Annotated in this window: 34 protein-coding genes; 21 read left to right on the forward strand and 13 right to left on the reverse strand. The window is 55.5% G+C overall.

The window, feature by feature from the left end; all coding sequences use genetic code 11:
* Positions 1-420: 420 nt before the first annotated feature.
* Complete coding sequence (locus C8N36_RS05940) at positions 421-1,923, reverse strand: CoA-acylating methylmalonate-semialdehyde dehydrogenase (RefSeq protein WP_097805650.1); 1,503 nt, start codon at positions 1,921-1,923, stop codon at positions 421-423.
* 97 nt (positions 1,924-2,020) lie between these two features.
* On the opposite strand from C8N36_RS05940, the gene C8N36_RS05945 reads away from it, so the two are divergent.
* Entirely contained in the window at positions 2,021-2,914 is an 894-nt protein-coding gene (locus C8N36_RS05945) for a LysR family transcriptional regulator (protein ID WP_097805651.1), read from the forward strand.
* A gap of 48 nt (positions 2,915-2,962) precedes the next feature.
* Here the strand turns inward: C8N36_RS05945 and C8N36_RS05950 are convergent, their stop codons facing one another.
* The 3 genes from C8N36_RS05950 to C8N36_RS05960 form a co-directional block, all read right to left on the reverse strand.
* The gene (locus C8N36_RS05950) at positions 2,963-4,618 is read right to left on the reverse strand and encodes a BCCT family transporter (protein WP_097805652.1); all 1,656 of its coding nucleotides are present in this window, start codon (positions 4,616-4,618) and stop codon (positions 2,963-2,965) included.
* A gap of 165 nt (positions 4,619-4,783) precedes the next feature.
* The gene (locus C8N36_RS05955; protein WP_097805653.1) at positions 4,784-7,291 is read right to left on the reverse strand and encodes a CoA transferase; all 2,508 of its coding nucleotides are present in this window, start codon (positions 7,289-7,291) and stop codon (positions 4,784-4,786) included.
* Between the two features lie 40 nt (positions 7,292-7,331).
* Positions 7,332-8,999: a GMC family oxidoreductase gene (locus tag C8N36_RS05960; RefSeq protein ID WP_097805654.1), complete on the reverse strand. Its 1,668-nt coding sequence runs from the start codon at positions 8,997-8,999 to the stop codon at positions 7,332-7,334.
* Positions 9,000-9,211: 212 nt separating this feature from the next.
* Between C8N36_RS05960 and C8N36_RS05965 the strand changes: the two genes are divergently transcribed.
* On the forward strand, positions 9,212-10,123 hold the full coding sequence (locus tag C8N36_RS05965) for a LysR family transcriptional regulator (protein WP_097805655.1): 912 nt from the start codon (positions 9,212-9,214) through the stop codon (positions 10,121-10,123).
* 218 nt (positions 10,124-10,341) lie between these two features.
* Here C8N36_RS05965 and C8N36_RS05970 read toward each other — a convergent pair whose 3' ends face one another.
* From C8N36_RS05970 to C8N36_RS05980, 3 genes are all read right to left on the reverse strand, one after another.
* Entirely contained in the window at positions 10,342-10,851 is a 510-nt protein-coding gene (locus C8N36_RS05970; RefSeq protein ID WP_097805656.1) for an anthrone oxygenase family protein, read from the reverse strand.
* A gap of 65 nt (positions 10,852-10,916) precedes the next feature.
* Positions 10,917-11,345, reverse strand: a complete 429-nt coding sequence (locus C8N36_RS05975) for a DUF4345 domain-containing protein (protein ID WP_097805657.1) — start codon at positions 11,343-11,345, stop codon at positions 10,917-10,919.
* A 28-nt stretch (positions 11,346-11,373) separates the two neighbouring features.
* Positions 11,374-12,201, reverse strand: coding sequence for a Rossmann-fold NAD(P)-binding domain-containing protein (locus C8N36_RS05980; protein WP_097805658.1), 828 nt, complete (start codon positions 12,199-12,201; stop codon positions 11,374-11,376).
* 226 nt (positions 12,202-12,427) lie between these two features.
* Between C8N36_RS05980 and C8N36_RS05985 the strand changes: the two genes are divergently transcribed.
* The 4 genes from C8N36_RS05985 (at position 12,428) to C8N36_RS06000 (ending at position 15,684) form a co-directional block, all read left to right on the forward strand.
* Positions 12,428-13,429 carry an AraC family transcriptional regulator gene (locus tag C8N36_RS05985; protein ID WP_097805687.1) on the forward strand — a complete coding sequence of 334 codons (1,002 nt, stop codon included), beginning with the start codon at positions 12,428-12,430 and terminating at the stop codon, positions 13,427-13,429.
* 422 nt (positions 13,430-13,851) lie between these two features.
* Positions 13,852-14,511 (forward strand): 3-oxoacid CoA-transferase subunit A, encoded by a 660-nt coding sequence (locus C8N36_RS05990; RefSeq protein WP_097805659.1) that lies wholly within the window; start codon positions 13,852-13,854, stop codon positions 14,509-14,511.
* A complete protein-coding gene (locus C8N36_RS05995) occupies positions 14,511-15,146 on the forward strand; it encodes a 3-oxoacid CoA-transferase subunit B (protein WP_097805660.1) in 636 nt (211 codons plus the stop codon). The genes C8N36_RS05990 and C8N36_RS05995 overlap by 1 nt, the downstream gene beginning before the upstream one ends.
* Positions 15,147-15,348: 202 nt before the next feature.
* Positions 15,349-15,684 (forward strand): type 2 periplasmic-binding domain-containing protein, encoded by a 336-nt coding sequence (locus C8N36_RS06000; RefSeq protein WP_146227645.1) that lies wholly within the window; start codon positions 15,349-15,351, stop codon positions 15,682-15,684.
* Positions 15,685-15,926: 242 nt separating this feature from the next.
* Here the strand turns inward: C8N36_RS06000 and C8N36_RS24110 are convergent, their stop codons facing one another.
* Positions 15,927-16,067, reverse strand: a complete 141-nt coding sequence (locus C8N36_RS24110; RefSeq protein WP_170125821.1) for a hypothetical protein — start codon at positions 16,065-16,067, stop codon at positions 15,927-15,929.
* A gap of 195 nt (positions 16,068-16,262) precedes the next feature.
* On the opposite strand from C8N36_RS24110, the gene C8N36_RS06005 reads away from it, so the two are divergent.
* From C8N36_RS06005 to C8N36_RS06030, 6 genes are all read left to right on the forward strand, one after another.
* Entirely contained in the window at positions 16,263-16,559 is a 297-nt protein-coding gene (locus tag C8N36_RS06005; protein ID WP_141468128.1) for a hypothetical protein, read from the forward strand.
* A gap of 216 nt (positions 16,560-16,775) precedes the next feature.
* Positions 16,776-16,937, forward strand: coding sequence for a hypothetical protein (locus tag C8N36_RS06010; RefSeq protein WP_170125822.1), 162 nt, complete (start codon positions 16,776-16,778; stop codon positions 16,935-16,937).
* Positions 16,938-17,483: 546 nt separating this feature from the next.
* Positions 17,484-17,813 carry a homogentisate 1,2-dioxygenase gene (locus tag C8N36_RS24825; RefSeq protein ID WP_370739164.1) on the forward strand — a complete coding sequence of 110 codons (330 nt, stop codon included), beginning with the start codon at positions 17,484-17,486 and terminating at the stop codon, positions 17,811-17,813.
* Positions 17,741-17,959, forward strand: coding sequence for a hypothetical protein (locus tag C8N36_RS24115; protein WP_097805665.1), 219 nt, complete (start codon positions 17,741-17,743; stop codon positions 17,957-17,959). Before C8N36_RS24825 ends, C8N36_RS24115 begins: the two co-directional genes overlap by 73 nt.
* Positions 17,960-18,252: 293 nt before the next feature.
* Positions 18,253-18,435, forward strand: coding sequence for a hypothetical protein (locus tag C8N36_RS06025; RefSeq protein WP_141468130.1), 183 nt, complete (start codon positions 18,253-18,255; stop codon positions 18,433-18,435).
* A gap of 66 nt (positions 18,436-18,501) precedes the next feature.
* Positions 18,502-18,858 carry a hypothetical protein gene (locus tag C8N36_RS06030; RefSeq protein ID WP_141468132.1) on the forward strand — a complete coding sequence of 119 codons (357 nt, stop codon included), beginning with the start codon at positions 18,502-18,504 and terminating at the stop codon, positions 18,856-18,858.
* Between the two features lie 581 nt (positions 18,859-19,439).
* Here the strand turns inward: C8N36_RS06030 and C8N36_RS06035 are convergent.
* Positions 19,440-20,801, reverse strand: coding sequence for a sensor histidine kinase (locus C8N36_RS06035; RefSeq protein ID WP_097805668.1), 1,362 nt, complete (start codon positions 20,799-20,801; stop codon positions 19,440-19,442).
* Positions 20,801-21,469 (reverse strand): response regulator transcription factor, encoded by a 669-nt coding sequence (locus tag C8N36_RS06040; RefSeq protein ID WP_097805688.1) that lies wholly within the window; start codon positions 21,467-21,469, stop codon positions 20,801-20,803. The genes C8N36_RS06035 and C8N36_RS06040 overlap by 1 nt, the downstream gene beginning before the upstream one ends.
* A gap of 139 nt (positions 21,470-21,608) precedes the next feature.
* Here C8N36_RS06040 and C8N36_RS06045 point away from each other — a divergent pair, with 139 nt between their 5' ends.
* The 6 genes from C8N36_RS06045 to C8N36_RS06070 all read left to right on the forward strand — a co-directional run bounded on the left by C8N36_RS06045 (position 21,609) and on the right by C8N36_RS06070 (position 27,893).
* Complete coding sequence (locus C8N36_RS06045; RefSeq protein WP_176527109.1) at positions 21,609-22,697, forward strand: type 2 periplasmic-binding domain-containing protein; 1,089 nt, start codon at positions 21,609-21,611, stop codon at positions 22,695-22,697.
* A 78-nt stretch (positions 22,698-22,775) separates the two neighbouring features.
* Entirely contained in the window at positions 22,776-24,806 is a 2,031-nt protein-coding gene (locus C8N36_RS06050; protein ID WP_097805669.1) for a tripartite tricarboxylate transporter permease, read from the forward strand.
* Entirely contained in the window at positions 24,803-25,903 is a 1,101-nt protein-coding gene (locus C8N36_RS06055) for a 4-oxalomesaconate tautomerase (protein ID WP_097805670.1), read from the forward strand. The genes C8N36_RS06050 and C8N36_RS06055 overlap by 4 nt, the downstream gene beginning before the upstream one ends.
* Positions 25,900-26,718 carry a universal stress protein gene (locus tag C8N36_RS06060; protein ID WP_097805671.1) on the forward strand — a complete coding sequence of 273 codons (819 nt, stop codon included), beginning with the start codon at positions 25,900-25,902 and terminating at the stop codon, positions 26,716-26,718. The genes C8N36_RS06055 and C8N36_RS06060 overlap by 4 nt, the downstream gene beginning before the upstream one ends.
* A 9-nt stretch (positions 26,719-26,727) precedes the next feature.
* Positions 26,728-26,916: a hypothetical protein gene (locus C8N36_RS06065; RefSeq protein WP_097805672.1), complete on the forward strand. Its 189-nt coding sequence runs from the start codon at positions 26,728-26,730 to the stop codon at positions 26,914-26,916.
* Between the two features lie 5 nt (positions 26,917-26,921).
* Entirely contained in the window at positions 26,922-27,893 is a 972-nt protein-coding gene (locus tag C8N36_RS06070; protein WP_097805690.1) for a D-2-hydroxyacid dehydrogenase family protein, read from the forward strand.
* On the opposite strand, the gene C8N36_RS06075 is transcribed toward C8N36_RS06070, so the two are convergent.
* Entirely contained in the window at positions 27,890-28,783 is an 894-nt protein-coding gene (locus C8N36_RS06075) for a LysR family transcriptional regulator (protein WP_097805673.1), read from the reverse strand. The genes C8N36_RS06070 and C8N36_RS06075 overlap by 4 nt on opposite strands.
* A 78-nt stretch (positions 28,784-28,861) precedes the next feature.
* On the opposite strand from C8N36_RS06075, the gene tcuA reads away from it, so the two are divergent.
* Both tcuA and tcuB read left to right on the forward strand, forming a co-directional pair.
* A complete protein-coding gene (gene tcuA, locus C8N36_RS06080) occupies positions 28,862-30,247 on the forward strand; it encodes an FAD-dependent tricarballylate dehydrogenase TcuA (RefSeq protein ID WP_097805674.1) in 1,386 nt (461 codons plus the stop codon).
* Positions 30,237-31,298, forward strand: a complete 1,062-nt coding sequence (gene tcuB / locus C8N36_RS06085; protein WP_097805675.1) for a tricarballylate utilization 4Fe-4S protein TcuB — start codon at positions 30,237-30,239, stop codon at positions 31,296-31,298. The genes tcuA and tcuB overlap by 11 nt, the downstream gene beginning before the upstream one ends.
* Positions 31,299-31,669: 371 nt before the next feature.
* Here tcuB and C8N36_RS06090 read toward each other — a convergent pair whose 3' ends face one another.
* Entirely contained in the window at positions 31,670-35,917 is a 4,248-nt protein-coding gene (locus C8N36_RS06090) for a beta strand repeat-containing protein (RefSeq protein ID WP_097805676.1), read from the reverse strand.
* 518 nt (positions 35,918-36,435) lie between these two features.
* Positions 36,436-37,932, reverse strand: a complete 1,497-nt coding sequence (locus C8N36_RS06095) for an amidase (RefSeq protein ID WP_097805677.1) — start codon at positions 37,930-37,932, stop codon at positions 36,436-36,438.
* Positions 37,933-39,033: 1,101 nt separating this feature from the next.
* Here C8N36_RS06095 and C8N36_RS24665 point away from each other — a divergent pair.
* The coding region (locus tag C8N36_RS24665; protein ID WP_110767830.1) for an Ig-like domain-containing protein at positions 39,034-41,471 on the forward strand (2,438 nt) is incomplete at its 3' end.

Raw genomic sequence — 41,471 nt, forward strand, 5'->3', positions numbered from 1 at the left:
TAAAACAGTGTAAAAAGCATGGTAAACGGACGCAAGGAGGCAAATCTCCATTTAGGAAACTTGTATTGGAGCATCTGCAAACCCCGTTTTGGCCATTTCTGACCTTGGTGTCTGTCCACTAAAGGGCCTGACGCAGAGTGGACACTTGGGTCAGCTGCGACAGGACCAGCTGTTTTCCAGAACTGAAGGGATGTCGGTGTAGGGGCGCCAAAGTTCGCCACCGCCTTAATGGCGCGGATTTCGGCAATGGCTTTGTTAAAATGCACTGGCTGTCAATGCATCGTCGCGATGGGGCACGATGCGCGTTCTTGTCTCTGAACGTTATGGGGAAACAGGCCCTTGGGGCAAAAACCACAAGAAAACGGCCCGACAATAAAGCCGGGCCGCTCGGGATTTTTGCTCCGCATATTTGCGCCGGTTTTAGCCAAGCGTTGGCATTGTGAATTCCGGGTCAGTGCGTTGACCGCTGGGCCAGCGGGTCGTTGTGGTCTTGATGCGGGTGTAGAACCGCACGCCTTCCATCCCGTGCATATGATGCTCGCCAAAGATCGAAGACTTCCAACCACCAAATGAATGATAAGCCATGGGCACTGGGATCGGCACGTTGACCCCGATCATGCCCACTTCGACATCCTGGCTGAACGAACGCGCTGTGTCGCCGTCACGGGTAAAGATCGCCGTTCCGTTGGCATATTCATGGCTATGCACCAGATCGAGCGCGTCTTGATAGGAATTGCGGCGCACGACCGAAAGCACCGGACCAAAGATTTCCTCTTTCCAGACGGTCATGTCAGGCGTGACATTATCCAAAAGCGTACCGCCAAGAAAATAGCCACCTTCATAGCCCTGCATCTCTTGATTGAAACCACGGCCATCCACGACGACTTTTGCGCCTTCGGTTTCGCCGGTATCGATGTATCCACGCACTTTGGCGAGGTGTTGTTGCGTGACGAGCGGACCCATGTCAGACGTTTTGTCTGTGGTCGGACCAATCTTTAGCGCGTTGATCTTGGGCACCATGATGTCAATCAGAGCATCGGCGACGGCATCCGTTACCGGAACAGCCACGGAAATCGCCATGCAGCGTTCGCCTGCTGAGCCATAAGCCGCCCCCATCAGCGCGTTGGCGGTCATTTCCAGATCGGCATCCGGCATGATGATTGCGTGATTTTTAGCTCCGCCAAGGGCCTGAACACGTTTTCTGTTGGCTGTGCCCGTTTGGTGAATGTATTGCGCAATTGGGGTTGAACCGACAAAGCTGACCGCTTTGACATCCGGGTTGTGCAACAGCGCGTCAACGGCTTCTTTGTCACCGTTAACCACGTTAAAGACACCATCTGGCAAGCCGGCTTCGGTCAGCCACTCGGCCAGTTTCAAAGAGGCTGAGGGCACACGCTCGGATGGCTTCAGTACGAAAGTATTGCCTGTCACCAGTGCAACAGGGAACATCCACATGGGCACCATGGCGGGGAAGTTGAACGGCGTGATACCCGCACAAACACCAAGCGCCTGACGGATGTTGTGGCTGTCGACCACGGACCCGACGTTCTCGGAAAACTCGCCCTTCATAAAGCTTGGCGCACTAACTGCAAATTCGACGACTTCCAGACCTCGGGTCACTTCACCCACGGCATCGTCATGGGTTTTACCATGCTCCGAAGCCAAGATAGACGCCAGTTCGTCGGCCCGTTCCCACAAGATGTTTTTGAATTTGTCCAAGATCCGTGCGCGGCGCAGTACAGGTGTCTTTGACCATTTCGGCCATGCAGCCTTTGCTGCGGCGACGGCACCATTGACTTCGTCGGTCGAAGCCAATGGCACGTCACGCTCGGATGCGCCAATCGCAGGGTTGAAGACAGGTTGTGACCGGCCAGATGTGCCCTGCACATGTGCGCCGTTAATGTAGTGGGTCAGTTCGGGCATGTGTTCCTCCTAATGTGTGGCCCATCACATACGCCCGTGCTACATTCAAAAATATATACAATAGTGATGAACCGTTATCCGAAAATGGGTGTTATCGATGAGCTGGGATGATTTGCGGTTTTTTCTGGCTGTTGCACGAGAAGGGCAAATTCTGCGCGCAGCCCAAAGACTTGGAACCAGTCAGGCACGGGTCAACCGCAGGATTACCCAGTTCGAGGAAGCAGTGGGCGCTAAGCTATTTGACCGGCGCACGGTGGGTTGCAGCCTGACGCGGGCAGGGCGGTCCCTCATGTCCAACGCGCTTGTCGCAGAAGAAGCAATGCTCAGGCTGCGCAGCATTCCCGGTGACTCCGATCCAAACCAGATCAGCGGGACTGTACGCATTGGCGCGCCGGACGGTTTTGGCGTGACATACCTTGCGGCGCAATTGCCCAAACTGCGCGCGCTCTATCCCAACTTAAAAGTCCAGCTCGTTCCGGCCCCCCGCGCTTTTTCGCTTTCACAACGCGAGGCGGACATCGCAATTGTCATCGGGCGTCCGCAAAAAGGGCGGCTCAAGGCGACCAAGTTAACCGACTACACGCTCGGGCTTTATGCCGCGAAATCCTATCTTGCAGAGCACGGGACGCCGCAATCTATTGCCGATCTTGGTGAACATGAGCTTGTTGGCTATGTGGATGATCTGATTTACACGCCCGAGCTTGAATTCAACAAAAGCTTCTGGCCCGGCTGGAAGTCGCAAATCGAAATCTCGAGTGCGTTGGCGCAGGTGACGGCTGTGCGATCGGGCGCGGGGATTGGCGTTCTACATGATTTTTCGGTTCGCGACGACGTTGGATTGATCCCGATTTTTCCCGAAACAAAAGCTGAACGAAGCTATTGGGTGGTGTGGCATGAGGCAATGGATGCCATTCCCCATGTCGCTGTCACGACGCGGTTTATCATTGAAACCGTGCGTCGTGATCGCAGGATGTTTTCACCGCAATCCTGATGTGGTCCGGAAATGTAAAAAGGGGGGCCAAAAGCCCCCCTTCAGGTTTTAATCTGCGATGTGAACGCTCTGAACGCCGTTTTTCTCGCGCATGCCGTCTTTGATAATGGCTTTGACGAGCGCAATACACATAAGAACCATCACCAAGGAGAAGGGTAATGCACCGATCACCATGGCAGATTGGATTGCGCCCACGCCGCCCGCGATCAGCAGGCCACCAACCACCAGGGACAATGCGGCCCCCCAGAACAGGATGTGTGGTCGGCCCGATGGTTTTTCAGCGCCGGCTGCGTTGATGGTGTTCACGATCAAGATCGCCGAGTCTGCCGTTGTCACCAGATAGGTAAGAAGTAGGACAACAACAATCACAGCCATGATCCAACCCAAAGCGGGGCTGAGCATGATATCAAGCATTGCGAACAACTGGTTTTGCTGACCCGCACCAGAGATCGCCTCTCCGGCACCGCCATTTAGCGTCAGATCGATTGCTGTACCGCCAACAACCGTGAACCAGACGAAACACATCATCGAGGGGATGATAATTGCGCCGATGATATATTCTCGCAGTGAACGGCCGCGGGAAATGCGCGCCAAAAACACGCCCACGAAGGGTGCAAATGCGATCCACCACGCCCAGTAGAAGACAGACCAGCCACCTTGCCAGCTTGCCAGTTGCGCCGCTTCGCTGCCTTCGACACCATCCGAGACCCAAACGGTGAACAGCAACTTGGGCAGCTCAACGATATAGGCCATCAGACCTTGAACAAGGGCATTCAATCCAAAGAAAGTTGACCCGAACAGCAAGAAGAACGTGAGCAAAAAGAAGCTCAGACCCATGTTGATGTTTGAGAGCCATTTGATGCCTTTGCCAACGCCGGACAGCGCGGACAGTGTGGATGCGCCCATGATGATTAACAGTGCCGTGATGACACCGGCCGAGGATGGATCGCCGGTTTCCGCATTGATTAGCCAGTCGCCAAAGCCAATGCGATGCAGACCTGATACGAATTGCGCCACCCCGAAACCAAGCGTTTGCGCAACGCCAAGGATGGTTGCAACAACGGCGACAACATCCACAACGTGACCCAAAATGCCCGAGAGCTTTTCACCAAAGAGCGGTGTCAGGCCGGAACGGATCGTCAAAGGTAGATTCCGACGATACGAGAAATACGCCAATGACAAGCCAACAATGGCGTAGCAGGCCCAAGCCGAGAGACCCCAGTGCAAGAACGACCAAAGGTAGGCGTTTGTGACGTTGTCAGCAGAAGATCCAGATGCTTCGCCCATGATGACATTGGGGTTGGTCGCGAAATGATACATCGGTTCTGCTGTTGCAAAGGTCAGCATGCCGATCCCGATCCCGGCTCCGAACATCATCGAGAACCAGGAGAAGTTGGAGAATTCAGGTTTATCACCTTCAAGGCCAAGCTTCAGGCGACCTGTGCTGGGGATAAGGGCGAGAACCACACAGATAATCAAGAACAGCGCGACAGCATAGATGTACCAGACAGAGAATGTGCCAAGCAATGTGCCGTTCAAATCGCCAAGGATTTTTGCTGCTGTGTCTGGCACTGCGATCGCCCAGACGATGAGGGCAGCAACCAGAATTTTAGATGTAATCGCAACGTGTTTGCTGAAACCGGTGTAAAACCCGCGTTCTGCGGTTTTGATGGGTAAGTCCATCAATGGGGGTGATTTGGCCATATTTCCTCCTGAATGGCTGGTGACTACCGGACACAAAAGCTCCTCCCACGCGAAGCACTCTTGCGTGGCCAATTCTATGTATCCGGCTCAAATGATCGGGCTTGAGTTCTCGGCCCGGTACTACGTCAAAGCCCCTGCACCTGTTAGGGGCAGGAGCCAGTTCACCTAACTTGGTAGATATTCGTCGCTCCAAGACTCACTCAGACCGCCTGATTTGATCATGGCATCGATTGCGGTTTCCGCATAGCCGAGTTCTCTGACGATTGCGCGCGTTGAGGTTCCGAATTTCTCGGCGGGTGTCACGGCTGTAATCTTTCCGCGCGTAGATCGCACCGCGTAGGGATCAAGCTGAATAACCTCGTGCCCGCTTGGATGGTCGGGATAGTTCGAAAACGAATAGCTCCCGTTAGTGGTGCCGGGCGTTCCATCCGCATCGCGCAGATTCCGAGCGCGCAAGGAGTCAAGGTTTTCGCAGATCACCGCGCCGATATCAGCCCCTTGCAGTCGTTCAACCCATTCCGCCGCCGGTTGGGTCTGGAAGGCCACGGCAAGAAACGCCGCGCGGTCTTCTTCCGGCAGGTCGGGAAACTCTTCCAGACCCTCCACATTGCGAAACAATGGCAAGTCGGTTTCATAGGCACTCAGCAACAAATAGCGCGAGGCTGTGCTGTAAAACCGTGTGAGCGCGTCATAACCGCTGGCTTCGGGGCCGGAGGGTTCATCAAATAGCCCGCGTCCTTTGTAGTCAAAGGCGAACGGCACTTGCAGAAGGCCGCTGTTGGATGACAGCGACGTTCTCCCGCGACCGACGCGTCCAAAGCGGCGCTTTTGATAGAGCGCAGCAGCAACAGCCAATGCTCCGCCAAATCCACACATCACGTCGATTGTGCCGACATGGGCGTGCTCTTCGGGGCGGTCCATTGCTCCGCCAAAGCGCAGCATGATGCCTGTTGTCGCCTGCACCAGATCGTCGTAGCCGATATAATCGGTGCGGGTGCCCCGGCGCACGCCGCTGAAGCAGTCCAGCTTGCAAAACAGAGCGTCGGGATTAATTTTGCGAAGATTGGCCGCATCCAATCCCATCTTTTTGATCTGGCTGTCAGGGGCATTCCAGACGATGACGTCAACTGATTTCACCAGATCTTCAAATACCTGCCGTCCATGCCGAGATGTTATGTCGGCGAGGATCGAGCGTTTTCCACGCATCTGGGACATGCCGTATATGACCGTGTTCCAACTGTCATACATCGGGTTGGCCGGTTCAAGCTTGATTACTTCGGCACCGAAACGCGCCAAATAGCTTGCCGAATGCGGTCCTGCAATCACGTTGCACAGGTCCAGAACCCGAACGCCCGAAAGCCAGCCTTCTTGCTCAACCCTTTCGGACGGCTCCGGAATTTCGGTCCGGATTTTCTTCAAGATCTTTAGCGCCTCATCGAATTCTACCCAACGGCGCGGGGCGGGCTGCAAGGCTTCCTCGCCGCTCTCCTCCATCCAGACCACAGGACCAGGCTGGGTCATGTCGCCATAGACCGGGTCGTGGACGTCGATCATCAAGCCTGACGTTTCCGCATATTCGTCGTGAATCCACTCTTGCAGCCAGCGTTGCGGCGCACCGGGAATTAGCCCGCGGCCAAACATCTTTTTCCACTCGTGTGATGTGCGGGTCATGAAGACCTCTTTCATCCGCGCAGAAATTTTATCTGCCCAGTCCTTTGGCATCGGATAGACACCAAGCGAGGTCTTACTCTCCCATTGTGACCATGGCCGGTATGTGTCTTCTTCCGAAGTCAGGCCGTCTTCGACCAATTCATCATAGATGCCAAGCACTTCGAGACAGCGGCGGGCGTGGTTTTTGTGACTGGGGCAGACCACGTAAAACCCGCGCCCGTCTTTGCACATGTAGCTGCGAAAGAACGGATCCATGAGCTCTTGAAGATCTTCGTAGCTGACATTCATCGGCAGACCCTCGACGCGCCGGCGATCAATTTCGACCTCGCGCTGGGTCAGGTAGCGTTCGGGCATGCCATCGACGTGGATTGAATTGTAGCAAAGCCCCTCCATTACGGCGGCGGCCAAAGGCACTTCGATCTGATCCCCGAGGCCAGTCACCTGACGCGATTGCAGCGCCAGAACCGTGGCAGAGGCCGCAATTTGCGAGGCATAGGCGGAGGCCAGCGGCAGCGGAGAGAACGAAGGATTCAGCCCCATAAGAACGCGGTTCAGCCCCATGTCGGTAAACACGCCCGAACTGGCCGAAACAATGCTTTCGTAGGCGCGCAGCTCGCGGCGTTCTGCGTCGTTTGACGCAAAACCGGGCACTGAAATCGTTATCAGTTCAGGGCGTTCTTCGCGCATCACAGCAAAATCAAATCCGAGTTTCGCAAGCTTGCCCGGCCGAAAGTTTTCAACAATGATGTCGGCTTCGGCACAAAGGGCCCGCGCCTGTTCCCGCCCGTCTTCGGATTTCAGGTCCAGATTAACAATCACCTTGTTGCGGTTCAGCGTGGCATTGGCTGGACTGTCCCACATCGGGCCGCCTGGCGGGTCAATATGAACAACTGTGGCACCAAGATCCCCAAGCAGCATCGCGACAGCAGGGCCTGCAATATATTGACCAAAATCGACAACCTTTACGCCTGTGAGCGGCAAGTTGGAAAACGAGTTTCGCATATGTCCTCCGGAAGAATCCAAATTTTCGTTAAGGGGCCAGTTATTGGCCTGCCAAGATCCAGCCTGCCGCCTTTTCCGCGATCATGATTGTTGGCGAATTGGTGTTACCGCTGGTAATTTCAGGCATCACAGATGCGTCCACCACACGTAATCCCGCTACACCCTTCATCCGCAGGTGGGGGTCCAGAACGGCGCTGGGGTCATCGATCCGGCCCATTTTTACTGTCCCCACGGGGTGAAAAATCGTGCTGGCGATGTCGCCTGCAAGCCGTGCCAGATCGTCGTCGGTCTGGTACTGAACACCGGGCTTGTATTCTTCCGGTGCGTAGGGCTGCATCGCGGACTGGGCCATAATCTCGCGCACTTGACGCAGGCTGTCTGCGGCGACCTTGCGATCGTCCTCAGTGTCCAGATAATTCGGTGAAATCTTGGGGGCATCGCGGAAATTGGCCGAGGCAATCCGGACATGTCCGCGGCTGGTCGGGTTTAGATTGCACACACTGACCGTCATGGCTGGAAACTCGTGCAAATCATCTCCAAATGCCTCAAGGCTTAGCGGCTGCACGTGATATTCCAGATTGGCATGGGACCGGCTTGGGTCCGAGCGTGTGAACGCCCCCAATTGACTTGGCGACATGCTCATTGGACCAGAGCGTTTGAACAGATATTCCAGACCGATCTTGGCCTTTCCAACCATCGAGTTCGCCAATGTGTTCAGTGTGCTGGTGCCCTTAACCTTATAGACCGCGCGAATTTGCAAATGGTCTTGCAGGTTTTCACCAACGAAAGGCTGGTCAAGAACCACGTCAATGCCGTGCTCTTTCAACAAACTGGCAGGGCCGATGCCGGACAATTGCAATATCTGCGGCGAGTTTACGGCCCCCGCCGAAAGAACGACTTCTTTGGCGGCGGAAACGGTGACGGGGGTGCCCGCACGGTGTACTTTGGCTCCGACACAGCGGATAGCGCCGTCGCCGTCTTTGCTGAAGGTCAGTTTTTCAACCTGTGCTTCGGTCCATATCGTCAGGTTTTTGCGCTGTTTTGCCGGACGCAGAAATGCTTTGGACGTGTTCCAGCGCCAGCCGGAACGCTGGTTTACGTCAAAATAGCCCACACCAGCATTGTCGCCGCTGTTGAAATCGTCGGTTTTTTCGATGCCCACTTCTGTAGCAGCGTCAGCAAAGCTGTCCAGCACGCTCCAGCTTAAACGCTGCTTTTCAATCCGCCATTCGCCGCCATGTCCGTGCATGTCCGAAAACCGGCTGTTGTTGCCCGTGACCGGATCAGCGCCGTCATCCAGTTTGTAATGGTTTTCGTGGGCTTTGAAATCAACGAGCGAGTTGTTCCAGTTCCATGCCTCATCACCGGTCAGTTCAGCCCAATTGTCATAGTCGCGGGCCTGACCGCGCATATAGATCATGCCGTTGATTGAGGAACACCCGCCCAAGGTTTTGCCGCGTGGGTACAATAAGCTGCGCCCGTTCAACCCCTTGTCGGGTTCGGTTTTGTACATCCAGTCCGCACGTGGATTGCCGATACAATAAAGATAGCCCACAGGGATATGAATCCACGGATAAGTGTCAGGTTTACCCGCTTCGAGCAAAAGTACGCGATTGTTCGCGTTGGAACTCAGCCGGTTGGCCATCAGACATCCCGCAGAACCGCCGCCGATTACAATAAAATCAAACTTGTTTGCATCGTCAGACATTGTCGCCCACCACCCTTGAAACGTCTCATTGTAAAAAGCGCCTTGAGAGGGGGGGAATGACTGGATGCACGCTGCTCGAAAATTGCCATGGCAATACAAGTGCAACCTGTCCTAAACGTTCCCTCCCAGAACGCGAATTTCAATGTTCTCTGCGGGATGGGTGGGAAAAAACCTAATGACAAATCGCACACTTCAATATTAGAAATTTTAATATGGATCGTTTTTCGAGTATTAACACAATCTTGGCTTTTGTGACGGTGGCGCGGGAAGGCAGCGTTTCACGTGCGGCTGAGGTATTGAACCTGACCCAGCCTGCGATCAGCCACCAGATCAAACGACTTGGCGAAGAGACGGGAATCACCCTGTTCAACAGAACACCTTCCGGTCTGCGTATCAGCCATGACGGAGCCGCAGTTCTGGCCAAGGCCGAAGGTGTCCTGAATGCGATGAGTGAATTCCATCGCAGTGCCCGCCAGCGCTCTGGTCAGATCAGCGGCAAGCTTAGGATCGGCACCATCGTTGATCCGGAGTTCATCCGCTTGGGCAGTATGTTGGTACGATTGCAGTCCGAGCATCCGGGCATTGAAACCGAACTGACGCATGGAGTCAGTGGCGATATTCTAACCTGGCTGAAACGGGGGCAGATTGATGCCGGTTTCTATTTGTGCGGACCAGACGACCTGAAGCCTTTGGGTGCAGAAGGCGAAGACCAGATTCACGCGATCAAGCTCGCTGATTTCACCTATCGTGTCATTGGTCCGGTCGGATGGCAGAACAAGATAGAAAACGCCGACTGGCAATCGTTGGCGACTTTCCCATGGATCGGGACACCTGAAAGGTCGGTCCACTATCGCCTGCTGTCCAAAGCCTATCCAAATCCGGCTGACCGGTTGGACGTGGTTGCCCGTGTCGATCAAGAAGCTTCGATGCTGGAGATGGTTCGGTCCGGCATTGGTCTGAGCCTATGTCGTGAGTCCATTGCGCTGCATCAAAAACAATCCTTCGGTCTTGCCGTCTGCAATTCTGTCTCGGTGCCTGCCTGTCTGTGCTTTGTGACGTTGGACCGCCGCAAGGATAGCCCGATACTTTCAGAGATATTCAACCAGTTGCAGAGCTCTTGGTGACTGGCAGGTTACGATCCAACCCGAACCGTCCGGTTTCGCCTGAGACCCGGACGCAAGGATTTTGAGGTGTGAAAAAATAACACTGGCTGAAGCAAATCAATTGGCCGGAAGCCTAGCAACCAGTGTGGGGTACTTTGCGTCGTTGCTATGGACGAGGATGGAACATTGTTGCCGGCCAAAAACAGACGGTCGCCTTGCGAAAGGCGACCGATCCGACGTCAGATTTGGCGCATTTGAACCTGTGTCAGCCAATTGAGCCCAAAGAGCATCAACGCCGCAGAAAGCACACAAGCAATCGTTCGTACCGTGTTCCACGTGGTCCAGCGCGGCAAGTAGGTTCCGGTCCAATAGGTCCGGGTTGCCTCGGACGTCAGATCCATGGCTGCCAATGACTCGTTCATCGGTACGTTGAAAAACACTGTGACCGCGAAACACCCCAGCAAATAGACAAGGGCGCCCAACAAAATGAGCATGCCCGGTGCGCCAGCGAGGCTGGTTGCACTGTAGATTACAATCAAGACGGAAACTGCCGCCATTCCGAGGAAGAGCGCCATGAAAACCCAGCGAAAAACCTCTCGGTTGATGGTCTGCATGGCTTCGACACCTCCGATCCCCGCCGATTGAGCAAGCGAGCGCATCAAGAAGTCAGAAAATGCCAGAAATACGCCGCCAACAAGGGCGTAGGCAAGCACACTGAACTGTAGAAAAACAAGAAGGAAAGGTGACATAAGGGAGTGCTCCAATTTTTGTAGGGGAAACTGCGCATCGCAATCAGCGTGCCGTGGTGGTTTGATCAGGATCTAGCTTCGGATCCGGAGAAGTCGGTCGTCGTGGGCAAGATGCGCCTGCGGAAGGCAAACAGGCACAGACCCGCGATACCGATTTCCAACACAAACGCACCGATGATGCCGCCCGAAGGCAGTCCGTCGACCGCAAAGCCGATCAGGCGTCCTGCTGGAAATGCGAGGAAAACCGTGAGCGCCGCAGCGATCGAAACCTGTATCATCGAAGAACGCCAAATGCCGGTGAGCATGAGAACCCCCAATGTGAGGAGACCCGCCGCTGGCGCGCGCAATTCGCTGAGCAAACTGGGATTATCGCCAAGTGCGATGCCGTAGCTGGCATAAAAGACATGCGGAACAGCGAGAATAAAACCGCCGATGCTGGCTGCCGTCAGACCGGAAATGCCAAGGGTGACTTTTTCGAGGAGGGTAGTGGACATGATAATTCCTTTTGTTTGAGATGAGCGATCAGGCGGCAGTGTTCCACACGCCCCAAGAGGCAGCCGCAGTTGCGAAATCGGTGAAATCACGGGGCTTTCGACCAAGTGCGCGTTCAACGCCATCGGCAGTCTGCGCATTCCGCCCATCGAGCGTTTCACGTGCGATGGAGGTAAAGACATCGGCGACAAAATCTCCGCCAGCTTGCGCGACGTTGGCGTGGAACTCCTCGAACGATATGGGGATGTGCTGGATCGGGCGGCCGGTTGCACTCGCAAGTGCGTCTGCCATCTCGGCAAAGGTCATCAGACGGGGGCCAGTGACCTCGTAGAGCATACCTTGATGGCCCTCTTTTGTCAGGGCTGCCACCGCCACATCCGCGATATCGTCAATGTCGATGATGGGTTCGGCGATGTCGCCGCCGGGCATTGGAAGCACGCCCGCAAGGATCGGATCGCGGAGGTAGCCTTCGCTAAAGTTTTGGGCAAACCATGCAGCGCGTATGATGGTGAACGGAATACCAGAGGCGCGGACAACGTCTTCACCAAGGCGGGCGTGATGTTCACCGCGACCCGAAAGAAGCACGATATGTTCCAGCCCGCTTGCAGCAGCGACCCTGGTGAAGGCTTCGAGCTTTTTAACCGCCCCCGGAAAAGCGAGGTCGGGAAAGTAAGTCACATAGGCCTTTGTCGCTCCGCTCAACGCAGGTGCCCAAGTGGCCGGAACTTCCCAGTCGAAAGGGATGTCCGAGCCTCGCGAACCTCGACGTAGGGCAACGCCCTTTTCTTCAAGCTTGGCGGCAACCCGCGAACCGGTTTTGCCGGTTGCGCCGACAACGAGGATGGGGTGGTTGGTCATGTCTTTCTCCTTGGCTGGATTGTGTAGCCAAGGGGTAGACGTTATCGGGGCTTCAGATATTGACCCAACGTGCCAAGAATTTGACCGCGCTCGCCAAAGAACGCGTGGTTGGGGGATGGCGGCATTCTTTGAGAGGTGAGTTGGGGTTAGGTTCCGATGACAAAGCGAAAAATCGCGGATAGTATTGGAGCATGTGCCAAATCACTTTAGCGAAGCCTTTTTCAAAATGGCTTATGTAACGTCTCTTTTTGCCCGCAAGATGGTTGCCGCCGCCGGAACGGGCATAGCGCCCAAGGCTGCGCTAGCATCCGTCGGGCTTGACGATGATGCGCCTTGGGACCCAAAGGTTATGATCCCGGCGGTGGCGTATTACGAATTACTGGAAAACATGGCAAAAAAGGTGGATGTGACCGAGCTGCCAGTGCATGTCGGGGCTTCGATGAGATGCGACGACTACGGGGCACTTGGCCTTGCATGGAAAGCTGCCCCAACGCTTTCGGGATCATGCGCACGCATCGAACGGTATGCTCGCCTTTGGACAGGGGTCGTATCTTATGAATTGCGCGAGGGTGGCCCGAACCAAACGCTCTTCATTTTGCACCGCACCGGCGAGCGAAGACTGGGGCTGCGCCTTTCAAATGAGGCAACTTTGGCAAGTGTGGTCTCTCTTTGCAGACAGGTCTGTTCGGTGCCGTTTTCCCCGGTCGAGGTTTTCATGCAGCATGCCGCTCCGAAGTCCAAGGCATATCACGAGGACTGGTTTGGTTGTCCCGTAACTTTCGAGGCCGATCTCGACGCTGTGGTGATATCGAATGAAGCGATGGAGCGCCCGAATATTCTCGGAGATGCAGGGATCTCGCGCTACCTGATTTCGCATCTCGAAGCAGAGCTGTCTGAGTTCAACAGTCCGCCGCCACTTGTCACACAAGCCAAGGAGGCGATCGCCCAGTCCTTGAATCAAGGCGCACCGCGCATGACGGATATTGCCAAGGGTTTGGGTTTGAGCGCACGTTCTTTCCATCGACGCCTCTCGGAACATGGCCTGAGTTTTCAGACGCTCACCGAGGAAACGCGCCGCGAGCTTGCAGAGGGCCTTTTGCGCGATGAACAGTATTCGCTGGCGGACATTGCCTTTCTAACCGGATTCTCCGAGCAGAGTTCTTTTACACGTGCGTTCAAGCGGTGGCTTGGGAAAACCCCCGCAACCTATCGCAAATCGCACAAGTAAAAAGACGCTTCTTTTCGCGGAGCCAAACCGGGATGACCAATTCCAACCGGTTTCTTTTGGGATGCACCGCAGGAAGTTTTCGATGCACTCTGCCCCCCCCCTCAGGCGGCCATTGGGCTGTGTCGCGGATTTGGCCGGAGGCACGTGTGGCGCGCAAATCCAATATTGTTTGATGAAAGGTGTCGATGTACCGATCCGAGCGCACCGCGCTGGGCGTTGTGTCCAATTCCTTCCATCGCGGAAACAATTGGACACAAACGTAATTTGTTTGGCATTCTTTGCGCGACCGGGGCTATTAAAACGGAACGGCATGGAGGTCGATTTCAGTCTGCTTGATCAACCGTGCCAAGACCAAGTTTTGCCAACGTTCGAAAGCGCGCTTTCCAAAGGGAAAGTCTCGTGGCACGAGGAAGTGAGAACCAATGCCGACCAAAACTGCATTAAAACCCGAGGCCGCGGCTGAATTGGTGACCGAAGGTGCCAAGATCATGATCGGTGGCTTCATGGGGGTAGGCGCACCGCACCGGATGATTGATGCGCTGGTCGAAAGGGCACCTGGCAGGTTGACAGTGATTGCCAATGACAGCGGTATGCCGGGGCAGGGGATCGGTAAACTGGTTTCTGCCGGACTGGTTGAGCGCATGATCGTCTCACACATTGGGCTCAACCCGGAAACTCAGGCCAAGATGAACGCAGGCGAGATCGAGATCGAACTCGTGCCCCAAGGAACACTGATCGAGCGAATTCGTGCGGGTGGCGTTGGACTGGGCGGCGTACTGACACCCACCGGAATTGGCACATTGGTTGCCAAAGACAAGCGGGTAATTGATGTGGACGGCAAGGAATTCTTGCTGGAAACACCGCTGAAGGCCGATGTTGCGCTGATCGCAGCGCGGCGCGCGGACTATGTGGGCAACATCGAATACACGCTCACGGCGCAGAACTTCAACCCGGTGATGGCGCTGGCCGCCGCGACGGTGATTGCAGAGCCCGATGCGATCGTGCCGGTGGGGGTGATCCCGCCGGATGCGGTGCGCACACCGGGGGTGCTAATTGATCATATTCTCGAAAGGCGGCGGTAATGGATGCAAAGGAACGGATTGCCCGACGGGTGGCACAGGAAATCCACCCCGGCACATTGGTCAACCTCGGAATCGGCTTGCCGAGCCTTGTGGCAAATTTCATTCCTGCCGAGGCGGGGGTGTTCTTTCAGGCAGAGAACGGCGTAATCGGTATGGGGGCCCGTCCGCCCGAAGGCATGGAGGATCGCGACCTGACCGACGCAGGGGGCGGGTTTGTGACCGCTGTGCCGGGGGCAGCATCCATGGACAGCGCGATGAGCTTTGGCTTGATCCGTGGCGGCCATATTGATCTGACGGTGTTGGGCGGATTGCAGGTAGATGCGCGAGGTCGGCTGGCCAACTGGATGGTGCCGGGCGCGTTGGTGCCCGGTATGGGCGGGGCGATGGACCTTGTGACAGGGGCAGGACGGGTGATCGTGGCCATGCAGCACACAGCCCGTGGTACGGCCAAGATCGTGCCCGAGTGCACCCTGCCGCTAACCTCGACGAGGCGGGTTGACCTGATCGTTACAGAACTTGCCGTTCTCGCGCCAACAGACCAGGGCCTTGAACTGCGTGAATGCATGCCGGGGGTCACGGTGGATCAAGTCATTGAGGCTACAGCGGCGGATTTGATCCTGACCGTGCAGGATTAGATGCTGCTCAATACATTCGAAATGGATATGTATAAGGGCTATTTGCAATTAGAGAGAGCAACTAAAGGCGCTTAAAATAAGATCCATCCGCCACATGCGTTAGGGAGGGGCGCTCTCCTAAATAGACTTATCCTGCCTTTTGACAGCACTTTGCAGGTGCCGCAGACTGGATGGGCCGGGGCGCGTCACAAAAGCAACTCTTGTGGGCAGCTTTGCTCAAGTTACCACTGCGATGGACGCCAAGGCGGCGGGCATGAAGGTCGGGTATGTGAATGCCGGTGGCGGTGCAAAGCGCATTGCAACGATCCTTGGTAATCACACCAAGATCGCCATGGTGGGTGTAACATCCGAAACACGTAATCCCAAACTTTCGGCATTGTTTTATTGCGGCGAAGAACCCCGTTCGGACTTGTCAGAATCGCCAACTGCCAAAGAGCTGGGGTATGATGTCGTGTTTGCCTCGTCACTATCTGGTACGGCCCCAAAGGCCCCCCGAAGGACGTGGTTTCGAAACTGGCGGGTGTCTTTGAGCAGGTAACAAGCGACGAGGCGCTAATCACATTTCTCGAAGCCAAGGGCAACGAAGTGAAATTTCCTGTCTGGCGATGCCGACAGCGGCCCTCTCTACCCAATCTAGGGGGGATTTGTGCGCAGTTGCTGGCAGCTTCCGCCAATCCACATCGACTTAGGCCCCTACGATCCGGCCTCTGGTTGGACATGACATTTGTCTGTGCTGCACTGCCCGCGCCCCAAGTCTGGCGGACCCGCATCCCGGAAGAGCTATACGCGACAGCTTGGATTGCCGGTGAATGTCAGGGTGTCCTCAAAAGCTGCACGCAGAAAGACGATCCGGTCTTCTTGATGATGTTCTTCCCCGATCCGCGTCATCCCTTCACCGCTGCCAAGAAAATACAGTGACATTTACGACCCTGACGAAATCAACCTGTCAGCTTCGTTTGACAAGGGCGACTTGCCGCCAATTCACAACCTTCGCCGCCAGCTGACCGAAGCGCCTGAGACCCGCAGCGATGATGAATTGCACAACGCTATCGACATGGGGCCGACCTTTCTGGTTCGTGCGGGCATTGTGCCTTTTCCGGCTGCCAAGAGATCATTTTGTTGGAGGGCATCGATCGACAGTGCTTGATCGTAAAGGAAGACCGTCAACGCAAGATTGCTGCTTTCGAGCGTCTCCAGCTGATCCACACCTACGTTAAAAACGACTGGCGCATCATCATCCGCTACGACGCGGACTGGACCGAAATGTATGCCCTGAAGACGGATCCCGACGAGGTCACAAACCTCTGGGACCAGTTGGATTGTGCGAAAGAGCAGAGCCGGTTGGTGAGAAATTTGGTCATTGATATGATGAACCTGCAGGATCGTGCGCCCTTGCCCACCTGTCAGGCTTGAAACGCAGGCTTTGGGAGGCGCACCAAAGTGAATTCTTGACTGTGATGGACGCCGCAGCGAAGCGGTTTTTCTGCTGGATCCGAAGTTCGATCCTCTTGGGTCGGCTGGCCTGCCTCGCTACATCGCCGGTCTACGGCTGGTGCTGCTGGCTGTGTGCGTCTTGCGGCCCTCGTTCGTGAAGTGGATTTGGAAGCCAAAGCCCTCAAGAAGGTATATATGCTTGGGGCTGGCGAACGCGGCATTCCGCGCGCCGGAGATGCCGATGCTCTTCAGGTTGTGAAACCGCTGTTGGTGTTGATGATCACTCTGATCTGTCTGGCTGCACTGCCTTCACGTGGCTCACGCGGGGGTTCCTCCCAGCGCTTGGCGCTGCTCTGACAGATTTCACGACGCGCAAATTCGTCACCACAGCCGCAATCGCCGACATCAGAGGCTTTGCCCTCTCTTACTTCTTTGCCGACGTTTTGTCGGTCGTCCTGCTGGAATAGGAGTGGCGCTATGCAATTGTCAGACGTTTTCGTGAACGTCTTCGCACCTAGCACCTTTGTTGTTCTTCATGTTCTTCATGTTCTTCGGGGTACTTCTGGGTGTCTTTGTTATGCGCCAGATCATCGAAGGCGTGTTGCATAAAGAGGTGCCGATCCAGCAAAATGGGGGCAAGCTGACGAACTCATGTCCTCGGCGGCTCTTCGTTATAATACACCATGTCGAGTGTCTGGTTCATGATGGTCTTTGGGGTGATCGGTTTTTGTTTGCCGCAAAGGTGGCTGCCCGGTCTGTCCGTTCGTATTGGGCTATAATCTCGCGCCTTTGGCGGAGAAAGAATTGTGCTTGGGCCTGATGCTTTAGGACGGCAGTCTTCTGGCCGTTTCTGAACTGCCAGTGAAACCAGAAATGGGGCGAGATCCCAACACGCGGAATGGGATGAGCATATCGCCCTCAAGGGAAAGGATTGTGCCTGAGATTGGCGCGCTTCGCGCCCTAACCGGGTTTGGACGCATCGACGTTGCGCTGGGCAAGATTGTCTGCATACCGAGCGGCATCAATTGCAAGGTGCTTTTGAACGGCGACGACAGGGCACGCGGCTACATAAGTAAGAATTACGGCGCGGTGTTTCCTCTACCATCGGCCCAAGCCGTACCGGGAACACAAACCTTTTTTGCGCCGGCTGTCACGGCCCTGTGTTTTTTGCCTCGGTGGACGCGACAAAAGCGCCGCTGCGCAAGATGGATGCCGAAAATCCGGATCAAATAACCCATTTCTTCGAGCTCAAGGGCACCGAAAGCTGGATGTGGCTGGCGCACATCGAAGTGATCAATGCGCTGGGCAAAGACCACCTTCACAACAACAAGTCTGGCCTGGTCACCATGATACCGCGCGCAGTGGCTCGTTTTTTCTGATCATGAGACAGTAGCGCCGGGTCGGGACATGTCCCTTCCCCCCCCCTGTGGATCATCACCATCAAAGGCCCTATGATCCTGAACCGCCCCCTGCACCGCGTACCACGAATTCCGCAAGCGGTGGAACCAAGACCATGCAGGTCGCCTATGACACTGGATTTACGTAATGAATCCCTTGCCCAAGAGTTATAGAAAAGCGGTGTTTTATAGGGAAATCAACCTTCGTAGGGTTTTAACCGCTTGGGTTCTAGTACCTCTAATACAATGCCGCAAAGACAATCGAGATGCGCGGCATGCTAAGGATTCAATATGTCTTCAGCTTCCTCGCATTGATTTTGGCAATGGCGACATCTGGTTTTGCACATACAGGGCCGCGACCGGCCTTATTGCAAGATCTTGTGGTTTATGCCGCAGAAGGTGGATTGCACGTAGATATTTGTGGCTCGCCCAGCACCGAGGTCGGAACGCTTGGCTGAAAATGCGAAGCTTGTCGTTTGATTGGCGAGGCTCATCTACCGCGCAGTTGTTATGGCGAGCCGCTTGTGTTCTCTGACCAGACGCGCATCTTTAACTTTGTCGCGCGACAACTGCACAACAAGAAACCGCTTGATCCAAACCACCTGTCACGCCGCCCAAGGCTGATCTCCACAAAACTGAATTCAGTTTTCACTCGCCCGCTGGCGGATCTACAGGCTTGGAGCCAACAATCAGATCAAAAGACACAAATACGCGGCCTTTGGGCCGCAATCCCGAACGGCATCTTGAAACCATACGATGCGCCACGAACAAGCGATGTTGCAACCTTGTTTAGCATCGATGCTGACGGCGATGTCAAAAAGGGTGCCGATTACCCCAATACAGCAAAAGTTATTGAAACCTACCCGCGTCGCAGCGGTTGACGCGACTTTTCCGGTGGAATCCATAGTGATCCAATGCCTGGGGTGCCCAGCGACCGGATGCTGGAAACGGCTGGATCCTTGACCCTGTTCTTGATCGCTACAGGGCTATACATGTGGTGGCCGCACAAATCCGGATAGCGTACTGCGCTTGCCCCCAGTTTCGGCAAAGGCCGTGCCTTATAGAAGTCATTGCACGGCGTTGTTGGAATGAGGCTGTCATTATTTTTGATGTTCTTCGTCATTTCAGGTTTGGCTTGGGCCGAGATTGGGGGCTGCCAGACGTGACAACGTGCAGGGGCTCAACGACATGGGCGCGCGCGAGACCGTCGGTGCCCTTTGGGTGATTGCAGGCAATCACTTGTAGGTCAGGGGGACGATGGAGGATCACATGCAGGTTCGGCGCTGCTGCGACGCCAGTGCCATGGCCGCTAGTTTTGAATACATTAGGGTCTTCTATCGGTGCCCACGCTGTCATTTCGGGACTGGATACCAAGCATCGAAACAAGTGATCGGCATTATGCGTTGGGAAACGGCCACTTAGGGCAATACTGAAACTGTCCGGCGCTAGGTGGGGATTCAGTTTAGCCAATGGGCAAGGACAGAGACAGACTTGCACCCTTGGCGACATCGTCGATTTCCAAACTGCCATTGTGCTGCTCTGCGACCGACGCGACAATGGCGAGTCCTAATCCGCTCCCGTTGGAGGGGCCGACCTGTGAAAACCGGCCAAATGCGGCGTCACGATGATCGGGGGACAGGCCCTTGCCATCGTCTGAAACCGTAATAATGGCCCGGTCTTTTTGGTTTGAAAGGGTCACTTTGACTTCGCCCAAAACGTCACCGCCGTGCTGCAATGCATTGTCGATCAGGTTCTTGACCGCCTCTGTCAAAAACACCGCATCTCCCTTTAGGAACAAAGGAGTGTCGGGTGTATCCAGTTCAAATTCAACCCCGCGGGACAATACAAATGGACCCATATCTGCACTGGCGTTTTGCACCAATTCGCTGAGGTTAATTCGTTCAAATGCTGTCTGGGTGTGTTGATGATGCAGACGGTCCATTGACAACAACTGATGGGTCACCCGCGCGGAGCTTCTAGCGGCCACGACCAGCTCATCTATTCGTTTGTCACGCTCGGCAGGTGTTGGGGCGTCGCGCACGGATTCTGCCATAGATTGAACTGCGGCGACTGGGTTGCGCAACTGATGTGAGGCGTCCGAGATAAACGTCTGGTGGGCATTGATGGTTGTTTCCAGCTTCGAAAACAATCGGTTCAGCGTCGAAACAATGCCTTGGGTTTCGATTGGGACGGGACGCTTGATCTGACTTAAATCCCCCGGAGAACGGGCAGCAATGGCCTGTTGTAAATCAATCAAAGGTCGCAGTCCGCGCGCGACCCCGAACCATACGACCAAGGCCAGCGTAACCAACAGCGCCCCCAATGCCATGGCGGCGCGGACGGCCAACTGGTTGGCAAAAGCGTTTCGATCGGCAAGGCGCTGCCACACCGTAACGGTTGTGTCGCCGGTCAGGTTTTGAATGGTAATGCGTTCGGTTATCCGCAAGACGCGCACGTCTTCGTCGCGATAGGAGCCAAAGGAAAAGAACGGGGCGTATGGGTCGTCAGGGACATGATCCAGGTTGGGGGGGTAGGCATATCCGGTCACATATGTTCCACCCGGGCCGGTTGCATGATAAAAGACTTCGCCGCCCGATGCGTCATGGATCAATTCGCGCGCCAGCGGTTGTAAGAGATCGCCGCCCGAAACAGCTGCATCGCGTGAAATCGCCAAAGCGGCTGCCAAAAGCGAGCGGTCGAACAGCTCTTCGGCGGTGCGCTGTGCGACGCTGACACGCCAAAAGCCGAGCAAAAGCGCCATCAATACCAAGGGGATCAGGATCAATGCAAAAAGGCGTAGCCGCAAGGACGTTGTGCGGCGCATCAACCTGTGACCTCTAACATATAACCCAATCCGCGCGCTGTTTTGATCGACACACCATGGGGGGCCAGACGGCGGCGCAGGCGTGACACATGCGGCTCAACAGCGGTGTCGTCGACATCGGCCCCAATGCCATAAACATGGTCCATCAGCTGCGATTTCGAAACGATCCGGCCACGGCGTTCCAGCAGGCATTCCAGCACTGACAGCTCACGCCTTGGGATATCCAAGGCGGTTTCACCGAAACTGACCTGCCGCGTGGCGCGGTCAAACTCCAATGCGCCAAAGCTTTCTTTTGCGCCGTATTCCAATTCTTTACGCCGTGACAGCGCCCGGATACGCGCCTCTAGCTCATCCATTTCAAAGGGTTTGACCAGATAATCATCGGCCCCCATGTCAAGCCCCGCCACCCGGTCGCTGGTGTCGCTGCGGGCCGTCAACAAGATCACCGGTGTGCCGTCTCCGCGCAGCCGCAACGCGCGCAAGATCTCAAGCCCGCTGCGTCCCGGCAAATTGATATCCAGCACAATCAAATCCGCGCCTTCGCGGGTCAAAAAACGATCCGCCTCATCCCCATCGTGTAGAACATCCGCCGCATGGCCGCGATCTTGCAGCCGGTAGGCAATGGCATTGGCCAGCGCCTCGTTGTCTTCGATGATGGCGATCCGCATTTTCGCTCCTGCAAGCTTGGCGCAAGGTTGGACGCCCATGATCAGCACATAAGCCGGGGAATCAATCCCCGAATTTATGTGATGATCATGGTGGCGAAGAGGACGCAGCTATGATTGTCTGGTCAACAGGGAGGAACCAATGACCGTTTCCAACTTTACGCGCCGTGCGACCATGGCACTGATCGCCGCCGCAGGATTTGCAGCACCTGCCGCCGCTGATGTCGATCTGGCGGGCAAAACCGTCGAATGGGTCATCCCGTTTTCTGAAACAGGTGGGTCGGCCAAATGGGCCAACTTCTTTGCGCCGCTGTTGTCCGAGGAACTGCCGGGTAATCCGACCGTTGTGGTGAAATTCATGCCCGGTGCGGGATCGACCAAAGGGGCCAACTGGTTTCAGAACCAGACCAAGGGCGATGGCACTTTGTTGTTCGGCTCGTCGGGCTCGACACAGTTCCCGTATCTGCTGGGTGATCCGCGGGTGCGTTATGAATACAACGACTGGAATGCGGTCATGGCGTCGGGCACCGGTGGTGTTGCCTATCTAAACGCTGACGACGGAGCCAAGTTTGATGGGTCTGCCAATGGTCTCAAGGACATCGATTTCATCTACGGGTCGCAAGGGGCCACACGTTTGGACCTTGTTCCATTGTTGGCGTGGCAGATGCTAGGCATGAATGTCGAACCTGTGTTTGGCATCAAGGGCCGCGGCGACGGTCGTTTGATGTTTGAACGCGGCGAAGCAACCATCGATTATCAGACCTCGTCTGGCTATCTTGGAGGCTCGGCCGAATTGGTGGCAAACGGCGACGCTGTTGCGATGATGTCATGGGGTGCGCTGGATGCGGATGGCAATATCGTGCGCGACCCGACATTCCCGGAAATCCCGACTTTCAAAGAAGTTTGCGAAGCCACAGATGGGTGTGAAACCAGCGGCGAGGCTTGGGATGCGTGGAAAGCGTTCTTTGTTGCCGGGTTCCCGGTTCAAAAGTTGGCCTTTTTGCCTGCGGGCACCGATCAAGACATAGTCAACACTTATACAACTGCCTTTGAGGCCGTTGTGGCACGGGCAGATTTCCCTAAAATCTCTTCCAAGCGCGTGGGCAAGTACTTGGTCTTTACAGGTGCCAGTGCTCAAACAGCGCTGGGTACAGCCACCAATGTTCCGGACGAGGCCAAGGCCTATGTCACCACTTGGCTTAAAGATGCCTATGGTGTTGAGCTGAAATAAGCTCCGTCTTTGGATGGGTGGCTGCACGCCGCCCATCCCACTCCCATTTTCCAAATTACACTTGAAAGGCGGCTCCCAATGGAGGCTTTCGCCACTGCTCTACCTGCGCTTGGCGAAGCGTGGGCTTTGATTTTGCAACCTGTTGTTCTGGGCTATCTGGTGCTGGGCGTCGTTATGGGGCTGGCCGTTGGTGTCTTTCCCGGGCTTGGTGGTATTGCCGGACTGTCCTTGTTGCTGCCCTTTATGTTTGGCATGGATCCGATCTTGGGTCTCGCACTGATGATCGGTATGGTTGCGGTTGTTCCAACCTCTGACACGTTCGCAAGCGTTTTGATGGGGATACCGGGATCTTCTGCTTCGCAGGCGACGGTTCTAGACGGATTCCCAATGGCCAAAAAGGGCGAAGCCGCCCGTGCGCTGTCGGCGGCCTTTGCGTCGTCGCTTTTTGGCGGTCTGGTTGGTGCGTCCTTTCTAACGATGTTCATTTTGGTGGCGCGGCCAATTGTGTTGGCCTTTGGTCTGCCCGAAATGCTGATGATCACCGTTTTGGGCCTGTCGATGGTGGCGGTTCTGGCCGGACGAATTGCGCTCAAAGGGCTGGCCGCGGCGGGTTTGGGCCTGATGATCGGCACCATAGGTGAGGCCGACGCAGGCGGCAGCCTGCGCATGGCCAGCTATGATATTCCCTATCTGACTGATGGCCTGAAACTGGTCATTGTTGGCCTTGGCGTCTTTGCCATTCCCGAAATTGTTTCGCTGCTGCGCCAAGACCGATCGATCGCCAAAGGCGCATCGCTGGGCGGCGGCTGGATGGATGGCGTGCGTGACTGGTTTGCCAATATCTGGCTGTCGGTACGCTGTTCGATCATCGGTGTCGTGGTTGGGGTCATCCCCGGTCTTGGCGGCTCGGTCGTGGACTGGATTGCCTATGGGCATGCGGTGCAAACCACCAAAGACAAAAGCAACTTTGGCAAAGGCGAAGTGCGCGGCGTCATTGGGCCTGAAAGCTCAAACAACGCCAAGGAGGGCGGCGGTCTGGTTCCAACATTGCTGTTTGGTATCCCCGGCTCCGGCTCCATGGCGATCTTTATCGGCGCGGTGGCCTTGTTGGGGTCGGGCGACATCGAAGTCGGCCCTAGCATGCTCAAAGACAACCTCGACATCACCTATTCCATCGTCTGGTTACTGGCGCTGGCCAATGTTGTGGGCACGATCTTGTGCATCGCAGCGTCGGGCGGGATAGCCAAGCTAACCACCATTCGCTTTACCTATCTGGCTCCGTTCCTGTTCATGCTGATCAGCTTTGCGGCGTTTCAGTCTGGTCAAAACTTCGAAGACCTTCTGGCCCTGTTTGCCATTGGTTTGATCGGCATTTTCCTGCGCCGCTTTGACTGGTCGCGTCCTGCGTTTTTGATTGGGTTTGTTCTGTCCAACCCTGTGGAAAAATTCACCAACCAAGCGTTTCAGATCGCCAGTTTCCGGTTTCGCAAGGGGTTTGATGTCGGGATGGAGTATGTGTTCAGCCCGATTGTGATTGTCTTGATCATCATCACGATTGTTTCGGTGGTTCTGGGCATTCGCCAAGCCAAATCGATCATGGCCGAAGGCGATGTGAAATCAGGATCCAAGCGGGCACCATTGGTGTTCTTGCTGGTGATCGGGGGCTATTTTGTCGCCGCGTTGATCAATGCCAACGCCATTCCCGACTACAATATGACAGACAAGGTGATCCCGCTGTTCATCGGAGGCTTTTCCCTGCTGTGCTGTGTGATTTTGTTGGTGCAAATGATGCGCAAACCAGAAGGTGATTCCATCTTTGCCGATAAGGAAGTCGCTGGCGAAGACGCTGATGCGCCCTATGGATTGTGGTCAACACTGGCGTGGTTTGGGGCTCTGATCGTCGCAACATGGTTTGTTGGGTTTATTCTGGCTTTGGTCGGATTTTTGGTCAGCTTTTTGCGCGTCCGTGCCGGGGCTGGGTGGGGCAAAACCCTACTGCTGACCACGCTGGGCATCGCATTTATGTGCCTGATGGCCGGTGCCTTGAACCGTGATTTCCCTCCGGGTCTTTTGCAGGGGGCGGCTGATTTGCCGTGGCCGTTGAAATGAGCCAGACAGGAATTCCTTATATCTTTATGAGGGGCGGCACATCACGTGGCCCCTACTTTCACCGCGATGACCTGCCCGAAGACCAAGAGAGTTTGGCCAAAGTGCTGATAGCCGTACTTGGGGCGGGTCATTCGTTAAATATTGACGGAATTGGCGGAGGCGCGGCGGTGACAACCAAGGTCGCGATACTGTCAAAGAGCGCGGAAAACTGGGCCGATATCGACTATTTCTTTGCACAGGTTTCGGTCGAAGAGCGCCGCGTTGATTTCAAACCAACGTGCGGAAATATCCTGTCAGGAGTTGGACCAGCTGCCATCGAAATGGGATTGGTCGAACCGATGGGTGATGAAACCGAAATCAGGGTGAGGGCCGTCAATACCGGCGCACAGGTGGTGGCCAAAGTTAAAACCCCCGGTGCCAAACTAACCTACCAAGGGGATACCGCCATCGCGGGTGCACCGGGCAAATCTGCGCCTGTGCAACTGTCGTTTATGGGTGTTTCCGGATCGTCTACTGGGGCGTTTTTGCCGACGGGCAACCTGCGCGACAGCTTTGATGGGATCGAGGTGACCTGCATGGATGTTGCTATGCCCGTTGTAATTGCCCGCGCCGCGGACTTTGGTTTGACAGGGTATGAAACTGCCGCTGAACTGGATGCCAATCGCGGGTTCTTTGAGCGGATGGAGGCAATCCGCAGGCAAGCGGGGCACAAGATGGGGATGGGTGATGTGTCTAATTCGGTCACGCCCAAATTCGGCCTGCTCGCCCCTGCCGCAAAGGGGGGAACCATCGCTGCACGCTATTTTATGCCTAAAAACACCCATCCGACAATGGCCGTGACCGGTGCGCAATGCTTGGCGTCCTCTGCGCTGACACCGGGAACCGTGGCCGATGGTTTACTGGACCGGCCAACGTCAAGTCCGGCCAATGTGGTGCTTGAGCATGCTTCGGGCACAATTGAGGTGTTGATCGATTATGCCAGCGATAACGGTTTCGATCTCAGATCGGCCGGCCTTGTGCGGACAGCACGAAAACTGGCTGACGGCCATGTCTATATTCCCAGTGAAATCTGGGCAGGAAGGGAGGATGGGAAATGAGTATTCGCAATATTCTTGTCGCTTTTAACGGGTCTGACAGCGCAGTGTCCGCCTTGAAATATGCGGTCTCTCTGGCCGGAGACGACGCACATGTCACCGCGCTTTTGGCCCATTCCACCCATCAAACCGTCAACAGCAATGATGCTTGGGTGCCAGCCAAAGCGCGCGAGATTATCCAGCAGGCCAATGCCGATATTCTGGATACGATTGCCACTCGGTTCGAAAGCCTGCGCAGCTCTTTTGATCTGGGCGACCGGCTGACGTTTCAGCGCGCCGCAGGGCGTGTTGATGCGGTGCTGGCGGAATGTGCTCGCGGCTATGATTTGTTGGTTGTCGGGCAGGACAGGGGCGAAGGCGTGGACGAACACGTCACTTTGCATCCTGATCGCATCGCTTTGATGAGCGGGCGGCCGATTTTGATCGTTCCGCGTGGCTATGATGCGCAGGCCAGCCACACACATGCCGTGATGGCTTGGGATGGCGGACGGGCGGCGGCACGGGCCTTGTCTGACAGTCTGGGATTGCTAGAGGCACAGGGCCGCGTCACGGTTTTGACAATCGGCGACACGCCAACACCGCGTCCGGTGTCCGAAGTGTTGCTGCAGTTGACCCGCCACGGTGTGACCGCCAATCACCAATCGATCGTCGCAGAGCCGGGCATGGCCCGTGCGCTGCTGGCCTATTGCCGCGAACAAGATCCCTGTTTGTTGGTCATGGGGGCCTACGAGCATTCGAAATTTCGCGAAGATTTTCTTGGGGGGGTGACGGCGCGCGTGCTGCGCGACACACCGATCCCGGTTCTACTATCACATTGAGGGGCTGACATGACATCTCATGATGCACACCGCCAAATCACCACTGCAATTGAAACGCTGACTGGATTGCGCAACGATCTGGGTGTTCTATTGTGCGCAAATGATGCCAAACCGCTGGCAGACACGTCCGAAAACCGCCAGCTGCGCGATCTGCACAAAAGCGTGTCGCGGGCTGTGGCGGCTTATCACAAAGGATAAAAATGATGCGCGTCCACATACTTGACGATTGGTTCGACACGCTGCGCGGTTTGCCGTGTTTCGACAAACTGAAGGCGCATGATGTCACGGTTTGGACAGATCACCTCGAGGATGAGGACGCCTTGGCGGCGCGCTTGTCAGAGGCCGAAGCCCTTGTGCTGTTTCGTGAACGCACGCCGGTTTCGCTTGGGTTGTTGGAGCGGTTGCCAAATTTGCGCTTGATCAGCCAACGCGGCGTTTATCCGCATGTCGATGTGCAGGCCTGCCGCGATCAGAAGGTGTTATTGTGTTCCAAAATGCCAGCGGGCGCGCCGTCTTATGCAGCGGCAGAATTGACTTGGGCGTTGATCATGGCAGGGATGCGCGATTTGCCAACCCAAATGCAAAGCACCAAAGCCGGAAATTGGCTGGCAGGCGTGGGCAAAACCCTGCGTGGGCGGCGGATTGGTCTTTATGGCTATGGCCGGATCGCCAAAACCGTCGCCGGTTATGCCAAAGCCTTTGGGATGGAGGTTGTTTGGTGGTCCTCAGGCGAAGGCCGCGCCCGCGCCCGCCACGACGGTGAAATCGTGGCAGACAGCCGCCAAGCGTTCTTTGCCGAATGCGATGTGGTCTCGCTCCATGTGCGCCAAAAGCCGGAAACGCGCGGCATAATCACCGCTGATGATTTCGCCTCCATGGCACCGGGGGCCCTGTTTGTGAACACATCCCGGGCAGGGTTGATCGCGCCGGGGGCTTTGTTGGCCGCGTTGAATGCGGGCCGACCGGGAAAGGCCGCGATTGATGTCTTTGATACCGAACCGATGACGGATGCCGCAGACCCGCTTTTGGCGCATCCCAATTTGATGGCAACGCCGCATATCGGGTTTGTCACCGAGGATGAATTTGAAATGCAGTTCGGCGATATTTTCGATCAGGTGGTTGCCTATGCCAAAGGGGAACCGATCCATATGATCAATCCGGACGTCTGGCGCTAAATCACGGCGCGAATGGCGTCTTTGGTGGCGGCGACCGCACTTGTGTCGGATTGCCCGATCCGTGACAAAATGCCGACAGATCGGGTGATGACAGGTGCTGGCATGGCACAACTGGCAACCCGATTATGGTCAATGGCAGACTGCGGCAGCAGGGCCACGCCCATTCCTGCCACCACCAGATCCATAGCTGTGCTCGATCGGCCAACCTCATAGGTCCAATGCAGCGCGCGGCGTGATTTGGCCATCGCCTCATCTATCAACAACCGGTTGCCGGTGCCGCGTGCGGGCAAAATCAACGGTGTTGCTGTTAAGGCATCCCAACTTGCGAACTGGAGTTCGGCCAACTCGTGCCCATGCGGAACCGCCAACATGATTTGATCATCCAGCAAGGGCTCAAACACCGTCGCTGGTTCCAGCATTGGAATGGAACACAGTCCAAAATCTGCGTCACCACCCGCGACAGCTTCTGCAACCTGATTGGCGGATCCGTCCAAAATCCGAATGCGCGCCTTGGCACTTTCGGCGCGCAGCGTTTTCATCGCGGGGATCAATAAAGTGGTGACAATTGTGGGGACTGCGGCAACCGTCACAATTGCCCCGCGCTGATAATCAAACGCAACGCTGTCATCGCGCATGGCGCGGGTGGTTTCCTGAGCGTCTTGCAAAATCGCTTCGGCGCGGGCCTGTAGGCGCTTGGCCGCCAACGTGGGTTTCACCGTCCGCGTGGTGCGCTCAAATAGCGTGCTGTCTAGTGCTTGTTCCAGCTTTTGCACCCGCCGTGTGATGGCCGATTGCGACAGGTTCAACTGTTCTGCTGCCGCATGAAAAGACCCGGTTTCCTTGACTGCCAAAAAGGCTTCGAGATCGCTGAAATCATAATTGATGCGCATTGCGCACTAATCACACAAAAAGCGTCATTGGTCAAATTAAAGCCACAGCGATAGGAGTAACACAGCAAAGGAAACCTTATGACCCAAGCGTATGACATCGTGGTAATTGGCGGCGGCAACGCTGCTTTATGCGCGGCCATGACCGCCGCCGAAACCGGTGCGCGCGTCTTGATCCTTGAGACCGCCCCGAAACCATATCGGGGTGGCAATTCCCGCCATACCCGCAATTTTCGCTGCATGCATACCGGGCCGCTCGGGCCTTTGGTGGATGACTATAGCGAAGACGAATATCTGGCCGATCTGATCAAGGTGACAGGCGGTAAAACCGATGAAACTCTGGCCCGATTGGCCATCAGCAGCTCAGAAGAATGCCTGCCGTGGATGCAAGATCACGGGGTGCATTTTCAGCCTTCGCTGTCTGGCACATTGTCCTTGGCGCGCACCAACGCGTTTTTCATGGGGGGCGGAAAGAGCTTGGTTAACGCTTATTATCGCACCGCTCAGGCCCTTGGCGTTGATGTGTTGTACGAGGCTGCGGTGAGGCATCTTGAACTGGATGGCGATCAGATCACCCGTGTCGATTACAGCCACGCGGGGCAAAACCGCAGTGTGTCGCCCAAATCGGTTGTTGTGGCCTCTGGCGGGTTTCAGGCTGATACTGATTGGTTAACCCGTGCTTGGGGACCGGCGGCGCAGAACTTCCTTATTCGTGGTACGACCTACAACCGCGGTATCGTTTTAGCCGATCTGATTGACCAAGGGGTTCAGACCGTTGGCGACGCGGATCAATGCCACGCTGTGGCCATTGATGGGCGCGCACCGAAATATGATGGCGGGATTGTCACCCGATTGGACTGTGTGCCGTTCTCGATTGTCGTAAACAAAAACGCGGAACGGTTTTATGACGAGGGAGAGGACGTCTGGCCCAAACGTTACGCGATTTGGGGGCGGTTGGTGGCGGCACAACCCGATCAGGTCGGCTATGTGATCATCGATTCCAAATCGCTCGACTTGTTTATGCCATCGGTCTTTCCACCGCTCAAGGCCGATAGTTTGCAAGAACTTGCCCAGATGATGGACCTACCTGCCGGCACGCTGGAACACACGGTTTCAACGTTTAACGCCGCCTGTTCTGACAGTGCTGATTTTCACCCGACCGAACTGGACGGGGTGTCTACAACCGGCGTGACTCCGGCCAAGACAAACTGGGCACGTCCGATCTGTGACCCGCCGTTTTACGGCTACTCTCTGCGCACTGGCGTGACCTTTACCTATCTTGGTCTCAAGGTCGACAAGACCGCACAATGCAGCACCGCAAACGGCCCGATCAAAAACATGTGGGCTGCCGGTGAAACCATGGCCGGTTCGATTTTGGGGCAGGGGTATCTGGCCGGGTTCGGCATGACAATCGGCACCGTTTTTGGCCGCATCGCAGGTCGGGAGGCCGCAGCATATGCAAATTGATTTGATCCAAGAAGCCCGCCGTCAGGCCGAAATTTGCAACGCCTGCAGGTATTGCGAAGGCTATTGTTCCGTCTTTCCCGCCATGCATGCGGGCCGCGCCTTTTCTGATGGTGACATCACCCAATTGGCGAACCTGTGTCACAATTGTCGGGGGTGTTATTACGCCTGCCAGTTCACGGCCCCGCATGAATTTGACCTGAACCTGCCGCAGGCGCTGGCAGAAGTGCGGCGCGACAGTTGGGAAAGCTTTGCTTGGCCGCAACCCTTGGCGCGCCGGTTTCACAGCCATGGCGGTGCCATCGCGGCAGCTCTGGTCCTTGGGTTTGCACTGCTGTTCTGGTTGGTCAGATCCTTTGGCGGGGACGGCGAAGGGTTTTATGCGGCCTTGTCCCATAGCGCGATGGTAGCGATCTTCTTGCCAGCTTTTGTGGTGCCTTTGATCAGCCTGTTTGTCGGGCTGCGCCGCTATTGGACCCATGTGGAAGGCGCACGATTGCGCCTGAGCGATTTCAAGGCTGCCTTTGCCAAAATCGCCAAGATGAAGGATCTTGCCGCAGGTCACGAACAGGGCTGTAACTTTGAACAAGAAGATAAATTCAGCCATGCGCGCAGATACGCGCATCAGGCTGTGATGTATGGGTTTTTGCTGTGCTTTGCCTCGACCAGTGTCGGCACTCTCATGCACTATGTCTTGGATATGCAGGCGCCGTATCCTCTGTTCACATTGCCTAAGGTGCTTGGCGTATCGGGGGGCATATTGCTTACAGCGGGCTGTGGCTGGATGGCTGCGCTGAAGTTGAAATCAGACAAAAACCTTGGTGATACAAAGGCCTCTGGCGGTGAATTCGGCTTCATCTTGTTGCTAGGGTTTGTCGGATTTAGCGGCATGATTTTGTATGTACTGGGCAGTACTGCTCTGATGCCAGCACTGTTGGCGCTTCACCTCGGGTCGGTTTTGACGTTCTTTTTGCTGACACCCTTTACCAAAATGGCGCATGGGTTCTTTCGCACCGCAGCGTTGTTGCGCGATGCGCAAAAGATCCCAAACTAACCGGACAAAACCGGCTATCATTGTGACAAGCCTCGGCACTGGCCGGGGCTTCGTTCGTCTTAGGTATCAGTTGTAGTTCGCTAGAATGGTGGCAATTCATGCGGTTGTTTTCAGTTTAACAGCCGGTGTCATTGCGCCAATGCCCATGTGGGTTCCCTCGAAGGGTCGATCACTTTGGTCGGCTAGCGATGCTGGATATAATCCATCCTCCGGCCACCAGCCAAGCCGTTTCAATCGGGTGTCCCCCTCTTGGAACTCACACTACCAGATGGATACTGGTTGATTGCACGCACACATCAACAGGTTGCGGACCTAAAACGACGCAAAAAAGGCGGTGCCGTAGCACCGCCTTCAAAACCTACCGGTCTGCTTCAGTAGCTGAATACAATATCATCAATCACCAATGGATCATCGAACTGAGGAGCGACTTCCGTGCTCAATGGATCATCTTCCGGTCTTAGATCGTTCAAGGATCCTGTCGTTCTGATTTGGAACGCAACGATGTTCTCGAATGCACCGGTCTCTATCTCACCGGTCGTCGTTGGATCATCAAAAATCAGACTGTCAACAAACTGACCACTGCCAAAGTCAATTTCCAACGCGTCTGTCGACGACAGCGTGACTTCGAATTCACCTACAGCGACATACTCATAATTCCCAAACGACAGCTCGCCGTAGCGGAAAGGGATGAGTGTCACAGTGATGTCATAGCCATCAAGGGCGGTCAGCGACATGCCCTCAAGGTCAAATGAAGGGCCAAAAGCCTGCTCTGGGTCTAACCCCGCGTAAATGGGCGTTGTGCTGACGGTTGATGTCGCGCCGGGCGCATATGCGGTGAACCCGTATTGAGGCAGCCCGTCTACATCAAGCCCAAGAAAATTGCCTTCGATGATGGCAACATTTCCGTCAAGTGTGGTCTCGTCCTGCTCGTTGGTGGTTTCACCCGCTATGGTACCGGCCGCTGCCCGGCTTCCCGCTTCATCAACCTCGACTAACGTGGCTATCCCGTCGAACGACAACCCGCCTATTTGGGCCAGATTCATAGTTGGCCCTGTGTCCGAAGAGTAGCTCTCGAAATCTTCGGTGACCTGTCCAAGAGGTGCCAGCGCAGGGCCGTTCACGGTCAGGTTCACGGCAGCTTCGACTGGTGGGGCGATCCCGTCACTGGCCGCGTAGTTGATGATCAGATCGCTGCTCTCTCCCGCTGCGAGGTCAAGTTCCGAGACATATAGCGATACGATGCCATCTAGTAGTGCCGGCGTCAAAACACCGTCCCCGCCGATGTCAGACCCGATTGATTCAACAGGGACTGGATTGCCCTCTGCATCGGTGACCGAAATAAGAGAGATCGTCAGTGGATCATGATCCGGATCGCTCACCAATGAATTCAGATCAACTTGGATGGCGTTGGTTCCCAGCACCAGATCGTCAACGGTGCTCAGGGTTTGGTCCACGGTTTGCGCAATTGGTGCCGAGTTCATCGATGATCCGGTCAGGTTCAACATGACAACACCGCTGTCTTGCGCTTGCCCGTCACTGACCGTGTAGTTCAGCAAGAAAGTGCCAGAGACCAAATCAGCCAGACCGAAGGCATTGGGGTCAAGGGTGACAATGCCCGCCGAGACGGACGACCCTGCGGCTTCCAACGGGTTAAACGTCGTAGGATTGCCATCTGCATCCGCAAATGTCAGGGACGTTATGCTGAGCGGGTCGCCATCGGCGTCGCTGGCAAGACCAAGTGCGGCGGTCAGGTTGATAACGATCGGGCCATCGGCCTCTGTTTGGGTGACAATGTCGTCACCTGCGACGGGCGCGGCGTTGACCGGACCGGTGTCTGGCGTGGTCACGACAAGGTCGATTGTCGCGGTTGCAGTGCTGTTGCTGCCTTGTCCATCGTCAACGGTGTATTCCAGTGAGTATTCCCCAGTGGTGCCGTCCGCGATATTCAAACCGTCAAGGTCCAGGGTGAATATGTTGCTGCCCGCAGCCGTTTCGACAAGTGCCGTGTTCTCGCCGCGCCCGGTCCCCAGCAAGCTAACCGCAGTGACATCCAGCTCGGAAATTGTCTGTTCGGCGTCGCTGATGATCGGCTGGCCATTCACGGTCAGCGTATTGAAATCGATTGTCAGAATGTTGGGCGCACCTTCGGTCAATTCCTGTTCGATCGCCGCAGAGAGCGCAACCGGTGCTGTATTCCCAACAATTGGCTCTTGCACGGACACGGTGACATCGGCTGTCGACGTCTCACCGAGGCCATCCGTTATGGTATAACTAAACCCGTCCAAACCTATGAAACCCGGATTGGGAGTATAAGTGAAAACACCCGGTGAGGTTTCAGAAACGCTACCGTTTTCGGGGTTTGTGTTCGCCGTCACTGTCAACGCGTCATTTTCTGCGTCGAAGTCATTGGCAAAGACATCAATTGCAACTGCGGTGCTGGGGGCAGTGCTGGCGGTGTCCTCGACAGCCACTGCGGCATCGTTAATGCCATTCACCGTGACCGTGACTTGGGCGGTGTCTGAACCTCCGTTCCCGTCAGAGACGTCATAGGTGATCGTATCGATACCTTCGAAATTCAAGTCAGGAGTATAGGTAAGCGTGCCATTGGCTTCGATCACCACGGTGCCATTGTCGGCGGTTGCCGTGCTAACGGAAAGGGTGTCCAGTTCGATGTCGGTATCATTGCCAAGAACGATGATGTTGACAGATGTGTCTTCATCCGTGCTGGCGGAATCGTCATTTGCAACCGGCGCATCATTGACCGCGCTGACGGTCAGGCTGACGGTGCCAACCACATTTTCGATGCCGTCAGTTAGTGTATAGGTGAAACTATCCGGCCCGTTGTATTCTTCAGCCGGATCATAGGTGAATGACCCATCTGCCAGCAGGTTCACGGTGCCGCCATTGGATGTGGTGATCAAGGCCGCAACGACGCTTAATGTGTCACCGTCAATGTCACTGTCCGCCCCATTGCCGTTGTCCGCCAGCACATTGCCGGAGATCAGCGTGTCTTCGTCGCCGACAATGCTGTCATCGGCAGCAACAGGCGCATCATTCACTGGATCTACCATGATGCTTACAGTGCCGGTGTCACTGAGCGATCCATCGCTGATCGTGTAGTTGAAACTGTCCAACCCATTGAAATTTTCAGCCGGATCATAGGTGAATGAACCATCGGCCAGAAGGGAGACGGTGCCGCCATTTTCTGTCGTGATGACCTCTGCAATCACGGACAGCGCATCACCTTCAACGTCGCTATCTTCTCCATTGCCGTTGTCCGCCAGCACATTGCCCGAAATCTGCGTGTCTTCGTCGCCGACAAAGGCATCGTCTGCGGCTTCCGGCGCATCGTTCACCGCGTTTATGGTGATTGTCGCGGTTGCTGTATCCGTCAGATCGCCGTCCGTCAGGGTGTAATCGAAACTATCCGGCCCGTTGTAGTCTTCAGCCGGATCATAAGTGAACGACCCATCCGCCAACAGGTTCACGGTGCCGCCATTGGATGTAGTGATCAGGGCTGCAACAACGCCCAAGGTGTCACCGTCAAGATCACTGTCCGCCCCATTGCCATTGTCCGCCAGAACATTGCCTGTGATCAGCGTGTCTTCATCCCCGACAAAGCTGTCATCGGCAGCAACAGGCGCATCATTCACTGGATTGACGTTAATATGGACCGTCGCAGTGTTTGTCAAAACCCCATCCGTCACAGTATAGTCGAAACTGTCAGATCCGTTGAAATCTTGTGCGGGATCATAGGTAAACGAGCCATCCGCCAAGAGATTCACGCTACCACCATTGGCCGTGGTGATACTGGCTGCAACAACGCTTAGCGCATCACCCTCAAAGTCAAAGTCGGCACCGGCTCCATTGTCCGCCAATACATTGCCGGTGATCTGGGTATCCTCATTGCCGGACACGCTGTCGTCGAATGCAACGGGTGCATTGTTGCCGCCGGTCAGATCAAGTGTGTAATCGTCAAATACCAAGGTTTCGATATCGGTCAGGCTATCGGTGCCTTGGGCTGCGTTTCCGGCAACTGTCGTGCTGTTGCCATTCACTGAAACCACGTACTCAGTGATCGACCCGTCGAAAACAACCGTGTCATCGCCTGCTTCGCCGTCGATAACATCGTCGCCTTCGCCGCCTGAAATCAGGTCATTCCCACTGCCGCCATCTATCTCGTCGTTACCCGCGCCGCCGTTTAGCGTGTCGTGGCCACTGCCACCATCGATAGTGTCGTTGCCGTCACCGCCGCCAGCGATGTCGTCGCCGCTGCCCCCTTCTAGGACATCGTCACCCGAACCGCCGTCCATGGTATCGTCACCACTGATGCCTTTAAGGGTATCATTCCCGGTTCCGCCATAGAGTTCGTCATTCCCACTGCCACCGTCCAAAAGATCGTTGCCGTCATCGCCGAAAAGGACATCTTCCATATTGCCGCCATGCAAAATGTCGTGGCCCAGTCCAGCATGGAGCGTGTCGCTTCCGTTCCCGCCATCTGCAAAGTCGTCACCAGCGTCGGCATAAATAATGTCATCGCCACTTCGTCCGTCAATATCGTCACTTCCGGTTGTGCCGTTAAGTGTGTCAGCGCCTTTGGTGCCTTTAAATTTAGCCATGAGAATCCCCCCTCAAAGTATTAAATGTTAGTTAATACTTATCACAGGAAAGAGCTTTGGTCCTCAAAAACTCAATTTAAGGTTGGTTTGGCAGCTATCAAACAACCGTTCTGGGGTCAGTCAAGATCAGGAAAGTTGAATGTATTCATAGCTATGGCGTCTGAGCAGAGTGGCGTTCTGTAATTCAGACTCTGCTGACCAAAATTTCGTTTCATGAGCCGGTTCAGCCTGGGCCCCCCTGCCAAGGGTCAAGCGGACCTGCGGCGGTTGCGCGCTCAGGTTAGAACGATGACCAGGCATCCTCGTTAGCGAAATCCGGGTCGATGATCGGCGATAGCTCTCACGCGACCTTTGGCAGAATCTTGTTTGGCCGAAAACGGCTGCCGCAAAACGCTTGACCAAACTTGCCCTGACCGGACGTTCAACTTGTCAAAACCAGTTTTTACCGGCGTGCCGCAGCACAGATGCTAACTTGGCCGCGCTCAATCAGCAAAACCTCTCGTGGCTTTACTGTAAATTCAGATAGGGATGTATTTCACCGAATATGGTGCCCACTTGTCCTTCCACGGACGGCTCTGCTCCAACTCAAACGCCAACTCGTAAAGCATGCCGTCATTGCCCGCTGCGGCCTGAAACATCGACCCGATCGGCAGACCGCTTTCGGGGTCCCAATTCAGAGGCACAGACATCGCACAGTGCCCAGACACGTTAGCAGAAACTGTGAAGGACAGAGTATGCTGGATTAATGCGAGCACGGACTCATTGACCAGTGTCTCCGGCGTGATCGTGTCTCCCTTTATTGAAAGAAATGGCATCACGGGGCTCAGTAAAATGTCAATCTTTGAAAACAGCTCGGCATAGGCCACAGGCACAGTTGCAAGATAGTCCAGACCTGCAGCCGCGACATCATCAGGTGTTCCGGCCCCGTAGGCAATCAAGGAGGCCGTGAACGGATCCAGCAGACCGGAATCTGCCGCTTCGACGCCGGAAATGGCCAATGCCTGATCGTTAAAGACCGAGAATTGTCCAAGAAAGGCCCCGTTGTAATTTCGGAAAAATTCGTCGTGGAAAACTGGTATCTCGGCCTCGACGACCTCATGCCCAAGATCGCGAAGCAACTGCGCGGTGTTTTCTTGCGCGGCAGATACAGGGGCCTCAATCGCCATGCCCCCCCGGATCGTCCGGGCAAAACCAATGCGGAGACGGCGCGTTGAGGGACCCGTGATCAGGCCAATGGGCTTAAAAGGTCCATTCGGGTCCTCGGTGTGAACAAAAAGCGCCGCGCTGTCGCGTACCGTACGACTGAGGGATTGGTTGGTCTTGACCGGACTATGCGACCCTCCGGCCTCTCCGGAAAGCATCCGGGCGCGGCTGGGCTTCATACCGAAGATGCCCTGAGCGTTGGATGGAAGTCGGTTCGATCCACCGCCATCCGTCCCATGCGCCAATGGCACAATACCGGCGGCAACAGCGGCCCCGGAGCCGCCACTGGACCCGAGCGTCGAAAGAGACAAATCCCAAGGGTTCCGCGACAGGCCAAAAGCCTTGTTATTCGTGATAATTCCGAGCTGGGCGAATTCCGGCACGTTCGTCATCCCGACGATATTCATGCCCGCGGCCTCAACACCATCAATATACTTAACGTTCTCTTTTGGGATGTTGGTGAGCATCATGCGCGATCCGTCGGAGCGGCGCACACCGCCGACATCGACCATGTCCTTGATCAATACCGGCATCCCCGCAAAAACCGTGTCGGTCGGGATCGTCGCAGCCTTGTCAAATGCCCGCTCATAGGTGCGGGTGTTGATGACGTTGATGATCGGCTCCATCGCCTCAATGCGTCGGATCGTAATTTCCAAAGCTTCACGCGCAGTGATATCCCCTGACTTAATCAGGTTGGCCATGCCGAGAGCATCATAATCGACAAACTCGTCAGTGGTCCGGGGGTGGGCGAAAACACTTGATGGCCGCCCAGCCACGATGGTGCTTGCGACGGTTGCAACAGAAGATTTCATGAACGAACGCCGGGAAAAAGCCACTTTTTGCTTCCTTGTGCCAAGAAATCACATCACGAAACGCGTGATCATTTGACCACCTTAACCAAAAAATGCGTGGCTCAATAGGTTTGAAATCGAATGTATTCAAATGCTCCACATACGAAATTCAGGCTTTTCCTTCTTTGTTGCAGAGCAGGGCTTTTGTATTGTTTGTTCTTTAGCCTTCCTCGTTGGTTTCAAGGCGGTATTGGTTCAGCCTGCAGGCCGTGAGACGTCGATCTCGGTATTCAAATTCTTGCGATTGAAATCATCGCGCACGCCAAGTGTTCTGATTGATATACCGTTTGCCGGTTGATCCGCCATCAAACCTTTGACCACGTGTTTTAGGTGCGTCCGGCACAGCCGGCGGTTCTGGTTTGTCCCGCCAAAAGCGCTTCGTGGGTTTGATCATCACCCCGCAGTAGATCCGGTGGATTTTCTCAAGCTTCCACCAATCGGCAATCTCTTCTTTCTCACCTCAATCACAACAGGGCCAACATCTGTCCATGCCGCATCCGTCGATTGATAACGCAATGCCTGTGTTATTGTGTGACCTGATCAGGCACACTTTGCAATTCTTGCCAGTCAGGCAATATCTCTCCGAATAGATTTGCATAATCTCGTGCTACAAATAGGCGTCAAACGTCATCAAAAATTCAAATGCAGTGGCCGCTCGTGGATGTAGAAACCCGCCCGCATCACGGTGAAACACGTCTATGTTTGTCGCAGCCTTTCATTATTTACTTCATGATTAACAGTTATTGGCAGAGGCCCTAACTAACCAGCGGCAAGATCAGACGTTGCATTTACCCAAGACCATATAATTTGGTTTGGGCATTCCTGCTACCTTTCCAAGGGCGTGCGTGACATCCACGCAAAGCGAGCAGTGCAAGCTGAGGTTGTTGGGAATATTCATTTTAAATCAGAGCATTGCGCGGCTCTTTTAATATGGCGTCTTAGCGGTACACCTTTCCCTTGACAGTGCGCGGTTCTTCCTACCGTACTTAACGTAAGGTAAATTTTTTATGTATCCGTCGTGATGTTTCGCGCAGAAATTCATTTTTTGGGGGGAACCAATTCGTGGCCAAAATCAAAGGGACATCTTCGTCAGAAGTACTTTCAGGTACCAATCGTAACGATAAAATCGAAGGCAAGGATGGCGACGATACGCTAAACGGTTTGGCCGGAAATGATAAGCTTTATGGCGGTGACGGTGATGACTCGTTGGTTGGTGGATCCGGGAAGGATAAACTGTATGGCGGTGATGGAAATGACATGCTTGAGGGTGGGTCCGGCAACGACGATCTGAACGGCGGCGATGGCAATGATTTCCTGGATGGCGGTACCGGCAAAGACGATCTGAGCGGCGGTGACGGCGATGATACGCTGGATGGTGGCACTGGAAATGACAAATTAAAGGGCGGCGACGGGAGCGATGTTCTTCTTGGCGGTGCTGGCCGCGATAAGCTAGACGGCGGTGATGGTAACGACCAGCTGGATGGTGGCGCTGACGACGACAAGCTGACGGGTGGTGACGGATCTGATACGCTTCTCGGCGGTGCCGGCAACGACGTTTTGATCGGCGACGGATCGGGGGGGGGCTCAGGGCATCGGCATGGCTCCGGTTCTGGGGCTGCGGCGGCTTCCACATTTGACGACTATCTTGATGGCGGCAGCGGCGATGATCTGATGCTTGGCGGCGCGGGCGATGATACGTTGCTTGGCGGTGCGGGCGACGACACGCTCTTTGGCAACGCGGGATCTGACAGTTTGCTCGGCGGTGCCGGCAACGATGTTTTGATCGGCGACAGTTTGGGCGGATCAGGCCGGGGATCGGGTTCTGGCAGGCGACACGGAAGCGGCTCGGGATCAGGGGCCGCGATGGCGGGCAGCTTTGATGATTATCTCGATGGCGGCGCGGGCAACGACATAGCCATTGGCGGGCAGGGTGCGGACACTGTTCTGGGCGGTGCTGGCAACGATTTTATCTTTGGTGACGAGCTTTCATTTAAGTCGGGATCCGGTTCGGGATCCGGTCATGGCAAGAATAATCGCCGCGGGTCAGGATCGGGCGGTCGCCACGGTTCGGGATCTGGCAGCGGATCGGGATCCGGTAGCGAGTCGGGTGATCAGGGGTTCAATGATTATCTGGACGGCGGCGCGGGCAATGACTTTGTGCTTGGCGGCGGCGGTGATGACGAAGCTGTCTATACGATTGCCGAAAATACAGGCGCTTCGGATGATTATCGCGGCGGTCGTGGCATCGATACGCTGACGCTGAATATGACCGTTGCAGAGTGGTTCCAGCCCGATGTGCAGGCGGATGTGGCCAACTATCTGGCCTTTCTTGCGGCCAATACGAATCCCACAACCGGCGAGGCGAATTCAGCCAGCTTCCAATTCACGGCCTTTGATTTGACGGCCCGCGAATTCGAAAACCTGCGGGTCTTGGTAGACGGGATCGAACTTGATCCAACCGACGAAGCGGTCACGGCCCGAGACGATATCGCAGGTGTGTCCGAGGACGCCGCAGCGGTTGGCTTCCCGTCTGTTTTGCTGAACGATGATGTGCCGGATCTGGCACAATCGGTCATCTTGGTGTCGGGGCCAGCGGCAGGTATCTTGGTCTTTAACGAAGGCACACCGGCGCATCCGCTTCCGGCAGCGCCTGTTATTGGCAGCTTTTCGTTTGATCCCAATGGGGAATTTGAAGATCTGGCCGAGGGCGAACCGCGCGACGTGACTTTCACCTATGAAGTCACTGATGCGAATGGCGACACGGATCAGGCGACAGTCACGATTACCGTGACGGGCACGAATGATGCGCCGAGTTTGGCGGCGGGTGTTGCGGCTGCGGTCGAAGACGGTCCGACGGTTGATGTTGATCTGACTGCGCTTGGCGCGGATGTGGACAGCGATGATGATGGCAGCAGCCTGACATATACGGTCAGCGTCGCGCCTGCCGAAGGCTCTGCAACGATCATCGGGGGGACCCTCAGCTTTGATCCGGGCGCGGACTTCCAGAACCTTGCGCTGAACGAGACCCGCGATGTGACCATTCAGGTCACCGCCATGGATGCGCATGGCACGACAGCTGTGAATGATGTTGTGGTCACGGTGACCGGCACGAATGATGCGCCGATTTTGGCGGCGGGTGTTGCGGCTGCGGTCGAAGACGGTCCGACGGTGGATGTTGATCTGACTGCGCTTGGTGCGGATGTGGACAGTGATGATGATGGCAGCAGCCTGACATATACGGTCAGCGTCGCGCCTGCCGAAGGCAGCGCGAGCATCTCAGGGGGGACTCTCACCTTTGATCCGGGCGCGGACTTCCAGAACCTTGCGCTGAACGAGACCCGCGATGTGACCATTCAGGTCACCGCCATGGATGCGCATGGTGCGACAGCTGTGAACGACGTTGTGGTCACGGTGACGGGCACGAATGATGCGCCGAGTTTGGCGGCAGGTGTTGCGGCAGCGGTTGAAGACGGTCCGACGGTGGATGTTGATCTGACTGC

Source organism: Pelagimonas varians, assembly GCF_003208435.1.
Classification (GTDB): domain Bacteria; phylum Pseudomonadota; class Alphaproteobacteria; order Rhodobacterales; family Rhodobacteraceae; genus Pelagimonas; species Pelagimonas varians.

Bases quoted from the DNA above. Each gene is read 5' to 3' on its own strand.
- tcuA (WP_097805674.1), top strand. From the start codon at position 28,862: ATGACCCAAGCGTATGACATCGTGGTAATTGGCGGCGGCAACGCTGCT.
- C8N36_RS05990 (WP_097805659.1), top strand. From the start codon at position 13,852: ATGCCGACCAAAACTGCATTAAAACCCGAGGCCGCGGCTGAATTGGTG.
- C8N36_RS06065 (WP_097805672.1), top strand. From the start codon at position 26,728: ATGACATCTCATGATGCACACCGCCAAATCACCACTGCAATTGAAACG.
- C8N36_RS06070 (WP_097805690.1), top strand. From the start codon at position 26,922: ATGCGCGTCCACATACTTGACGATTGGTTCGACACGCTGCGCGGTTTG.
- C8N36_RS24110 (WP_170125821.1), bottom strand. From the start codon at position 16,067: ATGTCACTGTATTTTCTTGGCAGCGGTGAAGGGATGACGCGGATCGGG.
- C8N36_RS06075 (WP_097805673.1), bottom strand. From the start codon at position 28,783: ATGCGCATCAATTATGATTTCAGCGATCTCGAAGCCTTTTTGGCAGTC.
- C8N36_RS05940 (WP_097805650.1), bottom strand. From the start codon at position 1,923: ATGCCCGAACTGACCCACTACATTAACGGCGCACATGTGCAGGGCACA.
- C8N36_RS05955 (WP_097805653.1), bottom strand. From the start codon at position 7,291: ATGCGAAACTCGTTTTCCAACTTGCCGCTCACAGGCGTAAAGGTTGTC.
- C8N36_RS05950 (WP_097805652.1), bottom strand. From the start codon at position 4,618: ATGGCCAAATCACCCCCATTGATGGACTTACCCATCAAAACCGCAGAA.
- C8N36_RS06055 (WP_097805670.1), top strand. From the start codon at position 24,803: ATGAGCCAGACAGGAATTCCTTATATCTTTATGAGGGGCGGCACATCA.
- C8N36_RS06025 (WP_141468130.1), top strand. From the start codon at position 18,253: ATGCTAAGGATTCAATATGTCTTCAGCTTCCTCGCATTGATTTTGGCA.
- C8N36_RS06010 (WP_170125822.1), top strand. From the start codon at position 16,776: ATGCTTGGGGCTGGCGAACGCGGCATTCCGCGCGCCGGAGATGCCGAT.
- C8N36_RS05975 (WP_097805657.1), bottom strand. From the start codon at position 11,345: ATGTCCACTACCCTCCTCGAAAAAGTCACCCTTGGCATTTCCGGTCTG.
- C8N36_RS05970 (WP_097805656.1), bottom strand. From the start codon at position 10,851: ATGTCACCTTTCCTTCTTGTTTTTCTACAGTTCAGTGTGCTTGCCTAC.
- C8N36_RS06035 (WP_097805668.1), bottom strand. From the start codon at position 20,801: ATGCGCCGCACAACGTCCTTGCGGCTACGCCTTTTTGCATTGATCCTG.
- C8N36_RS05960 (WP_097805654.1), bottom strand. From the start codon at position 8,999: ATGTCTGACGATGCAAACAAGTTTGATTTTATTGTAATCGGCGGCGGT.
- C8N36_RS05965 (WP_097805655.1), top strand. From the start codon at position 9,212: ATGGATCGTTTTTCGAGTATTAACACAATCTTGGCTTTTGTGACGGTG.
- C8N36_RS05995 (WP_097805660.1), top strand. From the start codon at position 14,511: ATGGATGCAAAGGAACGGATTGCCCGACGGGTGGCACAGGAAATCCAC.
- C8N36_RS06050 (WP_097805669.1), top strand. From the start codon at position 22,776: ATGGAGGCTTTCGCCACTGCTCTACCTGCGCTTGGCGAAGCGTGGGCT.
- C8N36_RS05980 (WP_097805658.1), bottom strand. From the start codon at position 12,201: ATGACCAACCACCCCATCCTCGTTGTCGGCGCAACCGGCAAAACCGGT.
- C8N36_RS06060 (WP_097805671.1), top strand. From the start codon at position 25,900: ATGAGTATTCGCAATATTCTTGTCGCTTTTAACGGGTCTGACAGCGCA.
- C8N36_RS06045 (WP_176527109.1), top strand. From the start codon at position 21,609: ATGACCGTTTCCAACTTTACGCGCCGTGCGACCATGGCACTGATCGCC.
- C8N36_RS05945 (WP_097805651.1), top strand. From the start codon at position 2,021: ATGAGCTGGGATGATTTGCGGTTTTTTCTGGCTGTTGCACGAGAAGGG.
- tcuB (WP_097805675.1), top strand. From the start codon at position 30,237: ATGCAAATTGATTTGATCCAAGAAGCCCGCCGTCAGGCCGAAATTTGC.
- C8N36_RS06095 (WP_097805677.1), bottom strand. From the start codon at position 37,932: ATGAAATCTTCTGTTGCAACCGTCGCAAGCACCATCGTGGCTGGGCGG.
- C8N36_RS06040 (WP_097805688.1), bottom strand. From the start codon at position 21,469: ATGCGGATCGCCATCATCGAAGACAACGAGGCGCTGGCCAATGCCATT.
- C8N36_RS24825 (WP_370739164.1), top strand. From the start codon at position 17,484: ATGAGCATATCGCCCTCAAGGGAAAGGATTGTGCCTGAGATTGGCGCG.
- C8N36_RS05985 (WP_097805687.1), top strand. From the start codon at position 12,428: ATGGCTTATGTAACGTCTCTTTTTGCCCGCAAGATGGTTGCCGCCGCC.
- C8N36_RS06090 (WP_097805676.1), bottom strand. From the start codon at position 35,917: ATGGCTAAATTTAAAGGCACCAAAGGCGCTGACACACTTAACGGCACA.